This window comes from Streptomyces sp. NPDC057424, from assembly GCF_042803315.1.
GTDB lineage: Bacteria > Actinomycetota > Actinomycetes > Streptomycetales > Streptomycetaceae > Streptomyces.
In genome coordinates, this window is the sequence record NZ_JBHVCP010000026.1 from 1 (window position 1) to 57,671 (window position 57,671).

Annotated in this window: 46 protein-coding genes and 1 pseudogene (1 of these 47 running past the window's edge); 32 read left to right on the top strand and 15 right to left on the bottom strand. The window is 73.0% G+C overall.

Going from position 1 to position 57,671, the window contains the following annotated elements; all coding sequences use genetic code 11:
- Positions 1–115: 115 nt before the first annotated feature.
- Positions 116–769: a DUF4360 domain-containing protein gene (locus tag ACFU3E_RS21140; protein WP_384160233.1), complete on the bottom strand. Its 654-nt coding sequence runs from the start codon at positions 767–769 to the stop codon at positions 116–118.
- A 280-nt stretch (positions 770–1,049) separates the two neighbouring features.
- On the opposite strand from ACFU3E_RS21140, the gene ACFU3E_RS21145 reads away from it, so the two are divergent.
- From ACFU3E_RS21145 to ACFU3E_RS21155, 3 genes are all read left to right on the top strand, one after another.
- A complete protein-coding gene (locus tag ACFU3E_RS21145) occupies positions 1,050–1,358 on the top strand; it encodes a hypothetical protein (RefSeq protein ID WP_384160235.1) in 309 nt (102 codons plus the stop codon).
- A 91-nt stretch (positions 1,359–1,449) separates the two neighbouring features.
- Positions 1,450–4,419: a beta-galactosidase gene (locus ACFU3E_RS21150; protein WP_384160238.1), complete on the top strand. Its 2,970-nt coding sequence runs from the start codon at positions 1,450–1,452 to the stop codon at positions 4,417–4,419.
- A 218-nt stretch (positions 4,420–4,637) separates the two neighbouring features.
- The gene (locus ACFU3E_RS21155) at positions 4,638–5,624 is read left to right on the top strand and encodes a hypothetical protein (protein WP_384160241.1); all 987 of its coding nucleotides are present in this window, start codon (positions 4,638–4,640) and stop codon (positions 5,622–5,624) included.
- Between the two features lie 10 nt (positions 5,625–5,634).
- Here ACFU3E_RS21155 and ACFU3E_RS21160 read toward each other — a convergent pair whose 3' ends face one another.
- The 4 genes from ACFU3E_RS21160 to ACFU3E_RS21175 all read right to left on the bottom strand — a co-directional run bounded on the left by ACFU3E_RS21160 (position 5,635) and on the right by ACFU3E_RS21175 (position 10,389).
- Positions 5,635–7,149 carry an alpha-N-arabinofuranosidase gene (locus ACFU3E_RS21160; RefSeq protein WP_384160244.1) on the bottom strand — a complete coding sequence of 505 codons (1,515 nt, stop codon included), beginning with the start codon at positions 7,147–7,149 and terminating at the stop codon, positions 5,635–5,637.
- Between the two features lie 92 nt (positions 7,150–7,241).
- Complete coding sequence (locus ACFU3E_RS21165; protein WP_384160248.1) at positions 7,242–8,096, bottom strand: carbohydrate ABC transporter permease; 855 nt, start codon at positions 8,094–8,096, stop codon at positions 7,242–7,244.
- Positions 8,093–9,034 carry a carbohydrate ABC transporter permease gene (locus tag ACFU3E_RS21170; RefSeq protein ID WP_384160250.1) on the bottom strand — a complete coding sequence of 314 codons (942 nt, stop codon included), beginning with the start codon at positions 9,032–9,034 and terminating at the stop codon, positions 8,093–8,095. The genes ACFU3E_RS21165 and ACFU3E_RS21170 overlap by 4 nt, the downstream gene beginning before the upstream one ends.
- A complete protein-coding gene (locus ACFU3E_RS21175) occupies positions 9,031–10,389 on the bottom strand; it encodes an extracellular solute-binding protein (RefSeq protein ID WP_384160253.1) in 1,359 nt (452 codons plus the stop codon). The genes ACFU3E_RS21170 and ACFU3E_RS21175 overlap by 4 nt, the downstream gene beginning before the upstream one ends.
- Before the next feature lie 248 nt (positions 10,390–10,637).
- Between ACFU3E_RS21175 and ACFU3E_RS21180 the strand changes: the two genes are divergently transcribed.
- Genes ACFU3E_RS21180 through ACFU3E_RS21190 form a run of 3 tightly spaced genes read left to right on the top strand, consistent with a single transcriptional unit; the run spans position 10,638 to position 13,872 of the window.
- Positions 10,638–11,258, top strand: coding sequence for a toxin-antitoxin system, toxin component family protein (locus ACFU3E_RS21180; RefSeq protein WP_384160256.1), 621 nt, complete (start codon positions 10,638–10,640; stop codon positions 11,256–11,258).
- Positions 11,255–12,472: an MAB_1171c family putative transporter gene (locus tag ACFU3E_RS21185; protein ID WP_384160259.1), complete on the top strand. Its 1,218-nt coding sequence runs from the start codon at positions 11,255–11,257 to the stop codon at positions 12,470–12,472. Before ACFU3E_RS21180 ends, ACFU3E_RS21185 begins: the two co-directional genes overlap by 4 nt.
- Positions 12,469–13,872: an FAD-dependent oxidoreductase gene (locus ACFU3E_RS21190; protein WP_384160262.1), complete on the top strand. Its 1,404-nt coding sequence runs from the start codon at positions 12,469–12,471 to the stop codon at positions 13,870–13,872. Before ACFU3E_RS21185 ends, ACFU3E_RS21190 begins: the two co-directional genes overlap by 4 nt.
- On the opposite strand, the gene ACFU3E_RS21195 is transcribed toward ACFU3E_RS21190, so the two are convergent.
- Both ACFU3E_RS21195 and ACFU3E_RS21200 read right to left on the bottom strand, forming a co-directional pair.
- Positions 13,869–14,717 carry an SMP-30/gluconolactonase/LRE family protein gene (locus tag ACFU3E_RS21195; protein WP_384160265.1) on the bottom strand — a complete coding sequence of 283 codons (849 nt, stop codon included), beginning with the start codon at positions 14,715–14,717 and terminating at the stop codon, positions 13,869–13,871. The genes ACFU3E_RS21190 and ACFU3E_RS21195 overlap by 4 nt on opposite strands.
- The gene (locus ACFU3E_RS21200) at positions 14,714–15,487 is read right to left on the bottom strand and encodes an IclR family transcriptional regulator (RefSeq protein ID WP_384160267.1); all 774 of its coding nucleotides are present in this window, start codon (positions 15,485–15,487) and stop codon (positions 14,714–14,716) included. Before ACFU3E_RS21200 ends, ACFU3E_RS21195 begins: the two co-directional genes overlap by 4 nt.
- A 224-nt stretch (positions 15,488–15,711) precedes the next feature.
- Between ACFU3E_RS21200 and ACFU3E_RS21205 the strand changes: the two genes are divergently transcribed.
- Entirely contained in the window at positions 15,712–17,718 is a 2,007-nt protein-coding gene (locus ACFU3E_RS21205) for a TerD family protein (protein WP_384160449.1), read from the top strand.
- A gap of 39 nt (positions 17,719–17,757) precedes the next feature.
- On the opposite strand, the gene ACFU3E_RS21210 is transcribed toward ACFU3E_RS21205, so the two are convergent.
- Complete coding sequence (locus ACFU3E_RS21210; protein ID WP_384160270.1) at positions 17,758–19,002, bottom strand: helix-turn-helix domain-containing protein; 1,245 nt, start codon at positions 19,000–19,002, stop codon at positions 17,758–17,760.
- A 2-nt stretch (positions 19,003–19,004) separates the two neighbouring features.
- Positions 19,005–19,157, bottom strand: a complete 153-nt coding sequence (locus tag ACFU3E_RS21215) for a hypothetical protein (protein WP_298572590.1) — start codon at positions 19,155–19,157, stop codon at positions 19,005–19,007.
- 216 nt (positions 19,158–19,373) lie between these two features.
- Between ACFU3E_RS21215 and ACFU3E_RS21220 the strand changes: the two genes are divergently transcribed.
- The 10 genes from ACFU3E_RS21220 to ACFU3E_RS21265 all read left to right on the top strand — a co-directional run bounded on the left by ACFU3E_RS21220 (position 19,374) and on the right by ACFU3E_RS21265 (position 31,235).
- Entirely contained in the window at positions 19,374–20,369 is a 996-nt protein-coding gene (locus ACFU3E_RS21220) for a DUF3068 domain-containing protein (RefSeq protein ID WP_384160273.1), read from the top strand.
- A gap of 218 nt (positions 20,370–20,587) precedes the next feature.
- Complete coding sequence (locus ACFU3E_RS21225; protein ID WP_384160276.1) at positions 20,588–21,739, top strand: glycosyltransferase family 4 protein; 1,152 nt, start codon at positions 20,588–20,590, stop codon at positions 21,737–21,739.
- Positions 21,736–22,545: a class I SAM-dependent methyltransferase gene (locus ACFU3E_RS21230; protein WP_384160279.1), complete on the top strand. Its 810-nt coding sequence runs from the start codon at positions 21,736–21,738 to the stop codon at positions 22,543–22,545. Before ACFU3E_RS21225 ends, ACFU3E_RS21230 begins: the two co-directional genes overlap by 4 nt.
- Complete coding sequence (locus tag ACFU3E_RS21235; RefSeq protein WP_384160282.1) at positions 22,542–26,714, top strand: alpha-(1->3)-arabinofuranosyltransferase family protein; 4,173 nt, start codon at positions 22,542–22,544, stop codon at positions 26,712–26,714. The genes ACFU3E_RS21230 and ACFU3E_RS21235 overlap by 4 nt, the downstream gene beginning before the upstream one ends.
- The gene (locus ACFU3E_RS21240; protein ID WP_384160285.1) at positions 26,711–27,958 is read left to right on the top strand and encodes a condensation protein; all 1,248 of its coding nucleotides are present in this window, start codon (positions 26,711–26,713) and stop codon (positions 27,956–27,958) included. Before ACFU3E_RS21235 ends, ACFU3E_RS21240 begins: the two co-directional genes overlap by 4 nt.
- The gene (locus tag ACFU3E_RS21245; RefSeq protein ID WP_384160288.1) at positions 27,955–28,698 is read left to right on the top strand and encodes a class I SAM-dependent methyltransferase; all 744 of its coding nucleotides are present in this window, start codon (positions 27,955–27,957) and stop codon (positions 28,696–28,698) included. The genes ACFU3E_RS21240 and ACFU3E_RS21245 overlap by 4 nt, the downstream gene beginning before the upstream one ends.
- A gap of 15 nt (positions 28,699–28,713) precedes the next feature.
- Positions 28,714–29,619, top strand: coding sequence for a hypothetical protein (locus ACFU3E_RS21250; RefSeq protein ID WP_384160452.1), 906 nt, complete (start codon positions 28,714–28,716; stop codon positions 29,617–29,619).
- Positions 29,616–29,837, top strand: a complete 222-nt coding sequence (locus ACFU3E_RS21255) for a Trm112 family protein (RefSeq protein WP_384160291.1) — start codon at positions 29,616–29,618, stop codon at positions 29,835–29,837. The genes ACFU3E_RS21250 and ACFU3E_RS21255 overlap by 4 nt, the downstream gene beginning before the upstream one ends.
- A complete protein-coding gene (locus ACFU3E_RS21260; RefSeq protein WP_384160294.1) occupies positions 29,834–30,661 on the top strand; it encodes an FkbM family methyltransferase in 828 nt (275 codons plus the stop codon). The genes ACFU3E_RS21255 and ACFU3E_RS21260 overlap by 4 nt, the downstream gene beginning before the upstream one ends.
- On the top strand, positions 30,627–31,235 hold the full coding sequence (locus tag ACFU3E_RS21265) for a hypothetical protein (protein ID WP_384160297.1): 609 nt from the start codon (positions 30,627–30,629) through the stop codon (positions 31,233–31,235). The genes ACFU3E_RS21260 and ACFU3E_RS21265 overlap by 35 nt, the downstream gene beginning before the upstream one ends.
- Here the strand turns inward: ACFU3E_RS21265 and ACFU3E_RS21270 are convergent.
- The 3 genes and pseudogenes from ACFU3E_RS21270 to ACFU3E_RS21280 form a co-directional block, all read right to left on the bottom strand.
- On the bottom strand, positions 31,226–32,656 hold the full coding sequence (locus ACFU3E_RS21270) for an MFS transporter (RefSeq protein WP_384160300.1): 1,431 nt from the start codon (positions 32,654–32,656) through the stop codon (positions 31,226–31,228). The two genes, ACFU3E_RS21265 and ACFU3E_RS21270, sit on opposite strands and share 10 nt — an antisense overlap.
- Positions 32,657–32,712: 56 nt before the next feature.
- Positions 32,713–33,591 (bottom strand): RimK family alpha-L-glutamate ligase, encoded by an 879-nt coding sequence (locus ACFU3E_RS21275; protein ID WP_384160303.1) that lies wholly within the window; start codon positions 33,589–33,591, stop codon positions 32,713–32,715.
- A 168-nt stretch (positions 33,592–33,759) separates the two neighbouring features.
- Positions 33,760–33,849, bottom strand: a pseudogene (locus tag ACFU3E_RS21280) (VOC family protein); the annotation flags it as partial.
- Between the two features lie 355 nt (positions 33,850–34,204).
- Between ACFU3E_RS21280 and ACFU3E_RS21285 the strand changes: the two are divergent.
- The 7 genes from ACFU3E_RS21285 (at position 34,205) to ACFU3E_RS21315 (ending at position 45,679) form a co-directional block, all read left to right on the top strand.
- Positions 34,205–35,650 (top strand): acyl-CoA synthetase, encoded by a 1,446-nt coding sequence (locus ACFU3E_RS21285; protein ID WP_384160306.1) that lies wholly within the window; start codon positions 34,205–34,207, stop codon positions 35,648–35,650.
- Complete coding sequence (locus tag ACFU3E_RS21290) at positions 35,643–36,983, top strand: carboxyl transferase domain-containing protein (protein ID WP_384160309.1); 1,341 nt, start codon at positions 35,643–35,645, stop codon at positions 36,981–36,983. Before ACFU3E_RS21285 ends, ACFU3E_RS21290 begins: the two co-directional genes overlap by 8 nt.
- 79 nt (positions 36,984–37,062) lie before the next feature.
- The gene (locus ACFU3E_RS21295) at positions 37,063–37,419 is read left to right on the top strand and encodes a CU044_2847 family protein (protein WP_384160455.1); all 357 of its coding nucleotides are present in this window, start codon (positions 37,063–37,065) and stop codon (positions 37,417–37,419) included.
- A gap of 32 nt (positions 37,420–37,451) precedes the next feature.
- Positions 37,452–39,143 (top strand): trypsin-like peptidase domain-containing protein, encoded by a 1,692-nt coding sequence (locus ACFU3E_RS21300; protein ID WP_384160458.1) that lies wholly within the window; start codon positions 37,452–37,454, stop codon positions 39,141–39,143.
- Between the two features lie 63 nt (positions 39,144–39,206).
- The gene (locus tag ACFU3E_RS21305; protein WP_384160312.1) at positions 39,207–40,214 is read left to right on the top strand and encodes an AAA family ATPase; all 1,008 of its coding nucleotides are present in this window, start codon (positions 39,207–39,209) and stop codon (positions 40,212–40,214) included.
- Positions 40,204–44,472, top strand: a complete 4,269-nt coding sequence (locus ACFU3E_RS21310) for an SAV_2336 N-terminal domain-related protein (RefSeq protein ID WP_384160315.1) — start codon at positions 40,204–40,206, stop codon at positions 44,470–44,472. The genes ACFU3E_RS21305 and ACFU3E_RS21310 overlap by 11 nt, the downstream gene beginning before the upstream one ends.
- Before the next feature lie 169 nt (positions 44,473–44,641).
- Positions 44,642–45,679: a rod shape-determining protein gene (locus tag ACFU3E_RS21315; RefSeq protein WP_384160318.1), complete on the top strand. Its 1,038-nt coding sequence runs from the start codon at positions 44,642–44,644 to the stop codon at positions 45,677–45,679.
- A 14-nt stretch (positions 45,680–45,693) separates the two neighbouring features.
- Here the strand turns inward: ACFU3E_RS21315 and ACFU3E_RS21320 are convergent, their stop codons facing one another.
- Both ACFU3E_RS21320 and ACFU3E_RS21325 read right to left on the bottom strand, forming a co-directional pair.
- Positions 45,694–46,647, bottom strand: a complete 954-nt coding sequence (locus ACFU3E_RS21320) for an anti-sigma factor RsbA family regulatory protein (RefSeq protein ID WP_384160321.1) — start codon at positions 46,645–46,647, stop codon at positions 45,694–45,696.
- A complete protein-coding gene (locus tag ACFU3E_RS21325) occupies positions 46,644–46,982 on the bottom strand; it encodes an STAS domain-containing protein (protein ID WP_384160461.1) in 339 nt (112 codons plus the stop codon). The genes ACFU3E_RS21320 and ACFU3E_RS21325 overlap by 4 nt, the downstream gene beginning before the upstream one ends.
- A 203-nt stretch (positions 46,983–47,185) precedes the next feature.
- Between ACFU3E_RS21325 and ACFU3E_RS21330 the strand changes: the two genes are divergently transcribed.
- The 4 genes from ACFU3E_RS21330 (at position 47,186) to uppS (ending at position 51,240) form a co-directional block, all read left to right on the top strand.
- Positions 47,186–47,884 (top strand): ANTAR domain-containing protein, encoded by a 699-nt coding sequence (locus ACFU3E_RS21330; RefSeq protein WP_384160324.1) that lies wholly within the window; start codon positions 47,186–47,188, stop codon positions 47,882–47,884.
- A gap of 151 nt (positions 47,885–48,035) precedes the next feature.
- A complete protein-coding gene (locus ACFU3E_RS21335) occupies positions 48,036–48,278 on the top strand; it encodes a DUF6411 family protein (protein WP_366715522.1) in 243 nt (80 codons plus the stop codon).
- Between the two features lie 69 nt (positions 48,279–48,347).
- The gene (locus ACFU3E_RS21340) at positions 48,348–49,313 is read left to right on the top strand and encodes a YihY/virulence factor BrkB family protein (protein ID WP_384160328.1); all 966 of its coding nucleotides are present in this window, start codon (positions 48,348–48,350) and stop codon (positions 49,311–49,313) included.
- A 103-nt stretch (positions 49,314–49,416) separates the two neighbouring features.
- Positions 49,417–51,240: a polyprenyl diphosphate synthase gene (uppS, locus tag ACFU3E_RS21345; protein WP_384160331.1), complete on the top strand. Its 1,824-nt coding sequence runs from the start codon at positions 49,417–49,419 to the stop codon at positions 51,238–51,240.
- 165 nt (positions 51,241–51,405) lie between these two features.
- On the opposite strand, the gene ACFU3E_RS21350 is transcribed toward uppS, so the two are convergent.
- The gene (locus tag ACFU3E_RS21350) at positions 51,406–52,992 is read right to left on the bottom strand and encodes a glycoside hydrolase family 32 protein (RefSeq protein ID WP_384160333.1); all 1,587 of its coding nucleotides are present in this window, start codon (positions 52,990–52,992) and stop codon (positions 51,406–51,408) included.
- A gap of 196 nt (positions 52,993–53,188) precedes the next feature.
- On the opposite strand from ACFU3E_RS21350, the gene ACFU3E_RS21355 reads away from it, so the two are divergent.
- The 4 genes from ACFU3E_RS21355 to ACFU3E_RS21370 form a co-directional block, all read left to right on the top strand.
- Positions 53,189–54,598 carry an extracellular solute-binding protein gene (locus ACFU3E_RS21355; protein WP_384160336.1) on the top strand — a complete coding sequence of 470 codons (1,410 nt, stop codon included), beginning with the start codon at positions 53,189–53,191 and terminating at the stop codon, positions 54,596–54,598.
- Positions 54,595–55,590 (top strand): carbohydrate ABC transporter permease, encoded by a 996-nt coding sequence (locus tag ACFU3E_RS21360; protein ID WP_384160339.1) that lies wholly within the window; start codon positions 54,595–54,597, stop codon positions 55,588–55,590. The genes ACFU3E_RS21355 and ACFU3E_RS21360 overlap by 4 nt, the downstream gene beginning before the upstream one ends.
- 65 nt (positions 55,591–55,655) lie before the next feature.
- Positions 55,656–56,516 (top strand): carbohydrate ABC transporter permease, encoded by an 861-nt coding sequence (locus ACFU3E_RS21365; RefSeq protein WP_384160343.1) that lies wholly within the window; start codon positions 55,656–55,658, stop codon positions 56,514–56,516.
- Positions 56,513–57,671, top strand: the 5' portion of a protein-coding gene (locus ACFU3E_RS21370) for a glycoside hydrolase family 32 protein (RefSeq protein ID WP_384160346.1). It continues 251 nt past the right edge of the window; the window shows 1,159 of its 1,410 coding nt (coding positions 1–1,159); it begins with the start codon at positions 56,513–56,515; its stop codon lies off the right edge, out of view. The genes ACFU3E_RS21365 and ACFU3E_RS21370 overlap by 4 nt, the downstream gene beginning before the upstream one ends.

Genomic DNA, 57,671 nt, shown 5'->3' on the forward strand with positions numbered 1-57,671 from the left:
CAGAGGCGCGTGCCAGACCCCGCGTCCGCGGTCTGATCCAAACGACAGGCCCTAGGGGTGTCCGGAACACCTTGTGAGGGGCGACCCGCCGGTCGGCGGGCCGCCCCTCACCCCGTCACGACTTCTTCGGGCACTCCTTCCACGCCAGGTGGTACACCGTGCTGATGTCCCCGTCCGTGGAGTCCATCGTCATGAAGCTGACCTTGTCGGCCGACTGGGTGCCGGCGTTGACCCGGAGCTCGGTGTTGATGTTGAAGTTGCGCTGGACTCCGCAGGGTGCGTAGACCAGTTGGGCCCAGTCCGTCTCGTCGGTGGCCGACCAGTTGTCGTTGAGGGGGCCGCTGAAGGGGTGGTTCTTGTAGACCGTGCTGGGCGAGCCCTGGAAGTAGTACGAGGCCCGCTGGGAGGCGCTCGCGCCGCGCTGGAGGGCGGCGAAGCCCCGGTAGTCCGCGCTCGCGATGGCGTAGGTGAAGCCGCCGGGGACGTGAACGACCAGACTGAGCTGGCAGTTCCTGCGGAACGCGGTCGGGTCGGAGTTCCCGCCGGCCTGGGCGAGGTAGTCGCTGTAGGTCACCGTGAACGCCGTGTTGTCCTCGGAGACGGCGACCGCCGCCGTGCCCTGCGGGCAACCGGAGCCGTTCACCGTGGCGACCTTGATGATGATCTTGTCCGGGGGCGGGTCGTCGAACCCGGAGGACGGGGATTGCGCGGGAAGTGCGCTGGTGAGGAGCGCGGCGATCGCGCCGCTCAGAAGCAGGCCACCGGCCATGGTTCTCCCATCCGTTCGTGGGGGGTGGATCAGTCCGCGAACATCGGCATGAGCATGGGCATGTCAAAGCGACAGCACATGCACCCCCGCCTGTGAGCATCCCATGAAGGAGATGTGAAGAGCGGGAGCGGTCGCATCGTACGCAGGCCTGAAGAGGTCGGCCAGGTCGCTGTCCGGCCATTCACACTGGCGGGAATTCACCCGGGTACCGGCAGGCACATAAGGTGCGTTGCACCAGTGCGTCAGACCGAGGACACCCCGAGGACATCCCGAGGACGGAATGAGGACCACGCACAGCGCCGCGCACGGCCGCCGCCCCTCGGAGGTTCTCCCGGGCCGCCGGTTCCACCGCCGGCCGCCCGACCGGCTCCGGCAGCGCCCCCGCCGCGAGGCCGGCGACGACACCGCCGCGCCGCTGATCGCCGGGGATCCCCGCCAGGAACCCGTGGGGGATGTCCTGCGCGGTGGCGACGGCCTCCGCCGTGACCGGCCCTTCCCCCTGCCGGACGGCCGGCTCCACGACCCCTCGCAGCGCGTGGTCCGCACGTGCCGAGATCCTCATAGGACCATGGTCGCCGTCACCCTGTAGACATTGAGGCACACGCACCACACAACACAGCGAACACACGCACCCCGAACGACAAGCACACGCACCGCACGGCACAACAGGAGGCGCTCCCTTGGAGCTCAGCAGGCGTACCTTCCACGCTCTGGCCGGCACCGCGGCGCTCGGCTTCGCGCTGACCGGCAGCGGGTCGCCGACCTCCGCCAACCCGGCACGCCCCGCGCCCACCGGCCCGCCGCCACCGGTGCCGAGCACGGACGGCAGACCGCACGAGATCGGCTTCGACCACTACTCGCTGGTGGTCGACGGCCGTCGCCTGGTGCTCTGGTCGGGCGAGATGCACCCCTTCCGGCTGCCGAGCCCGTCGCTGTGGCGGGACGTGCTGGAGAAGATGCGTGCCCACGGCTACAACGCCGTCAGCGTGTACGTCGCCTGGAACCACCACTCCCCCGCGCCCGGCCGGTACGACTTCAACGGCGTGCGCGACCTGGACCTGTTCCTGCGGACGGCCGCCGAGACGGGGATGTACGTGATCCTGCGGCCCGGGCCGTACATCGACGCGGAGGTCGACGCCGGCGGCTTCCCCGGCTGGCTGACCGCCACCGAGGGCCGCGCCCGGACCTCCGACCCGACGTACCTGCGCTATGTCGACGAGTGGCTGACCGCCGTCAACGCCATCGTCGCGGGGCACCTGTTCACGCGGGGCACGGGCACGGTCCTGCTCTACCAGATCGAGAACGAGTACGACGCGCACGCCGACGAGCCGTCCGGGCGCGCCTACATGTCGTACCTGTACGAGAAGGTCCGGGCCGACGGCATCGACGTACCGCTGTTCCACAACGACAAGGGGCGCAACGGCCACTGGGTCCCGGGGTCGTTCGGCACCGGCGGGGAGAAGGGGCGCTGGCTGTACGGGTTCGACGGGTATCCGGAGCCGGACCGGGTGCCGCCGGACTGGGGAGCCTTCGGCACCGGCGGCGCGAAGGGCGGGGCGACGGCCAGCCCGCGGACGCCCGGGTTCATGCCCGAGGCCGGCGGGGGCTGGTTCGACCCGTGGGGCGGGGCCCCGTTCGGCGGCAAGGGGTACGCCGAGGCCCGCCGGACCCGGGACGCGGCGTACGAGCGGCGCTTCTACCTGACCAACCTCGCCAACGGCATCACACTGCACAACGTCTACATGACGTACGGCGGCACCTCCTGGGGCTGGCTGCCCGCACCGACCGTCTACACCTCGCACGACTACGGCGCCGCGTTCGACGAGGCCCGCAACCCCACCCCGAAGCTCGCCCCGATGCACCAGATCGGGCAGTTGCTGCGGTCCGTGCCCGACCTCGCCAAGCTGGACCGGGCGAAGTCCGTGCGGGCGGCCGACGAGCGGATCAAGGTCTACCACCTGACCAACCCCGACACCGGGGCCCACTTCTACGTCCTGCGCAACGACACCGGCGAGGCGGTCTCCGCGACGCTGCCGGACGCCGGTATCGACGTGCCGGTCACCGTCCCGGCCCGGGACGCCAAGCTGATCGCCGCCGGTCTGAGGCTCGGGAAGCGGACTCTGGTGCACTCCACCGTGCAGCCCATGGTGAGCCTGACCGCCGGACGGCAGGACATCGCCGTGTTCGCGGGCCGCCGGGGCGAGATGGCCCAGGTCGTCCTGGAGTGCGCGGACGAGCCGACACCCATGCGGCTGGACGCGGAGCCCGCCTGGGCGTACAACCTCGGCAAACTGAACATCACCGCCCCGCTCGGCGCCGGCGGACTGAGCCGGGTGAGAGTCGAGGGCGACGGCGTGGACACGCCGATGCTGGTGCTGTTCGCCGACGACGCCACCGCCGTGCGGCTGTGGCCCTGGGAGACCCCGTCCGGCCAGCTCCTCGTCTACGGCCCCGCCCTGCTGCGCTCGGCCGAGCTGCGCGGCTCCACGGTCCATCTCACCGGCGACACCACCGGGGCGACCGGCCTGGAGGTGTGGGGGCCGCGCGGGATCACCCACGTCACCTGGAACGGGCGCCCGGTCCCCACGCGGATCAGTGCCTCCGGCAGCCTGCTGGCGCTGCGGCCGCTGCCCGGTGTGACCCGGCCGGCCCTGCCCGCGCTGGACGGCTGGCGGCGGCGGTCCGGGAACCCGGAGGCCGAGCCGGACTTCGACGACTCGGACTGGACGACGGCCGACAAGGAGACGACCTTCAGCACCACGCCCGTGCCCGACGGGCAGCCCGTCCTGTTCGCCGACGACTACGGCTTCCACTACGGCGACGTCTGGTACCGGGGCGAGTGGACGGACACCGGCGGCGTCGAGTCCGTGTCCCTCGCCTACAGCACGGGCACGCAGGGTCTGCTGATGGCCTGGCTGGACGGCGAGCCGCTGGGCACGCACCGGATGCCGGTCCCGGACGAGGACCGGGCCCGGCAGGGGACGTGGAGCGCGAAGGCCACCTTCGACCTGCCGGAGGAGCTGCGGGACGGGTCCCGTGAGCGGCGCCGGGAGCGGCATGTGCTGTCCGTGCTGGTCCGGCGGATGCAGCACGACATGGACGGCGATGCGCGCGACACGCACAAGGCCGCGCGCGGGCTGACGGCCGTCACCTTCGAGGGCGGCGCCCCCGAGGTGAAGTGGCGTGTCCAGGGCGCCTCCGCGCCGGACCCCGTGCGCGGGCCGATGAACAACGGCGGGCTGCACGGGGAGCGCGAGGGCTGGCATCTGCCCGAGCACGACGACGAGGACTGGAAGGACGCCGAACTGCCCCGGTCCGACCGGCGGCAGGGCGTCACCTGGTACCGGACGGACTTCCGGCTGGACGTCGCCCCCGGCGTCGACGCCTCGATCGGACTCTTCCTCGACGACGACCCGGGCCGGGCCTACCGCGTCCAGATCTTCCTCAACGGCTGGAACATGGGCCAGTACATCAACGACGTGGGCCCGCAGCACACCTTCGTGCTGCCCAACGGGATCCTGCGCACACGGGGTGCCAACACACTGGCGCTGGCGGTGCTGTCGGACGGGACCACACCGTCCGGGCCGGGAGAGGTGCGGCTGACGCTGCTGGGCGCCGCCGCCGGAGGAGTGCCCGTCCAGCAGGTGTGACCGGATCGAGCCGTCCTCGTGCATTGCCTTCTCCGGCACGGTGGGTCACCGTGTTGACCCTTCAGGCCGGCGACAGGGAGGGGACTCTTGTGCACAGACGGCGGTTCATCAGCGGATTAGCCGGTGCCGGGGCGGGTCTGGGACTCGCCCCGGCGCTCGGGAGGCCGGCCGCGGCTGCGCCCGGCCGGGCGGCCGGCGCGGCCCGTGCGTGGCAGGCCGTGACCGCACCGGACGGCACACCGGCCGCCCAGTTGCGGGACGTCGCCGCCGCCGGGGACGGCCTGGCGTGGGCCGTGGGTGAGGAGGGCCGCAGCGGAAGCGCCCTCGGCTCCCCACTGGCCCTGGTGTGGGACGGCACGGCATGGACGCGGACCGGCCTCGGCCAGCTGGGCTTCCGCGGCTACCTGCACTCCGTCGCCGGGACGTGCGCCCGCTCGGCGTGGGCGATCGGCACCGACGCGGCCGGCGTCACCCACCTGCTCGCGTGGGACGGAGGAACCTGGCGGGAGACCGACTTCCCCGGCCGGGGCCGGTCCGGCACCTCTCTCACCGGCGTCGCGGTCGACCCGGGCAGCGGAGCATGGTTCTCCGGGCGCACCTCCGAGGGCCAACTGCTGCTGCACCACGACGGCGGCACCTTCACCTGGCTCCCCGCACCACCGAGCGCCCCCACGGCCACGCCCTCGGGTGTCCAGCTCACCCCGCGCGGCGACGTCTGGCTGTACGGCGTCGGCATCGTGGCCCGCTGGAACGGCTCGGCCTGGGCCGAACTGCCCGCCTACCAGGGCATCCGCGCGAGCCTCACCGGGCTGCTGCCGGTCGCCGACGACGACCTGTGGCTGGTCGGCTACGACTACGGTGTGGGCGGCCCGGTCGGCAAGCCCCCCGGCGTCCTGCTTCTGCACGGCGACGGCAGCACCTGGCAGGGCGTCGCCGAACCGTTCGGTGTCGGCATGCTCAACGGGATCGTCGCCGACGCCCGGGGGCGGCCCGACCGGATCGCCGGCTGGGACTTCTGGGACCAGACCCGGGCCCACTACCTGCGCTGGGACGGCACGGCCTGGGTGAGCGAGCGGGGGCCGGTCGCCACCACCCCCGTCGTCATGAACGCCCTGGCGAAGGTGCCGGGTTCGGACGGCTACTGGGCGGTCGGGACGACCTCGACCGCGGCGTCCTCGGCCGCCCGGCTGCACATCGAACGCTGACCGGCGGCTGTCACGCCAGCCGGATCACGTTCCAGGACATCGGCTCCAGGGCGGCGCTCAGCGTGCCGTCCTGGAGAGCCGTGCCGTCGACGGGGTGGGGGGCGACCCGCTCGGGGTCGTCGAGGGTGTTGCGGGCGTCGGGGTCGGCGTCCGCGAGGGCGCTGTGCTCGACGACCCGCGTCAGGCCGAGGCCGCTCAGGGCGACTTCGAGGGGCAGGGCGCCGGTGCGGCTGCGGTTGACCGCGAAGACGGTGACGGTGCCGTCCTCGGCGCGCACGGCGGTGGCGTGCAGCAGGTCGGTCTCGCCGTACTTCCTGGTCTCGTACGTCGGGGAGTCCACGCGGACGTCCAGGACCCGGCCGCGGCCGTACCGTGCCGCCTGTGCGAACGGGAAGAACGTGGTCTGCCGCCAGGCCGGGCCGCCGGGCTCGGTCATGATCGGCGCGATGACGTTGACGAGCTGGGCCAGGCAGGCGACCGTGACGCGGTCGGCGTGCCGGAGCAGGGCGATGAGGAGCGAGCCGAAGACGACCGCGTCCAGCACGCTGTAGTTGTCCTCCAGCAGGCGCGGGGCCTCGGGCCAGTCGTCCTGCTCGAAGGTCTTGGCGCGGGCCTCCCACTCGGGCAGGTACCAGACGTTCCACTCGTCGAAGGAGAGGTTGATCCGCTTCTTCGACTTCAGCCGGGCGCCGACGTGGTCGGCGGTCGCGACGACGTTGTCGATGAAGGACTCCATGTCGACGGCGGAGGCGAGGAAGGAGTCGAGGTCGCCGTCCTCGGGCCAGTAGTAGGCGTGCAGCGAGATGTAGTCGACGAGGTCGTACGTCTCCTCGAGGACCGTCGCCTCCCACTCGGCGAAGGTCGGCATGGACTGGCTGGAGGAGCCGCAGGCGACGAGTTCGACACCGGGGTCCATCTGGCGCATGGCCCGGGCCGTCTCGGCGGCGAGGCGTCCGTATTCCCCGGCTGTCTTGTGGCCGGTCTGCCAGGGGCCGTCCATCTCGTTGCCGAGGCACCACAGCCGGATGCCGAAGGGGTCCTTGTCGCCGTGGGAGGCGCGCAGGTCGGACAGTGCGGTGCCGGCGGTGTGGTTGGCGTACTCCTGGAGTTCGAGGGCCTCGGCGACCCCGCGCGTGCCGAGGTTGACGGCCATCATCGGCTCGGCCTGGGGGCCGATCTTGCGCAGGAAGCCGATGTACTCGGAGAGGCCGAAGCGGTTGGACTCCGTCGAGTGCCAGGCGAGGTCGAGGCGGCGGGGGCGGGCCTCGGCGGGGCCGACGGAGTCCTCCCACTTGTAGCCGGAGACGAAGTTGCCGCCGGGGTAGCGGACGGCTGTGACGCCGAGCTCCCTGACGAGTTCCAGGACGTCCTGGCGCAGGCCCTGGTCGTCGGCGGAGGGGTGGTCCGGTTCGAAGACGCCGGTGTAGACGCAGCGGCCGAGGTGTTCCACGAAGCTGCCGAAGAGGCGAGGGTTGACCTCGCCGACCGTGAAAGCGGGGTCGAGGGTGAAGCGGGCGGTGTGCATGTTCGCCTTTCGGGGTGGGTGGTTCTGTCGTATGGCGGCTGCGGGTCGTGGGGGTTGTTCGCGCAGTTCCCCGCGCCCCTTCGGGAGCTCTTCTACTGCCCTGCCAAGCCCGTGTGGGCGACGCCCGCCACGATCTGGCGCTGGAAGAAGACGAACACGATGATCAGCGGCAGGCCCGCCATGAGACCGCCGGCCATGAGCTGGGCCCACTGGATGCCGTAGGAGTTCATGACGGTCGCGATGCCGTTCGGCATGGTCATCAGGTCGGGGTTGTTGGTCACCATGTACGGCCAGAGGAAGTTGTTCCACGAGGCGATGAAGGTGAAGATGCCGACGGCGGCGAGGGAGGGGCGGGAGAGCGGCAGGACGATGGTGAAGAAGACCCGCCAGCGGCCCGCCCCGTCGATGAAGGCGGCCTCCTCCAGCTCCCGCGGGATGCCCTGGAAGAACTTGTAGAGGATGTAGACCATCGCCGCGGGCGCGCACTGCGGCAGGATCATGCCCCAGTAGGTGTCGACCATGCCCATCTGCTGCACGGTGGTGAAGAGCGGCACGCCGAGGACGGCGGGCGAGATCATCAGCCCGGCCATGACCAGGCCCATCAGGGGCTTCTTGCCGCGGAACTCGGTGCGGGCGAAGCCGTATCCGGCGAGGGCGCTCACGAGCAGCACCACGGACGTCACGCAGACGGAGACGACCACGGAGTTGACGAACCAGTTGGTGATGTTGCCGGTCTCGAAGAGGGCCGTCCAGGCCTGGCCCGTCCAGTCCTCGGGGAGCCAGTGCGGCGGGACCTGGACGGCTTCGGTCTCGGACTTGAGGGAGGTGAACAGGCCCCAGGCGAAGGGGGCCAGGAAGACGACCGAGACGGCGGTGCCGAGCAGGGTCAGGATGATCTGGCTGGGGGTCCACGCCCTGCGGGCCCTCACCGGGACGGCGGTGGTCATCGGGCGGCCTCCTCACGGTTGCGCAGCAGCCACATCCGGGCGAGGGCGACGGCCGCGATGATCACGAAGAAGATGACGGAGATCGCGGAGGCGTAGCCCACGCGGTAGCTGGTGAAGCCCTCTTCGAGGGTGTACTGCACGAACGTGCGGGTCGATCCCTCGGGTCCAGGGAGGAAGTCCATCATCACGACGGCCTGGTCGAAGACCTGGAGCGAGGCGAGGATCTGGAGGGCGACGACGAGGCCGGTGATGTTGCGCAGCATCGGCAGGGTGATGTGGACCATGCGGTGCCAGGCGTTCGCGCCGTCCAGCCTGGCGGCCTCGTAGAGGTGGCCGGGGATGCCCTGGAGCGCGGCGAGGTAGAGCAGGAAGCTGAAGCCGACCGTCCACCACAGGGTCTGGATGACGATGGCGAGCATCGCGTACGACTTGTCGGCCAGCCACGGCGTCTCGAGGCCGAAGACGTGGTTGATCATTCCTGTGCCGGGGTTGAAGAGCCACTGCCACAGGTTGGCCGCGACGGTGGACGGCAGCAGGAACGGGGCGAAGAAGCACAGCCGCCACAGCCACTTGCCGCGCTCGATGTGGTGGGCGAGCATCGCGAGGAGGAAGGCGAGGACCGTGATGCTCGGGACGACCAGGAGCGTGAAGTACGCGCTGTGCCCGAGTGAGTCCCACATCAACGGGTCGTTGAGGGCCTCGCGGTAGTTGTCGAGGCCGACGAAGCTCGCGCCCTCGCCCGAGATGTTGGCGTCCGTGAAGCTGAGGTGGACGCCGCGCAGCAGCGGCCAGATCACGAAGAGCGTGAACAGGACGAGGAACGGGGCCACGAACCAGCCGCCGTGCTGGAAGCCCTGCCCCCGGCGGGGGGTGGCGCTGTCGGCGGCGGTCTTGGCGCGGGCGGGTGCGGCGATGGTCCGGGCGCTGGTCGCCGTCACGCGGCCGCACCTCCTTCTGCGGCTGTTCTGCCGTCCATGGGGTTCTTCATGGCGAGCAGTCGGGTGAGTGCGCCCTTCATCCGGCGGGCGGCGGTCTCCGGCTTGGCGGAGCCCATCGTGGAGGCGGCGACGATGGGGCCGACGCGCTGGGCCAGGATGCCGGTGGAGCCCGCGAACCACACCTTCGGCTCGGTGGCCTGGTGGTCCATGGCGGAGACGTACTCGCTCTGCGGGTTCAGCTCCTTGTACGCGGCCGTGGACAGGGTGGGCGTGTACGCGGGGATGTGGCCGCCGGCGGCCCACTGCTGAGCATGCCGGACGACGTAGGCGGCGAGTCGGTGGGCCGCCTCGTTGGTGGCGCCGCCGCGGTCGGGCTGGTGCGGCAGGACGAAGGCATGCGACTCGGCGTGGGTGGCCGGACTGCCGAAGACCGGCGGCAGTGGGGTGGCGCCGTAGTCGATCTCGGCCCCGGAGTAGACCGGCACCGACCAGTTGCCCTCCCAGACGAAGGGGGAGCCGTTGAGGAACTGTTCGGCGCCGGCGAGGCCCGCGAAGCCCGGGTTGGAGTACCCGTCGGTGATGTGCCGGCGCAGGAACTCCAGGACCTGGGTGGCCTTGCCGGTGTCGAAGGTGACCTCGGTGTTGGCGGCGTTGAACCAGGTGCCGCCGAGCTGGGTGTAGAAGGCGACGAAGAACCACCACTGGAAGTTCTGGTCGTTGGACCACATGCCGATGGTCTGGAGCCCCTTCTCCGTGGCCTGCTTCGCCTGCTTCAGCACGTCGAACCACTCGTCGGCGGAGGTGACGGGCACGATGCGGCCGTCGTCGCCGAGCAGCCCCGCCTTCTTCAGCACGTCCTTGCGGTAGAAGCAGAGCTGGACGTGGATGTCGAGCGGGAGGGCGTAGAGCTTGCCGTCGATGACGGCGCGCTTCCACAGCACGGGGTTGAAGTCCGCTTCCCGTACGCCGTACTTGGCGAGCAGGTCCACGTCCCAGGGGTCCAGGAAGCGGCCCGGTGAGAAGCCGGTGACCCGGCCCAGGTGCATGACGCCGAGGTCGGGTGCGCGGTTGCCCGCTGCCGCCATGGCGAGCTTGGTGTAGAAGGGGCTGCCCCACTGGAGGGTGGAGTCCTTCACGGCGATGTCCGGGTTGGCCGCACGGAAGGCGTCCAGCATCGCGATCATGTTGGAGCCGTCGCCGCCGCTGAAGAGGTTCCAGTAGCGCACGCGGGTGTTGGCATCGGAGGCGAGTGCGTCGGCTCCGGTGCCGAGTGCGGCGAAGCCGAAGCTGCTCGCGACGAAGAGTCCGCCGAGCCCGCCGAGTAGCTGCCTGCGATTCAGGCCAGGTCGTCTCATGCCCTGCCCTTACGATCGATGAGTCATGTGTTCGGCATTTCGGATGGTGCTCGTTACTTCGAACGGGACCGTAAATTCGAAGCGCTTGCGCGTCAATGGCCCGGCCCAACTTCGGTCAGGACTTTCCGTGCAGGAACGGTCGTTACCCGTTGAACATCGGACGTCGGATCGCATGACGCGCACACTTTCGGGCGCGTAGTCTCGGACGCGCTGCCAAGCCCGTCGGCCGGTGGTGAGAAGGGGGAGCGATGGACATCGCGGGCGCGCGGACCAGGGCCGCCCGAGTCACCGCCGCGCTCAGGCGCTCACGCAGTGGCTCAGCCATGCGCGGCCTGGCCGCCGAGCTCGCCACCGCGGTCCGGGAAAGACCCCTGCAGCCCACCGACGTACGGTCGTTGTGCCGGGCGCTGTGCGAGGAGATGAGCAGCCGGCGCGGCGGACGGCCGGTCGAGCTGCGCTTCGAGCGCTTCCCGGACGAGATCGAAGTGACCGGGCTGTGGGTGGAGTTCCAGGACTTCGACCTCGTCATCGTCGAGGAACGGGCCGAGGCCGTGCAGCAACTGGTCATCCTCGGGCACGAGCTGTGGCATCTGCACGCGGGCCACGGCCATCACCACGTCGCCGGTACGGCGGCGGCCCGGGCCCTGGACCAGGAGCCCGGCTGGGCTTCGGTGCCGCTGACCGTGGCGGCCCGGGACGGCTCGCGCCAGCGGGACGAGGCCGAGGCCGACGCGTTCGGGCACCGGCTGGCCGCCGCGTTCCGCTCGTTCGCGGACGGCTCCCTCGCGCGCGGGCGCGAGACCGAGCAGGCCCTCGACCCGGTGCGGCGGTCGATGGGCTACCGGGGCCGGGGAGGCGGCGCGCGGTGATCCAGGCACGGGACGTCCTCGACACCTTCTCCGTCTCCTTCTGGCTGCCCATCGGGGCGCTGACCGTCGCGCTGGTCATCAAGCTGCCCAGCCTGGTGAAGATGTGGCGGGACCCGATGCTGCGGGCCGTCGGCGGGCTGCTGCTGTTCGCCTGCGCCGTGTTCGTCTTCGCGTCCCCGGCGGTCATCGGCTGGACCAACCGCGTCACCGGCGTGCCCAACATCGCGGCGCCGCTGGTGTACTCCCTGCTCACCGCGTTGTGCGCGTCCTGGCTGCTGCTGATCGTCGCCTGGCGCAACGGCCTGTCCGACCGTTCGGCCTCCACACGCCGCGCCGCCCGCTGGGTCGTCCTCGCCTACGCGGGTGTGGTCGTCGCCCTGTGGGTGCTCTTCTGGCTCGCGGACGTCCCCGTGGAACGCCGCCAGGACCTCGACACGTACTACGCGAACACGCCCTTCATGCGCGAGGAGATCCTGCTCTACCTGCTCGCGCACACCGTGGCCTGCTCGATCACGGCCCGGCTGATCTGGAACTGGGTCCGCACCGCCGGCCTCGACGCCTGGCTGCGCTGGGGGCTGAGGTTCCTCGGCGTCGGCTACGCCACGAACCTGCTCTTCGACGCGGCCAAACTCACCGCCGTCACCGCCCGGTTGACCGGCCACGACCTGGACTGGCTGAGCACCTACCTGGCCCCGTCGGCCGCCTGCGTGTCGGCCACCATGGTCGCGATCGGCTTCATCATTCCGCACGGCGGCCAGTACCTGCACGAGCGCTGGCGCATCCGGCTCGCCCACTGGCACCTGCGTCCCCTCTACCTCCTGCTGCGCGACGTCGGCGGCGGCGCTCCCTTCACCCCGCGCGCCACCGGCGAACTGCGCCTGATCCGCCGCGAGACGTACATCCGCGACGTGCTCCTCCAGCTGGCCCGGCACCTCGACGAGGACCTGCGGGAGCGGTCCCACGCGGCCGCCCTGGATCTCGGGTTCGAGCCCGGCCGGGCGAAGGCCCTGGCCGCGGCCGTGACGATCCAGGACGGCGTCGCCGCCCGGGAGCGGGCCCCGCACAGTGACAGCACCGCCTCCCCGTCCGGCCCCGACACCACCTATCTGCTGCAGGAGATCCAGGCCGTGTCCCGAGCCCTGCGCCACCGCGACCACATCGAGGCGGTACGCTCGCGCGCGGCCGCCCCCGGGAGAGAGAACGCCCGCGCATGACTGACAGCACCACCCCCGCCAGAACCGCCGTCGTCCTGGGGGGATCCCACTCCGGCATGCTCGCGGCCCGCGCCCTGGCAGGCGTCGCCGACCGGGTCGTCGTCGTGGAGCGCGACACGCTGCCCGCCGCCCCCGGGCCCCGCAAGGGGCTGCCGCAGGCCCGGCACGCCCACATGCTGTGGTCGGGCGGGGTACGCGCCATGGAGGAACTGCTGCCGGGGCTCACCGGGGAACTCCGGGAGGCCGGGGCGAACCGGCGGCCCGTCACGACGGACGTCGTCGCCCTGGGGACCCGGGGCTGGTTCCGCCGCTGGGCCGAGTCCCACCACGTGATCCTGGCAGGCCGGGACCTGCTCGACGCGACGGTCCGCGCGCGGGTCCTGGCCGACGAGCGCGTCGAACTCGTCGAGCGTGCCGAGGCGGTGGGCCTCACCGGCACGGGCACCGCGGTCACGGGCGTCCGCATCCGGCCCCACGTGGGCCCGGAGCGGACCCTCGCCGCGGACCTGGTCGTCGACGCCTCGGGCCGTGGCTCCCAGGCCGCGCACTGGCTGACCGGTCTCGGCCTGCCCCTCGCCGAGCGGCGCGAGGTGGACGCGGGCCTCGCCTACGCCAGCCGCCTCTACCGCGCCCCCGCCGCGGCCCGCGACGACTTCCCCGTCGTCAACATCCAGCCCGACCGGCGCGAGGGCGGGCCCGGCCGGGCCGGCTTCCTGCTGCCCATCGAGGAAGGCCGGTGGATCGTCACCCTGTGCGGCACGCGCGGCGGCCGGCCGTCCCCGGACGACGACGACTTCGTCCGCTTCGCCCGCGAGGACCTGCGGCACCCGCTCATCGGCGACCTGCTCGAACAGGCCGAACCGCTCTCCGAGGTGTCGTTCACCCGCACGACCGTCAACCGCCGCCACTTCTACGAGCGCATGCCGGCGTGGCCCTCCGGCTTCACCGTCCTCGGCGACGCCCTCGCCGCGTTCAACCCGGTCTACGGGCACGGCCTCGCCGTCGCCGCGCAGAGCGCCCTGCTGCTGCGCGACACGGTGGAGCGTCACGGCTGGGGCACCCCGGGGCTGTCCCGGCGGATTCAGAGGGCGGTCTCCCGCCCGGTCGGAGCGGCCTGGGACCTGGCCATCGGCCAGGACGTGTTCTACCCCGGCGCGACGGAGCAGGGCCCGACGCTGCGGGACCGGCTCGTGACCTCGTACGTGGACCGGCTGATGCACACGGCGACGGGCAACGGCCGCATCGCCCGCCGGGTGACGGATGTGACGTCGCTGGAGCGGGGGGCGGGGGTGCTGCTGATGCCGTCGGTGCTGCTGGCGGCGGCGGTGGGCCCGCTGAAGCCGGGGCTGGGCGGGCCGCCGCTGACGGCCGGGGAACGGAAAGCGGCCGGACTCGGCTAGCCGGCGAACGGGGGCTGCGCCAGTCCCTTTCCCGCGCCGGGCACCACGAACAGGGATCCCGCCAGTGCGGACGGCTCCGTCAGCCCCACACGAGCGGTCGTCACGTAGAGGTCGGTCAGCCCGTCCCCACCGAACGCACAGGCCGTCACCAGCGGTACCGGCAACTCGATCACCCGGTCCAGCCCGCCGTCGGGTGTGTACCGCCGCACCGCCGAGCCCTGCCACAGGGCGACCCACACGCATCCTTCGGCGTCCACGGTCAGCCCGTCCGGGAAGCCCGCGCTCTCCTCGATCTCGGCGAGGGTCCGCCGCCCGGAGATCCGCCCGTCCGCGTAGTCGAAGACGTCGACCCGCCGGGTCGGGGAGTCGATGTAGTACATGAGCCGCCCGTCGGGGCTCCACCCCGTGCCGTTGCTGACGGCCACGTCGTCGAGCACGACATCGACCGTGCCGTCCCCGGTGACGCGGGACAGCGCCCCGCCCCCCGGCGCCTCGTCGTAGCGCATCGTGCCCGCCCACAGCGCGCCGTCGGGTGCGACGGCGGCATCGTTGGCACGGTGGCCGGGGACGGGCTCGTGGTGGAGCCAGCGGAAGCCGCCGTCGGGGTCGAGGAGACCGATCCCGTCGCGCAGGTTCAGCACGAGCCCGCCGCCGGCGCGCGGCTTGACGGCACCGATGTGCTGTTCCGTGCGGCGCACGCCGCGACGCCCGGTGGCCGGGTCGTACGTGTGCAGGCGGCAGCCGAGGATGTCGATCCACAGCAGCCGGCCGGCCGCCGCGTCCCAGGTGGGCCCCTCGCCGAGCTCGGCCTCGGCCCGCACCGCGACCTCGTACGGCGCCGTCACGCCATGCCCCGGTGGCCGAGGTGCTCGGACAGCTCGGCGGCGCCCTTGGCGGCGAGCTGCTCCAGCTCGGCGCGGCGCTCCTCGCTCCAGCGGATCATGGGCACGGAGATCGACAGGGCGGCGACGACCTGCCCGGTGCGGTCGCGGACCGGCGCGGCCACGCAGGACACGTCCGGGTTGGACTCGCGGTTCTCCACGGCGAGGCCCCGCTCACGGATCTCGGCCAGGGCCTCGCGCAGGGCGCCCGGGTCGGTGATGCTGTTGGGGGTCATAGCGACCAGCTGGGCGCTGTCGGGGATGCGCGCGGCGAGCTCCGGCTCGGGAAGGGAGGCCAGCAGCATCTTGCCGACGGAGGTGCAGTGGGCGGGCAGCCTGCGGCCGGCCGCCGACACCATCCGCACGGCGTGCGTGGAGTCGACCTTGGCGATGTAGATGACGTCCGTGTCCTCGAGGATCGCCACGTGTACGGTCTCGTCGCAGGTCTCGGCGACGGACCGGGCGACCTGCTGCCCCTCGGCCGCGAGGTCGAGCTGCTCGGAGTAGCGGGCACCGAGCTGGTACGGGCGTACGCCGAGCCGGTAGCGTCCGGGCTGACCGGGCATCGGAACGATGTACTTCCGGGCGGCGAGCGTGGTCACCAGCTCGTGCACGGTGGTGCGCGGAAGCTGGAGCTTGCGCACGATGTCGGGGGCGGAGAGCGTCCCGTCCCCGTCGAGAAAGAGCTCGAGAATGTCGAGAGCCCGGGTCACGGCTGGTACGAGGCGTCCCACGACCGGCACCCTCCCTATATATCTCAGGCGCCTGTGTTCGAGATTTCAACAGGCGATCGGCATGACGAACACAGGCTAGCCATAGAGGTATGTCCGGGCAATGGGCAGAGTCCCGGCGGGTGGAATCCCACGAGCACCCCACAAGCACGTGGTGTGCACATTAAAGTGCCGCGTGTGCGACACGTCACAGGTGTCGCAGAGGTGGGGGGATTTCTGTGCGTGACATGACCATGGGCTCGAACGTGTCGTTGACGGCCCTGAGCGAGAACGTCGGCTCCGCGATCGTGAGTCTGGGCTGGTCCAGTACGACCGGTGAGGGCGACGCCGATGTGTCCGTCCTGCTGCTGGACTCGAACGGCAAGGTACGCAGCGACGCCGACTTCTACTTCTACAACAACCCGGTGGCCGCCGACGGCAGCGTGCAGCTGCTCGGCAAGGAGCCGACGGGGGACGGCAGCGAGGACAGGATCAGCTTCGACCTGACCGCGGTCCCGCCCGAGGTGGAACGCATCGTCGTGGCCGCGAGCCGCTACGAGGGGGCGCGCTTCGGGGAACTGGACGACCTGATGGTGACGCTGGCCGACGCGGTGGGCGAGAGCCTCCTCCGGTTCGTCATCGAGGACGCCGGCCCGGTGAGCGCGATCATCTTCGGTGAGCTGTACCGGCGGGGCGAGGAGTGGAAGTTCCGGGCCGTCGGGCAGGGCTACGAGAGCGGGCTGGCGGGGCTGGCGACGGACTTCGGCGTCGACGTCGAGGACGACGAGGCGGAGTCCGGGCCCCAGGCGGCGCAGGAACCCGCCGTCAGCACACCCGGCGCTCCGCCGCAGACGACGTTGGATGCGGTTCCGGCACCACGCCCGCCGGCCGGGCAGGAGGTCGCGGCCAAGAAGCGGACGGCCCGGCCCCGGACCGCGAAGAAGAAGGTCACACCGCCCCGGGCCCCGGCGAAGAGCCTGGCGGAGAACGAGTCCTGGAGGCAGGCCCGGCTCTTTCCGGTGTCCGCGCTCAAGAACGACCGGGACCGGGAGACGCGGGCCACGTCGGTGCTGCTGTCGGTGATGGCCCAGGTGCCCCGGTTCGGCAGGCGCATCACCGCCCCGTTCGGTGCGCCGTCCGGCCGCATGGAGACGTTCACCGAGGTCTCCCTGCCGCACGGGGACACGCCCCGGCGCCCCGACGGGGTGATCCGCGTCGAGCGCGCCGGCAAGCTCTGGACGGCGCTCGTCGAGACCAAGACCAACGGCAACCCCCTGAAATCCGACCAGGTGCAGGCCTACATGGACATCGCCGCCCGGCGCGGCTACGAGGCCGTGATCACCCTGTCGAACGACGTGGCGCTGGAGGGCAGCCCACTGGTCGACGTGAAGATCGACCGGCGGCGCAAGCATCAAGTGGCGCTCTGGCACCTGTCGTGGGCCGAAGTGGCCCACCAGGCCCAGATGCTGATCCGGCACGAGGGCGTCGGCAACGCGGCGCGCACCTGGTTGCTCCAGGATCTGCTGCACTACCTCCAGCACGACAACTCCGGTTGCCACGGCTTCCAGAACATGGGCGCGGCGTGGGTGCCCGTCCGCAACGGAATCAACGACGAGACCCTCTGCCAGGGCGACCCGCGCGCCATGGAGGTCGTGGAGAGCTGGGAGCGGCTCATCCGGCAGGTGTGCCTGCGGCTCGGCGGCGAACTCGGGCAGAAGGTCCTACCTGCCCAGCGCACCCGGCGCGGCACCGATCCCGGGGCCCGCCGTGCCCGCCTGGCGGACCGGCTGTGCCTGGAGGGCCGGCTCCAGGCCGAGCTGCGTGTCGAGGACGCACCCGGGCTGCTCTCCCTCAGCGCGGACCTGCGCACCGCGAAGCTGCGCACGTCCGTGGAGATCCCGGCACCCGAGCAGGGCTATCCCCTGACCTGGGCCAAGCGCCTGGTCCGTCGTCTCGCCGAGGCTCCGGCGGACCTGCACGTCGAGACCCTCGTGGCGGGCGAGACGGGCGGCCCGAGGGGCACGCTGGAACGGCTGCGTCCCGAGCCGGCGGATCTGCTGCCGAAGGACGGCTCCAGCATCACCGGTTTCCGGCTGTCCCTCTTCAAGGGCATGGGAAGCGGCCGCGGCAGCGCGGAGTCCGGATTCATCCGCAGTGTCGACGACGCCGTGGACCGCTTCTACACCTCGGTGGTGGTCCACCTGGACGCTCCCGCCTCCGCGCGGACGGCGACGAAGGAGCGGGCCGCGGTGTGACACCGGGGCGGTGGTGACCATCGCCGGCCACCGGCCGGGTCACCGCCGCCCCCGCGACACCCCCAGCTCCCCCCGCAGCCGCTGTGCCCGCAGCACCAGTTCCAGTTCGAAGCGGCGGTCGGGGTCGTCGATCTCGTCGCCCCACAGTTCGCGGATCTGGCGCAGGCGGTAGCGGACCGTCTGGGGGTGGACGCCGAGGCGGGCGGCGACCTCCGGGGCGCCGCCGCGGGTTTCCAGCCAGGCCAGGAGGGTTTCGGCGAGGCGGCGGCCGTGGGTGGGGCCGCAGTGGGTCAGGGGGGCCAGGCATCTCAGGGCCAGGTCGTCGATGAGTTCCTCGGGCTGGAGGAGGACCAGGGCCTCGGTGTGCTCGGTGCAGTAGAGGACCTCGCCGGAGGGGAGGAGGTTGCGTTCCATCAGGCGGACCGCCGCCTCCGCCCAGCGCAGCGACTTCGCCGCGTCGGTGAGCGGGACCGGCGGACCGATCGCGCCGGACCAGCCGGCCAGGGCCCGGTGCATGAGCTCGGAGCGGCCCGCCGCGTCCGGCTCGGGCACGACCATGCGGGGCTGCTCGTACTCCATGTCGAGCAGGACGCCCTGGCCGACCGCCGGGGCCATCGCCTCGCGGGCCGGACGGAGCAGGACACCCACCGCGACCTTCGCCGGTAAGGGCCAGCCGATCCGGGCGGCGCGTTCGGTCAGGGCCTCGGCGGGGTCGCCTCGGTGGTGCTCGGCGAGGAGGAGTTCCATGAGGCGGCGTTGCAGGCGCAGGCGTTCGCCGGCCTGGCGGGCCGCGGCCTCGGCGTAGCCGCGTACGGACTGGTCGACCAGGCCGTCCAGGTACTCGTAGCCCGCGTCGACGAGTTCGTACATCGCCGGGGGCGGGATCTCCACGCGCTGGCCGATGTCGGCGAAGCGGCGCCAGGCCAGGCGTACGCCCATGCGGTAGATGGCCTGGAGGGAGTCGAGGGAGCGGCCGTTCAGGCCCTCGCCGCGGCCGAAGTCCTGGAAGACGCCGGGCGGGACGGTCGGGCGTCCCTCCGAGTGCTCCAGGTGCTGCACGAAGACCTCGATGGCGCGGCGGATGCCGACCAGGGCCATCGGCTCGCCGGAGTCGTCGAGGACGACGGGCAGATGCGGGTACTCGCGCTGGATCTCGCAGAGGATCTCCTCGGCGAGCGCGGGCGCCTCGGCCATGGCGATCGCGGCGAACCGGCGCACCTGGAAGCGCGGTACGTCGTGCCAGGCCGAGCGTGCCGTGAGGGCTGCGGTGCGGGCGGCCGTCACGGTCAGCTCCCCTGCCCGGCTCGCTCGTAGGTGATCAGTGGCGTGTTCGGCTGGTCGGGTGTGGCTTCGAGCAGCGCGACCACGCCCAGCGCGGCGCCCACGGCGAGGGCGGCGGCGAGCGCGACGGTCAGCGCGGCAGCGAGCAGTCTGGACATCGCAGGGTCAGCCTCTCTGTCCGGATGCGTCCGGAGGTCGTCCGGAGGTTTTCCCCACCCCGGCGTCCCGTCCCTGCCTGTCGCGCCCCAGTCTCGACAAGCATTGACACCCCGTCAAGAGCGGCCTACGGTTCCCGGCCCAACCGCACGCGCGCTGTCTCCCGCCGTGCCGGTCCTCTCGTACGTCGAGCCGTCCCAAGCCACTGGAGTGCCCGGATGCGCCGTACAACCTCTCCCTTTTCCCTGGTCCTGCTGGGTCTCGGCACGTTCCTGCTGGTGCTGGCACCGCTGCTCGCCTGGTACGTCGAGCCGCGTGCCGCGGTGAACCCGATCGACATCGACACCACCGCCGTCTACACCGGCCGGGGCAGCGTCTTCGACACTGACCGGATCGAGACGGTGCCCGACCGGAAGATCACCGTGACCCAGCGGGTGCGGGGCAACGTCGCGGACAGCGAACGCAGCGGCAACGCCGTCTGGGACGTGACCACCACGGTCGACACCGACGCGTCACTGCCGGCCGCCGATCCGCACGACGCGCTGGACTTCGTGCCGCACCGCTGGGTGATGGACCGGAAGACCACGCGGCCGGTGCACTGCTGCGGGGAGAAGCCCTACATCGAGGGCGAGGCGTATCTGAAGTTCCCCTTCGACGTGCAGAAACGCTCCTACCGGTGGTGGGACAACACCCTCGGCGACACGGTCGTGCTGCGCTACCGGGGCACCGCGAAGATCCAGGGCTACACGGGCTACAAGTTCACCGGCTCCGTGCCGCCGACGAGGACCGGTACGCGCATGGTGCCCGGCAGCATCGTCGACCAGCCGAACCGGCCGCAGGTGCTGGCCGAGGAGTGGTACTCCAACCACGGGTTCGAGCTGGTCGTGGACCAGGCGACGGGCCGGGTGATCTACGCGCAGACCGGACCGAAGCGGACCCTGCGGGCGCCGGGCGGGAAGAAGGACGCGGCGGTGCTGCTGGACAGCCGGAAGGTCTCGTTCACGACCGGGACGCAGAAGGAAGCGGTGCGGCAGGCCAAGCGGGACAGCGGGCAACTGCGCATGGTGGGCACGACGCTGCCGATCGGTGCGGCGGCGGGGGGCTTCGTGCTCGCGGTGGCGGGCGGCGTTCTCGTGGCGCGTGGGCGGAAGGAGCCGGAGAGCACCGTTCCGGCCGATACGTCCGGTACGCCCCAGCCCACCCTCACGATGTGATGCGACGTCAGCTCTAACAAAGCCGGAAATTGTCACGCCGGTGAGTAGCCGTGGCGAACGTCCGGGCGAAAACTGTCCAACCCCACCCCGAGCACATCCCGTCCACACTCCCCTCCCAGGAAGAGCTCAGGCCCCCCACAGGCCGCCCCCTCCGCGACGAACACACCCCACGTTTTCCCCACGCTGAGTTCCGCACCCCGAGACGAGTTGGAGCACCCATGCCCCAGCACGTGCCGTCCGCGCTGCGCGCCGCGTCCCCCCGCGTGCCGCAGCACCTTCCGGCGCTCCCCCCACCTCCGCGCCGGATCGTCTTCCTCGCCCATCGTGATCTGGACAACCCGTCCGCCGGCGGCTCCGAGCTGCTGGTCGACAAGCTCGCCGACGGCCTGACCCGCATGGGCCACCAGGTGACCCTGCTGTGCGGGGGGCCCGCGGCGTTCCGCGACTACCGTGTGGTGTCGGCCGGCGGCCCGTACGGGCACTACCTGCGCGCACGGTCGGCCTTCACCCGCCGGGTCGGCGACTGCGACCTGCTGGTCGAGGTGTGCAACGGCATGCCGTATCTGGCGCCGTTGTGGCATCAGGGTCCCACGCTGTGCCTGGTCAACCACGTCCACACCGATCTGTGGGCGATGCGCTTCGGCGGGCCCCTGGCGCCGGCGGCACGGATCGGCCGAAGACTCGAACACTGGGCGCTGACCGGGGCGCAGCAGCGGAACCTGCTCGTCGCCGTGTCCTCCTCGACCGCCCACGCCCTGCGGGCGATCGGGGTCGAGCGGGACCGGATCAGAGTCGTGCACAACGGCGTCGAGGAGCCGGGCCCCAGAATCGACCGCTCCTCCGAGCCGCTGTTCGTCGCCGTCGGGCGGCTGGTCGAGTACAAGCGGATCGATCTGCTGCTGCGGCTCTGGGAGCGGGTGCGGCCGGTGACCGGCGGCCGGCTGGTGATCGTCGGTGACGGACCCGAGCGGGCACGTCTTGAGCGGCTCGCCGGCCCCGGTGTGGAGTTCACCGGGTATGTGACGGAAGCCGAGAAGCACCGGCTGCTGTGCGCCGCCTGGCTGCTGCTGCACCCCTCCGCCGTGGAGGGGTGGGGTCTGGTCGTGACCGAGGCCGCGGCCCGGGAGACCCCGAGTGTGGCCTTCGACGTACCGGGGCTCAAGGACTCCGTGGTGGACGGTGAGACCGGGGTTCTGGCACGCGGTGAGTCCTCGTTCGCCGCGGCGTGGTGCGCGCTGGCCCTGTCCGGGCGGCAGCGGGAGCTGATGGGGAAGGCGGCCCGGGAGCGGGCGGCGCAGTTCCGGTGGGACCGGACGGTCCGGCAGTTCAGGGCTGTCGCCGCGGAGGCGGTGAAGGGCTGGGCCCCGTGACGCCACCCCTGCGCCCACGCGGCGGAGCCGCACAGGTCACAGCCCCGCGCCGCCGTGAGGGAACCTCCCGGCGCCAAGGCTGGAAGGATCCGTCGCTTCGGCGCTCGGTCGCCCTGTTCCGCGCCTTCCGCCACGAGCAGGACGACCCCGAGGCCTGCTACTCGCTGCTCGCCCGCGACGCCGTCGACCAGGTCGAGGCCTACGACGGGCCCGTCGCCGGGCGTACCGTCCTCGACGTCGGCGGGGGCAGCGGGTACTTCACCCGGGAGTTCCGGCGCCGCGGGGCGAACGCGTTCCTCTTCGAACCGGACATGGCCGAACTCGGCGGGAAACCGCCCGACTCGGCCGTCGTCGCCGACGGGTACCTGCTGCCCCTGCGCGACGGTGCCGCGGACGTCACCTTCTCCTCCAACGTGCTGGAGCACGTGGCCGATCCGGAGACGTTCCTCAGTGAGCTGACCCGGGTGACGCGGCCCGGCGGGCTGATCTACGTGTCGTTCACCAACTGGCTGTCGCCGTGGGGCGGGCACGAGTGGGCCCCGTGGCACTACTTCGGTGCCGAGCGGGCCCGGGCCCGCTACCTGCGGCGGACCGGCAGGCCCGCCAAGCACACCCTCGGCGAGAACCTGTTCGCGGTGCACATCGGCTCCACCCTCAGGCAGGTGCGCGCCCGGGACGACGTCACGGTCGTCTCGGCGCGCTCCCGCTACTGGCCGTTCCTCGCGGAGACCGTCGTCAAGGCGCCCGGCATCCGCGAGTTCGCCACCTGGAACCTCCTCCTCATCCTGCGGCGGTGCCCCACATGACAACCACGGTCCAGGCTCCTCCACCGGCAGCCGTGCCCACCACCGCGACCGCGGCGGGCCCTCCTGAGGGCCCGCGGTCGCGGCGCTGGCTGCTGGGTTTCTGGGCCGTGGTGTTCGTGCTGTTCCTCGCGGTGCAGCCGGGGCGGCAGACCTTCGACACCAAGCTCGGGGTCACGGTCGACCCGGGGCAGTTCCTCGCCGATCTCGGGCAGTTGTGGCACGACCGGGCCGGTTTCGGCGGGATCCAGGACCAGTACGTCGGCTATCTGTGGCCGATGCTGCCGTTCTACTGGCTGTGCGACCTCGTACGGCTGCCGGTGTGGCTGGCGGAGCGGCTGTGGCTGTCGCTGATCGTGTCCGTCGCCTTCTGGGGGGCGTTGCGGCTGGCGGAGCGGCTGCGGGTGGGCAGCGGGGCCTCCCGGCTGCTGGGCGCGGTGGCGTACGCGTTGTGGCCGGTGTTCACGACCGTCATCGGGTCGACGTCGGCCGCCGCGCTGCCCGGCGCGTTCCTGCCGTGGGTGCTGCTGCCGCTGACGAACGAGCGGTACGCCGCCCGGGTCGCTGCCCTGCGGTCGGCGCTGCTCGTGCCGTTCATGGGCGGGGTGAACGCGTCGGCGACCCTCGCCTCTCTGCTGCCGGTCGGGCTGTATCTGCTGTCCCGGCCGCCCGGGCCCCGGCAGCGCAAGCTGATCGCCTGGTGGGCGCCGGCCGTGATCGTGGTGACCGCCTGGTGGTGGGTGCCGCTGCTGCTGCTCGGGGTCTACGGCGAGAACTTCCTCCCCTATATAGAGACGTCGCGGACGACCACGGACACCATGGCGGCGACCGAGGCGCTGCGCGGCGCCGGGAACTGGGTCGCCTATCTGCACCTCGGCGAGGCGTGGCTGCCGGCCGGCTGGGCCGTGGCCTCCTCCGTCGTCGTGATCCTGTGCTCGGCGCTCGCGGCCGGGCTCGGGCTCGCCGGCCTCGCCCGGCGGGACATGCCCGAGCGGCGGTGGCTGGTGCTGACGGTGCTCGTGGCGGTGCTGGTGCTGCTCGCCGGGTACGGCGGGGCGTTCGGGGCGCCGTTCCACGGGGTGGTGCAGGGCTGGCTGGACGGGTGGCTGTCGCCGTTCCGGAACATCTACAAGTTCCAGACCGGTGTGGCGCTGGCGCTCGTGCTGGGTCTGGCGCATCTGGTGGGTGTGGCGGCCGAGCAGCGCGGGGCGCGGCGGGTGCGCGGCCGGCGCTTCGCCCCGCTGGTCGCGGCCGTGCTGATCCTGCCGGGGCTCATGTGGCCGTACCTCAACGGCTCGATCCTCAACCCGGGTTCGTTCCAGAAGCTCCCCACCTACTGGCAGGCCACGGCCGACTGGCTGGAGAAGTACTCGCCCGACTCGCGTGCCCTGGTCGTCCCGGCGACCGCGCACGGCGTCTACTCCTGGGGCTCCCCCATCGACCAGCCGCTCGACGTGCTCGCCGAGTCGCGGTGGGCGCAGCGCGACTACGTGCCGTTCGGCACGCCCGGCAACCGGCGGGCGATGGACGCCGTCGAGCAGGCGCTGCTGTCGGGCGCCGAAGTGCCGGGCCTGGCCGACTACCTGAGCCGGGCCGGGCTGTACTACGTCGTCGTACGCAACGACCTCGATCCCGACCAGATCGGCTACGTGCCCACCACGACCGTCAAGCGCACGCTGGAGCAGTCGGGGTACGAGCAGGTGACGGGGCTCGGGCCGGTGATGACCGGCGGCCGGATCGCGCGGGACGCGCCGCTCCAGGTCGAGGGGCTGTACCCGCGGCAGCGGGCCGTGGAGATCTACCGGCCGACGGGTGCGGACGTGATCCGGCCCGGGCAGGCGGGGCTCGCCCCGGTCGCCGACACGGCCGTGGTGTCCGGCGGGCCGGAGGCGCTGCTGCCGCTGGCGGAGCGGCTGCGCGGGCGGGCGACCGTCCTGACCGGCGACAACCATCCCGGGCTCGGCACCCCTGCCGTGCAGGTGGTGGGTGACGGGCTGCGGCGGGCGGACACCCGGTTCGGGCTGGTCAACGCCGGTACGTCGTACACGTACACGCGCGACGAGCGCAACGCGCCGGACGCCCTGCAGGACCCGGGCGAGAAGCCGCGCCAGATCCTGCCCGCCGAGGGCACCGAGCACCAGACGGTGGCCGAACTGCGCGGTGCCCGCTCGGTGTCGGCGTCCTCGTACGGCAACTGGCTGTTCCACCTGCCGCAGTACGACCCGGTGAACGCCTTCGACGGCAACCCGGACACCGCGTGGGCGGAGGGCGCGCCGGACACGCCGGACGGGCAGTGGCTGCGCATCGGCTTCACCGGCTCCTACGACATGCCGTCGTCCTTCAAGGTCACGCCGCTGCCGCAGGAGAGCGTGCGCGCGGCGGCGACGAAGGTGCGGGTGGAGACCGAGAAGGGTGCGAAGACCAGTTTCCTCCGGCCGAACGGCACGACCCAGCGGATCAAGGCGCCCGAGGGCGCGACGGGTTGGATGAAGCTGACGATCGTGGACTCGGTGGAGCGCCGGGCCGGTCTGACGGGCGCGGGCTTCTCCGAGATCGGCCTGCCGGACGTGCAGGTGACACGGCTGCTGCGGCTCCCGGCGGACGCCGAGGACGCCACGTCGGCCGCCACCGTCGTCTCCCTGCACCGCGCCTCCGACCCGACGGGGCTCTCCGCGACCGGCACCGAGGCGGGCCTGCACCGCCGCTTCGCGACCCCGGCCGCCGGGACGTACGAGGTGAGGGCGAGCGCGGTGCCCGTGCCGGGCGAGGAGCTGGACGAGCTGCTCTACGAGGTCGCGCCCGAGCAGCAGGCCCGGATCGTCGCCACCGCCGACTCCACGGCGCGCCTCGGCGCGGGCCTCGGGGCCCGCAACCTCACCGACGGTGACCTGACGACGGCGTGGATCGCGGGCGACCGGCCCACGCTCCACCTGCGCTGGGAGGGCAAGCAGCCGGTCGGCGAACTGGTCCTGGCCCCCGCGGGCGGCCTGTCCGCCCGGGCCTCCGAGGTGCACATCAGCTCCCCGGACGGCGCGGCCATCGCCGGAGTCGACGAGAACGGCTGGGTCCGATTCCCTCCGATCACCACGGACCGGCTCGACATCACGATCACCGAGACCGCCCCGCTGACCCTGCACAACCCGGTCGCCGACGAGGACCTGCGCCTCCCGGTGGGTCTGACGGAGGCCTACCTCCCGGCCCTCGACCAGTTCCGCACCCCGCAGCCGGACCCCACCCGGACGTTCTCCCTGCCCTGCGGCAAGGGTCCGGTGGTGGCGCTGGACGGCGAGCTGTACGAGACCAGCGCGAAGGGTACCGTGCGGGACCTGGTGGAACGCCGGGGCGTCGAGGTGACGCTCTGCCAGGACGGCCGGGGCGACGCCGAGGTGCGGCTCGCGTCAGGCGACCACCGGCTGGAGGGCGGAGACGCCGGCCCGCTCGCGCTGACGGACGTGACCCTGACGCGCGGCACGCTCCCCGAGGCCGCGGCGGCCGGACGTGACCTGCGGGTGCGGGACTGGCTGGGCGACCGGCGCGAGGTGACGGTCGGCTCGGGCGCGGCCTCGTACCTCACGACGTACGAGAACTTCAACGACGGCTGGCGGGCCACACTGAACGGCAAGGAGCTGGCCCCGGTGCGGCTGGACGGCTGGCAGCAGGGCTGGCGGGTCCCGGCCGGGGCGGGCGGCAGCGTCAAGCTGTCCTACGAGCCGGCCACCACGTACGACGCGGCCCTGATCGGCAGCGGCGTCGGCATCGCGGTCCTGCTGGGCCTGGCGCTGTGGCGCCGCCGCGCCCCCAACCCCGACGCACCCCAGCCGGCCCCGCCGCTGCCCGGCCTGTGGCTCGGTACGGTGGCGCTGACGCTGGTCGGGGTGGTGATCGCGGGCTGGTTCGCGCTGCTGGTCCCGGCGCTGGCGCTGCTCGCCGCGCGGCGGCACGCCCTGCTGGTGCCGATCGCCTTCGCCGCACTGGCCGGAGCGGGGATCGCCGCGGCGTTCGGGGCCGGGGAGCCGGTGGGCGCGGGCGGGGGCGCGTTCGGGCACCTGGCGCAACTGCTGGCGCTGATCGGCCTGTTCGCGGGGCTGGTGAGCCTGCGCGAGGGGCCGTCTGCGCAGGCGCCGACGCAGCAGCTGCCCAGGACGGACGGCGGGGAGGGCAAGCCCGCATGACGGCATCGGTACGCGTCCCGTTCCCGGTGGTGGACGAGGTCTCCCGGCACTGCCTCCAGGAGGAGGAACCGGAGACCGTCCACATCGAGGTCCACCTCCCCGGCCCCCTCGACCAGGCGCGTCTGCGCAAGGCGTTCCTGGAGGCACTGCACCGGCACCCGCGGATCCTGATGCGGGAGGCACGGGGGCCGTGGTATCGGCGGCGGTACGAGTGGGAGCTGACGCCGGAGCCCGATGTGGAGGTGGTGACCTTCGCCCCGCCGGGCCCACGGGCCCTGCAGGACGCCAGGACCCGGGCCCTCACGGACGCCCCGCCGTTGTCGATGTCCCCGCCGGTACGACTGGACGTGGTGGACTCGGTCCTCCTGCTCACCATCAACCACACCGCCCTCGACGGCCCGGCCTGCCTCCGCGTCCTGGCCACGGCCGCCGAGCTGTACGGAGGCCGGGACAACTCCCCGGCAGCACCCCCTAACCGCCCCGCCGAAGCCCGGCGGGAAGCCCCGGACACCCCGGCCGGCTGGTCACCTCCCGCGCGGGTGGCGCACGGCACACCCGAGCCCTCCCCCGGCAACGGCCTGCTCGTCACCGAGCTTCCCCTCCCGCACCGCCCCAAGGGCTCCCCGTACACCGTCAACGACCAGCTCATGGTCACCACGGCCCTGACCATCGCCCACTGGAACAGGGAACACGGTGCCCGCCCCCGCCCCCTGCGCATCACGATGCCCGTCGACGACCGTCCCCGCGACACCACGATGCCCATCGGCAACGGCACCCGGCTGGTGGAAGTCCCATACGCGCCGCGGGAACTGGACGTCTCCGACATGCCGGCCCTGCTGCGCCGCACCGCGGAGCGGACCCGCGCCCTGAAGTCCCTCCCCCGCCCCCAACTCGGCCACGGCGCCGCCCTCCTGACCTCCCCCTGGGCGCCCGTCACCGCCCGCGCCGCCCTCACCCGCACCCTGCGCCGGGCCGCCGCGCCCTGGACGTCGACGACCCTGCTCAGCAACATCGGCCGTATCCCCTACCCGCTGGACTTCGGCGAGGAGGCGGGCCGCGCGCACGCGGTCTGGTTCTCCGCCCCGGCCCGGATGCCGCGCGGCCTGACCGTGACCACCGCCTCCACGGCCGGCCGTCTCCATCTGGCCCTGCGCTGGTCGAAGTCCCTGCTCAGCCACGGCGACGGCGCCCATCTCCGCGACCTCTTCGAGCACTATCTGCACACCACGGAGGTGACGGCGTGAGGACACCGACCACCACCGAACCCCCACCCCGGGACCTGCGCGACTTCTACGAGAACCCCGCCGTGCCGGTCGCCTCCGGCACCCCGCGCAGCCTCCGCCAGGCCCGCATGCTGGCCCGGGTCCTCGGCCCGGCGGCCCGCACCCCCCGGACCGTTCTCGACATCGGCTGCGGGGACGGCACGGCCGCCGCCACCGCCGCCCCGCTCCTGCCCGGCCACCGCGTCATCGGCGTCGACTGGTCCCAGGACGCCCTGCGCCGCGCCCGCACCCGCATCCCGTACGCGGTGCGCGGCGAACTCACCGGCGGCGGACTGCCGTTCGCGTCCGGCTCGGCCGACGCCGTGCTGTTCAGCGAGGTCGTCGAGCACCTCGTCGACCCGGACGCGGCGCTGGACGAGATCCGCCGGATCCTGCGCCCCGGCGGGCATCTGATGCTGTCCACCCCGAACCTCGCCGCCTGGTACAACCGTGGCCTGCTGCTGGCCGGTGTGCAGCCCGTCTTCTCGGAGGTCAGCCTGCGCGGCATCCACGGCCGCCCGGGCAAGGAGGTCGTGGGGCATCTGCGGCTCTACACCGCCCGCGCGCTCAGGGAGTTCGTCGCCGCGTCCGGGTTCACCGTCGAACGGCTCGAAGGGGCTCCCTTCCACGGCGTACCGCGCCCGCTGCGCCCGCTGGACCGGCTGGCCTGCGCCCGGCCGCAGCTCGCGTCGATCCTGCTGCTGCACGCCCGGAGGACGTAGCCCATGTGGTGGGGAGTGGCCGCGGCCCTGCTCGCGAACACCCTGTACAGCCTGGGCTTCGTGCTGGAGAAGCGGGCGCTCACCGCCCTGCCCGAGGTGACGATCCGGCAGCCGGCCCGGCTGCTGCGCCTCGTCCTCGGCAGCCCGCTGTGGATCGGTGGGTCCCTCGCCCTGGCCGCCGGTTTCGCCGCGCAGCTCGTCGTCTACCGCACCCTGCCGATCGCCGCCGCCCAGGGCATCTTCGTCTCCGGCCTGGTGCTGCTGGTGCTGCTGTCGGCGCGGCTGCTCGGGGAGGAGACGTCCGGCCGGGAACGGTACGCGCTGGGCGCGATCCTGCTGGCGCTGCTGATGGTGGTGCTGTCGCTGCGGGAGGGCTCGGACACCGTCAGCCAGGACGCGCCCTACCAGCTGATCCTGCTGGTGTGCGTGCCGTCGCTGGCCGCCGGGGTGTGGCTGTACGGCTCGGCCGAGCGGCGCGCCCGCAACCGGCACCGGCGTCCCACGACCGGAGTCGAGTACGGCGTGGCCGTGGGCCTGCTGTACGGCGTCAGCTCGCTGGCCATCAAGGGCGTCTCCAGCCATCTGACGACCCACGGCATCGGCGGGGCGGTACTGGACCTGCTGAGCTCCCCCTATCCGTATCTGCTGCTGTTCACCGGTGTGTTCGGCCTGGTGATGTCGCAGGCGGCGCTGCAGCGCTGCCGGGCCTCCTTGATCGTGCCGGTGTGCACGACCGTGACGAGCCTGTTCACGGCGGTGCTCGGCACACTGTCGTTCGGCGAGGCGCTGCCGGAGGAGCCGCTGCGGCTCGCGCTGCGGGTGGCGGGCACGGCCCTGGCGGTGGCCGTGCTGCTGACCATGCCGAAGCACGACACCACTCCCCAACCCTCCCCACCCGCCGAGGAGCTGGCATCCCCATGAAGTCCGACGACCCGCTGTTGAAGATCCTGGCGTGCCCGCTCGACAAGGGCCCGCTGCATCTGCTGGCCGAGGAGGCCGGGCAGGAGGAGGCGCTGTACAACCCGCGCCTGCACCGCCGGTACCCGATCACCGACGGCATTCCGCAGCTGCTGCCGTCCTCGGGCGAGCAGGTGCCGGACGACGAGCACGAGGCACTCCTCAAGAGGATTGCACCGTGACCAGCCTGGCAGCCCGTGTCGCCCCTCTGCTGCCCACCCGCCTGGTCGCCGCGACGGCCCGGGCGCTCTACCCCCGGTTCGAACCGGAGCTGGCCCGGCTCGCCGAGCTGTGCCCGCCGGGCTGCGGTACGGCGGTGGACGTCGGCGGCTGGTACGGGCCCTGGACACACCGCCTGTCCGGCCTCGCCGAGCAGGTGGTGACGGTCGAGCCGGTGCCCCACCTGGCCCGGCTGCTGGCCGCCGCCACCCCGCCGAACGTCCGGGTGATCCGGGCGGCCGCCTCGGACCGGCCGGGCATCGCCCGCCTGTGGCTGCCGTCGGACGACTCGGGCGACCGGGGCGTGTCCTCACTGGTCCAGCGTGACATCCACGGCCGCGCGCTGGATGTCCCCTGCGTCACGCTGGACGAGCTGGGCCTGCGCGACGTCGGCTTCATCAAGATCGACGTGGACGGCAACGAGCCGGCGGTGCTGCGCGGCGCCACGGGCCTGCTGGCCCGGGACCGGCCGGCCCTGTTCGTGGAGCTGGAGTCCCGCATCCAGCCGATCGCGCCGGTGGTGACGTATCTGTCCCTGCTGGGCTACGACGGCTGGGTGCTGCCCGGCGACACCTGGGTGCCGCTCGCCGGGTTCCCCCTGGAGGACCACCAGGCGGACGCCTCCTATGTCGTCTCCCACGGCCTGCTCCGCCGCGTCCTGCCCGCCCCGCTCCGCAGGGGCCCGCGCTACGTCAACTCCGTCCTGTTCCTGCCCGACGGCCGCCGCCCCGGCAGGAACCCGGTGGGCGACGATGGGTCCCATGCCCTCCGGAAAGCACCCCGCTAACCCCTTCACCCCGCTCGACTTCCAGCTGGTGCTGCTGCGCCGCATGGCCGACCACAACCCCGAACTGGTGGAGGACGCCCGCCATGAGCTGGGCGTGTCGATCGCGGACATGAGGGAGGCCAACAAGCGCTGGCAGGCGATGGTCCGCTCCCCGCGTTCCCGCGCGCCCCTGTCGCGGTATCGCCAGGTGCTGGGCGACCCCGAGTCCCGCACTGGGCGCCGGATCGGCGATCTCGACTGCGAGGCCTGGCTGTGGCCCGTGCCGCTCTGGCCCTCCTTGCGCTTCGAGGTGCTGATCGCCCCGAACCGCGCGGTGTGGAACGAGTGGCTGGTCCGCGCCCCGGGCTCGAAGGGCCCCGCCCTGCGCACGCTGGACGACCTCACCCCCTGGTCCTGCACCGTCGACGAGGCGGCCCGCGCCTTCGCCCCGGCGCGCCCGCTGGAGGGCACGGCACCGACCAGGTGGGGGCTGGCGTTCACCGCGCCGGACGCGCAGGGGGTGCGGCGGCAGGCCGTCGCGGAGTTCACCTGGGGCCTGCTGCAGCGGGTGTCCGTCACCGGCCGTCAGGGCTGAGAACTCCCGTCCGGATCCGTGCCTCCTTGAGGGCTTCTGATGGGGTGTCCGGCCTTCGCGGGCACGCACCACCACGCGAGGACCGCCGCGGTCAGATAGGCGAGCGCGCCGATGCCCATGCTCGTCCGGATCCCGGTGCCGTAGGTCGCGGCCGAGGCCAGCAGGCTGCCGCCGAGCGCGACGCCGGTGGCGCTGCCGACCTGCCGGGTGGTGTTGAACAGGGCGGAGGCGGCCCCCGAGTACGCCGGGGGCGCGGCGCCCATCACCGTGGCGGTCGAGCCGGTGAGGGCGAAGGACGTGCCGAAGCCCGCGGCCATCATCGGGACCACCAGCAGCGCGTAGGCGGGCTCGGCGCCCGCCGCGGCCCAGCCGGCCAGCCCCAGAGCGGCCAGGAGCATGCCCGAGACGACCAGCGGGCGGTCGCCGGTGCGGCGGGTCAGCCGCCCGGACAGGACCGAGGCGAACATGGTCATCGCCACCGCCGGGAAGAGCGCGAGACCGGTGCCGAGGGCGCTGTAGCCGCGCTGGTGCTGGAACTCCAGGCTGGCGGTGAACACCATGCCGTAGAAGCCGAAGTTGAACAGCAGGCCGATGACGGCTCCGCCGCCCATCGCGCGTGAGCGCAGCAGGCCGAGCGGGAGGACCGGGGACCGGGCCAGTCGCTCGCGCAGTGCGAAGGCCGCGGCAGCCAGCACGGCCAGGCCCAGACCGGTGAGCACGGCCGGGTCGGACCAGCCGCGCCGCCCGGCCTCGTTGAGTGCCGCGGTCAGCAGGGCCACCGCCGCGACGACCGCGACCTGTGCCGGCCGGTCCAGGGCCCGGTCGGGGCGCCGGGGCGAGCGGGCCACGTGCCGCAGCGTCAGCACCAGGCAGGCCACGCCGACGGGCAGGTTGATGAGGAACACCCAGCGCCAGCCCACCGTGGAGACGAGCAGCCCGCCCAGCAGGGGCCCGGCGGAGGCCGCGATGCCCGCCATCGAGCCCCACAGCCCGAAGGCCCGCGACCGTACGTCCGGCTCCGGGTAGGCCTGCTGGAGCAGGGCCAGCGAACCGGGCACGATCAGCGCCGCGCCCAGCCCCTCCACCAGCCGGGCCACCACCAGGAAGGGTGTGCTGGGCGCGAGCGCGCAGGCCGCCGAGGACACGGTGAACACCGCCACGCCCCAGCAGAAGACCCGCCGGTTGCCCAGCCTGTCCCCCAGCGCCCCGCCGGTCAGCAGGAACCCGGCGAAGACCAGCGTGTACCCGTCGGTGATCCACTGGATCCCGGTGAGCGAGGCCGACAGCTCCCGCCCGATCACCGGCACGGCGACGTTGATGACCGTCACGTCCAGGATCACCATGAAGTACCCGGCGCACACCGCCAGCAGCGGTGCCCAGGACCGTCGCGCGGGCTCCGGGGCCGGCTCGGGAGGGGGCATGGCCCTACCAGTACACCAAAAGCCTCACCGGGGGACGTATGCCCCACGCGTGGTGATCAGCCGGCGGCGGCCAGCACCGCCCGCACGACCTGCGGCACGGAGTCCGGGTGCAGAGCGAGGAACAGGTTCGGCTCGATCAGCTCCAGCTCCATCACGCACGGCTCGCCGTCCGGTCCGGTGACCAGGTCCACCCGCGCGTACAGCAGCTCCCCGTCCCCGGGCACGGCGGCCAGGGCCCGCTCTGCGACGGCCAGTTCGGCGGCGGTCGGCTCCCAGGGGCGCAGAGCGGGGTGGGCGACCTTGTCGGCGTCGTACGGTGTGCCCGGCGCGAGGACGGCGCCTTTGACACTGGCGTGCAGCAGACGTCCGCCGAAGAACTGCAGCGCCCGTTCCCCGAACGTGTCGATGCTGCTCAGGTAGGGCTGCACCATGACGGTGAACCCCTCGGCGTGCATGCGCCCGGCCTGCCGTACGGCGGCGTCCCGCTCCCCGGCCGGGTAGCGGGCGGCGTACCGGGCACCGGCCCCGGAGGCGGGCTTCACGACGTACTCGCGGTCGGCGGGCAGGTCGACGGGATCGCCGGGCGGGAAGTACCGGGTGGGCACGGCGGGCACTCCGGCCTCCGCGAGCTGCCCGAGGTAGCGCTTGTCGGCGTTCCACCGCACGACATCGACCGGGTTGGCCAGCCGCGTCGCCTTCCCGCACCGCTCGGCCCACGCCGTGAACTCCTCGGCGCGCCAGCTGTAGTCCCAGGTGGAGCGGATGAGCGCGAGATCGAAAGCGGCCCAGTCCGCCGAGGGGTCGTCCCAGTGGACGGCGACGGCATCGGCCCCGGCCTCCCGCAGCGCCGCCACGAGCACCGGCAGGTCCCGGTCCTTGTGCTCCTCGCCGCGGGGGTCGTAGGTGACGACGGCGATGCGCGGGGTGCCGGCCACGGCGACTCCCTCCTCGTACGGACGATCGACTCGATGTCCGTCGCAGGCTAACAATCCCGTCCGGAACCGCGACACCGGGTTTGACCTTCATCTTTGGTGAAGCGGCCCGAGCGCGTGGACCCGGACACCGGACACCGGTACTGCGCGGCCGGGCGGCCGGAGCCGCCGTCAGTGCCGGACGAGACAGAACGGGTGCCCTGCCGGGTCCGCGAAGACGCGCCAACTCCGCCTTTCGTCGCCCTCATCGAGCAGTGTCGCCAGCTCGACGACATCGGCACAGTCCAACACCACACACCGCAGCTTGGCGATCATGCAGGGAAGCGTGGAGCAGCACCGCGCACCGGCCCTGGACGAGCCAGGGACACGTCGAGGACGGCGGTGGGGCGCGGTGTTCACGCCTGGAGCGGGGTGAGATCGGCGCGATCGGAATGATGGCCGTCGCCCGGACGTGGACCGCGAGCGTTTCTTCCGGCAGCTGACGGTGTACGGAGGAATTGTGGTGGCGGTCGTACCGGCGGCGGCATGGCTGGTGAGGGCCGTCCCCGGCTGGGGACGACCCGGCCGGGCCGCCGCCCACGGACAACCGCAGGCAACAGTCAAGGAGATGTGACGCGTGCCCCCTCTCTTCCCGGCGCTGACCGAAGCCCCGGCCGACCATCCGGCCCTCCGGTTCGGCGAGCGCTCCCTGACCTACGCGCAGCTCGCCGCCGCGGCCGGAGCGCTGACGGGCCGCATCGGCGAGGCCACGCGGGTCGCCGTCTGGGCGACGCCCACGATGGAGACGGCCGTGGCGGTCGTCGCCGCGCTGCTGGCCGGCGTACCCGCCGTACCGCTCAACCCGAAGTCCGGTGAGAAGGAGCTCGGGCACATCCTGTCCGACAGCGCCCCCGAGCTCGTGCTCGCCGCCTCCGACGACCAACTCCCCGCGCCCCTGAGGGACCTCACCCGCGTGGATGTCGACGTGCACGCCACCGGCCCGGCCCCCGAGGACCGCGCCGCGGAAGAGGATCCGGCCCTGATCGTCTACACCTCCGGCACCACCGGCCCGCCCAAGGGCGCCGTGATCCCCCGCCGGGCCGTCGCGAGCACCCTGGACGCGCTGGCCGACGCCTGGCAGTGGACCGGCGGCGACGTCCTCGTCCACGGACTGCCGCTGTTCCATGTGCACGGCCTGGTCCTGGGCACCCTCGGCCCGCTGCGGCGCGGCGGGTCGGTGCGGCACCTGGGCCGCTTCAGCACCCAGGGCGTCGCCCGCGAGCTGAGCGGCGGCGCGACCATGCTGTTCGGCGTGCCGACGATGTACCACCGGATCGCGGAGGCGGTGACGAGCGACCCGGAGCTGGTGAAGGCGCTGACCGGGGCGCGGCTGCTGGTCTCCGGTTCGGCCGCGCTGCCCGTGCACGACCACGGGCGGATCGCGACCGCGACCGGGCGGCGGGTGATCGAGCGGTACGGCATGACGGAGACGCTGATGAACACCAGCGTCCGTGCCGACGGCGAGGCCCGCCCGGGGACGGTCGGCGTGCCGCTGCCGGGCGTGGAGCTGCGGCTGGTCGAGGAGGACGGCTCGGAGATCACCGCGTACGACGGGGAGACGGTGGGCGAGATCCAGGTGCGCGGACCGAACCTGTTCACCGAGTACCTCAACCGCCCCGACGCCACCGCCGCCGCCTTCACCGCCGACGGCTGGTTCCGCACCGGCGACATGGCGGTGCGCGACCCCGACGGCTACGTCCGGATCGTCGGCCGCAAGGCCACCGACCTGATCAAGAGCGGCGGTTACAAGATCGGGGCCGGTGAGATCGAGAACGCGCTCCTCGAACACCCCGGGGTGCGGGAGGCGGCGGTCACCGGGGAGCCGGACGCCGACCTCGGTGAGCGGATCGTGGCGTGGATCGTGCCGGCGGATCCCCAGTCGCCGCCCGGGCTGGAGGAGTTGGCCGACCACGTGGCGCGGCGGCTCGCCCCGCACAAGCGGCCCCGGGTCCTCCACCACCTCGACGCACTGCCCCGCAACGACATGGGGAAGATCATGAAGCGGGCGCTGGCCCATGGCTGAGCGGCTCTCCGCCCGCGCGGTCGTCACCGCGCTCGCCGACGACGGCACCTTCGCCGAACTGCCCGCCCCCACACGGCAGTCGCGGCCCGACGGCCCGCTCGCCTGGCCGGGCTACGACGCCTCCCGCGCCCGGGCCGCCGAACGCACCGGTGAGCAGGAGTCCGTGGTCTGCGGCACCGCCCGCGTCGGCGGCATCCGGGCCGTGCTGATCGCGTTCGAGTTCGGCTTCCTCGGCGGCTCCTTGGGCGAGCGCACCGGCGACCGGCTGGAGGCGGCGTACGCGTACGCCCGCGAACGCCGCTTCCCGGTCGTGCCGCTGGTGGCGACGGGCGGCAGCCGGATGCAGGAGGGCATGCTCGCGCTGACCCAACTCCAGCGGGTGGCACGCCAGTCGGCGCTCACCCGGGAGGACGGTCTCGCGCAGGTCGCGGTCCTGCGCGACCCGACGACCGGGGGCGGCTGGGCCACCCTGGGCGCGGGCGCCGACGTGGTGCTCGCGCTGCCCGGCGCCCAGGTCGGCTTCGCCGGCTCCCGGGTGCGGCCGGCGGACGCGGACCCGGCGGCGTACACGGCGGAGGCGCAGGTCGCGGTGGGGGCGGCGGACGCGGTCGTGCGGCCGGAGGAGCTGGGCGAGACGCTCGGGCGGTGGCTGCGGCTGCTGACGTGCCCGTCCACCACACCCGCCCCGCCGCCCGAAGCGCTGGGCGGGTCCGCGGTCCTGCCCGCCACGGGCTGGGACGCCGTCCGTCGCGCCCGTTCCCCGCAACGGCCGCGCGCGGACGCCTACTTGGACGCCTACTTCACCGACCGGGTCGCGATCAGCGGCGACCGCTGCGGCGGCACCGACCCGGACGGCATGTTGTGCGGCTTCGGCACGCACGAGGGCCGTACGGTCGCGTACGCCGCGCAGACCGGGACCGCGACCCGCCCCGCCGGATACCGCACCGCCGCCCGGCTGGTCCGCCTCGCGGGCCGGCTCGGCATTCCGGTGCTGACCCTCGTGGACACCCCGGGCGCGGCCAACGACGCGGAGGCCGAACGGCAGGGCGCGGGCGCGGCGATCGCCGACCTGTTCGGCGCGGTCGCAGGGGCCCGCACTCCGGTGACCACGCTGGTGATCGGCGAGGGCGGCTCCGGCGGCGCGCTGGCCCTGGCCGCACCCGGCAACACCTGGGCCACCCCCGACAGCTACTTCTCCGTGATCGCGCCGGAACTCGCGGCGGCCATCCTCAAACGGCCCCCGCGCGAGGTGGAAGCGACGGCGGACCAGCTCCGCATCCGGCCGCAGGACCTGGTGGAGCTGGGGGTGATCCGGGGGACCGTCGGACCGTGACCGGGGTGAATGCCCGATGCGCCATCAAGTACCTTCCGTCACAATGGGAATGCTTAACGCAACGAACGACGGGGGTGCCGTGGACGGGTTGGTCGAGTTCAGAACCGGGGACGGTGCCGTGGTCGCGGTCGAGGCCGTGGAGGAGCGGTCCGGCTCCCGCCTGGTCTCCCGCGGCGACGGCACGGTCCAGGCGGCCCGCACCTTCGAGGGCGCCCTGGACGGCGTGCGGGCGGCGGCCGAGTCCGCGCTGCGCGTCTTCCGGGACGGCTCGCTGAGGCCCGACGGAGTGGAGATCGAGTTCGGGGTGAAACTGGCCGCCGAGACGGGCGCGTTCATCGCCAAGGGCACCGCCGAGGGCCATCTGGTGGTCAAGCTGACCTGGTCCCCGTCCGCGCCGGAGGCCCCGTCCGCCCCGGAGGCCGGCGGCGCCTCATGAACAGCGCCGTGGACAGCACACCGGCGGGCGCTCTGCACAGCGCCGAGTGGCACGCCCGGATCGAGTTACGGGGCCGGGTGGCCGGAGCGGGTTTCCTTCTCACCCCGAGCACGGTGCTGACGTGCGCTCATGTCGTCGGCGACGGCGAGGACCTGGCCGTGACCTTCACGGAGCGGCCCGGCACCCCGGCCGTGCCGGCCCGGGTCGTCGCGCACGGCGGCTGGAGCGGCGGCGTCACCGACCCCGGCGACCTGGCCGTGCTGGAGCTGGACCGGGAGATGCCGATCGCCCCGGCCGCGCTGGCCCCGGTCGACGCGGCGCACGGCCCGACGGCCCGCAAGCTCGTCGTCTACGGCTTCCCGGACGGCTTCGACGAGGGCACTCTCGCCGAATGCCGCGTCACGGCACCGCAGTTGATCAGACGGGAGTGGCTCCAGCTGGAGTCCTGGCACCAGGGCGGCCAGCCCCTGGCCCCGGGCTTCAGCGGGGCCGCCGTCACCCTGGCCGACACCGGCGAGGTCGTCGGCATGGTCACGGCCGACGCCGGCAGCGGGGAGGTGCGCACCGGCCGGATGATGCCCACCCAGATCATGGCCCGCTACTGGCCGGACCTGCAGAGCCTGGTCCCCACCTCCGACCACACCAGCGCCGACCGGGCCCGGCTGCGCGCCCTGGTCGAGAAGGCGGCCCGCGCGGGCGTCGACTGCGACCCGGTGCGGCTGTACACGGCGGCGGCCGACCGGTTCGATCCCCCGGCGCCCGAGGAGGGGTTCGACTCGCTGTGGTCGGCGGCCCTGTTCGTGCTGTGCGAACTCGACGGCCCGGGCGCCGCGCGGACCGTCGCCCGGTTCGCCGACCGGCTTCAGGACCTGCTGCACTCCCCGGCCGTGGAGCCGTCGGCGCCCGACTGGTCGCCGATTCTCGTCGAGCTCGGGCACAGCGGAGCGGGCGACGGCCTGGTCCGCGTCGAGGTGTCCGCGTACAGCGAGGGGCGCCGGCACCCGGTGGACTCCGGCACCGTCGAGCGGCACCGGCTGCACGCGTACGTGCAGGAGGGGATCGAGGCGGCGTTCCGGTATCTGACGCCCGGCGCGGACGAGCTGGTCGCGTTCGCGCTGCCCCGGGACTGGCTGGACTGGCCGGTCGACCGCTGGGACAGCGCCCCGGACGACGACACGCCGCTCGGCTGCGTCTACCCGCTGGTCGTCACCGACCACGCCCGCCGCAAGGCCAGCACCCGGCACGTGCTGACCCGGGCGTGGAAGCGCCTCGACTCCTGGCCGGGCGCGCGGATGCACCGGGTGGAGTGCGGCGGGCCGGAGGAGCCCGGGCGGCTGCGGTTGCGGCTGCGGCAGCACGACGCCTGCCTCGCCGGGTTCGGCACCGCCCCGGCCACCGCCCGCACCCGGCGGCACTTCGACACCTCGCTCGCCGCGCCGGCCCCGCTGATCGTGTGGTCGCGGGGCGGCTGCGGCTCCGGGCAGGAGGAGTGCGCCGGAGCGGACGGCTGCACCGGCAAGGCCTTCCTCGACGCGCTCGACACCCACGTCATGGCCGTACCGCCCGCCGAACTCCCGCGCCACGTCCTCGCCCTGCGCGAGGAGGCGCTCGCGGAGGAGGACCACTGGGCCCGCGGCATCCAGCTGCTCTGGGACGACCCGCGGGTCTTCACCGACCCGCACGCCGTCGCCGCCGCCGCGCACGCGAGGTCGCCGGTGGCCTGACCGCCCGCACCCGACGCGCCTGAGAAACACCCGCACGAAAACGGAGAGCGGAGACCACTCCCCATGCCGCACTGGTCCGTCTACACCGGCCGCAACGAGCCGCACGACGGCATCGACGACCTGCCCGCCCCGCCGCCCTGGCGTGCCTTCGACGGCGGGCCCGCCCTGCCTCCGCCGCACGACGGCGACGACGTGACGGCCGTCTCCCCCGACCGTGTGCACCGGGCGAAGTCGTACGTCGCCACCGAGGAGAGCGTCCGGCTCGTCAACGCCGCGCTCTGCCTGCGCCGCCCCCTGCTCGTCACCGGACCGCCCGGCACCGGGAAGTCGTCCCTCGCCTACGCGGTGGCGCGCGAGCTGCGGCTCGGCCCGGTGCTGCGCTGGAACATCACCAGCCGCAGTTCGCTGGCCGACGGCCTCTACCAGTACGACCCGCTGTCCCGGCTGTACGCGGCCCGGGAGGGACGGGACGAACGGGGCGGGGTCGAGGACCACCTGCGTCTCGGCCCGCTCGGCACAGCCCTGCTGCCCTACGGCCGGCCCCGCGCGCTGCTCGTCGACGAGATCGACAAGAGCGACCTCGACCTGCCGAACGACCTGCTGAACGTCCTGGAGGAGGGGCAGTACGAGATCCCGGAACTGGTCCGTGCCGCCCGGCACTCCGGCGACGGCGCGACCGAGGTCCTCGCCGACGGGACGGACACCCCGGTCACCGTGCGGCGCGGCCGGGTCCGCTGCCGCGCCTTTCCGTTCGTCGTGCTGACCAGCAACGGGGAGCGTGAGTTCCCGCCGGCCTTCCTGCGCCGCTGCGTCCGGCTGAAGCTGCGCCGCCCCGGCCGGGACCAGCTCACCCACATCGTCCGGGCCCACCTCGACACACCGAGCGGCGACGCGGACCGCCTGATCAACCGCTTCCTGGAGCGGGCCTCCGGCGGCGAACTGGCCACCGACCAGCTGCTGAACGCCCTCTACCTCACGGGAGTGGCGGGCCTGGACGCCGAGTCCCGCGACGACCTCGCCGAGCAGCTGATGCCGTACCTCAGTGCGACGGCCGACGGCGATGGCTTCTGAGGGACCCGGGCCGTCCCCGGTCGGCCGGCTGGCGGCGGCACTGTCGGCGGCCGGCGCTGCGCCGACACCGCGGGAGATCGCCGAACTGCTGTGGATGGCAGGTCAGTTGGAGCCGCCGACCGGGGAGCCCAAGAGCGGCCGGCCGATCGTTCCCGAAGCTCCCGCCACCGGCGCGGAGGCTCCCGGCCCCGAGGAGCCGGCCCCCGCCGCCCCCGTACCGCCGCCCACCGCCGAGCCTCCTGACCGGGCCGCCCCCGACCGAGTCCCCCTCCGTCTCCCCACCCCACGGTCCCCGGACCGTCCGCACCACCAACCCGGCGGCGGATCACCCCTCCTCGCGCCCGCGCCGCCGATGCTGCCCCATCCCCTCGCGCTGCAGCGCGCCCTGCGTCCGCTGCAGCGCAAGGTGCCCTCCCCGCATCTGCGCCTGTTGGACGAGCGGGCGACGGCCGACCGGATCGCCCGGCTCGGCGCCCACCCGGACGTGTGGTTCCCCGTGCTGCGCCCGGCACCCGACCGCTGGCTGCGCCTGAACCTCGTGCACGACACCGGCCCCACCATGCCGGTCTGGAACCCCCTGGTGAGCGAACTGCACACGGCGCTCGCCCAGTCGGGCATCTTCCGCACGGTCACCCTGCACCCGGCCACACCCGACGGCCGGGCCCGCCACGTCCCCGTCCTCGACGACGGCCGCACGGTCACCCTCGTCGTCAGCGACTGCATGGGACCGCAGTGGCGCCCTGGCGAGGCGGGCGAGCGCTGGTACCGCACCCTGCGGCACTGGGCCCACCACATGCCGCTCGCCGTGGTCCAGCCCCTCCCCGAACACCTCTGGTCCACCACGGCGTTGCCCGCCGAGCCCGGCCTGCTGACGTCGCCGGCCACCGCGTCCCCCACGGCGGCCCTCGCGTTCACCCCGTACGACGCGTCACCGCCCCCGGAGGGGGCCGTCCCGCTGCCGGTCCTGGAACCGGGCGCCCCCTGGTTCGCGCACTGGGCGGCCCTGCTCGCCGACCCGGGCGGCGCCCGGACACCCGGCGCGGTGGCCTGGCTGCCGCCCGCTCCCGCGCCTCCCGCCGAGCCCACCCCTGACATCACCACCTCCGCCCCCGAGGACCTGGTCCTGCGCTTTCGCGCCACCGCCTCCCCGGAGGCCTTCCGCCTCGCCGGGCACCTCGCGCTGGCCGTCCCCTCGGTCCCGGTGATGCGCCTCGTCCAGCGCACCCTGGAACGCGACCCACGCCCCCAGCACCTGGCCGAGGTGATCCTCAGCGGCATGCTCACCTCCGCCCCCGGCCCGCCCGGCTCCTACGCGTTCCGGCCCGGCGTACGGGAGTTGCTGCTGCGCTCCCTCCCCCGCACGGCCCGCGGCCGGACACGCGAGTTCCTCGAACGGGTCGGGGGCCTGATCGACGAGCGCGCGGGGCTCGCGGCCGGGGAGTTCCGGGCCGAGACGGACAGCGGCCGGGGCGAGGCGGGCCCGGCGTTCGCGACGGTCAGCGAGGAGACCGTGCGGCGGCTGGGCGGGGAGGTGCTGTTCGCGGGGCGGTACCGGCTGACCGGGCGGCGCGACTGGGAAGGGCGCGTGTTCCGGGCCGTGGACGTCCGCACCGACCGGCAGGTGATCGTGCGCCGGTACCGTGAGCAGCCCGCCCCGCAGGAACGGTTCCTGATCCAGGCGCGGGCGCTGGCCGGGATCGACGATCCGCATGTGGTGAAGGTGCTCGACTTCGGGGTGGAGGGCGACGCGCCCTACCTGGTGACGGAGTTCGTGGACGGCCTGACGGTCTCCGAAGTGCTCTCGGGCATCACCTTCCCGGCCTTCGCCCGCCTGGTGTGCCAGGGCCTGGCAGGGCTGGAGGCCCTGCACACGCGCGGCCTGGTGCGCGGGGAGCGCGGGCCGGCCGGTCTGCTGCTGCGCCCCGACGGCACGGTGCTGCTCAGCCGCATCGCCCTGGGCGAGGAGTCCCGGGACAAGGCCCCCGAGGCGGACGTCGCGGAGTTCCGGTGGCTGCTCAAGCAGTTGGCCGCCGGCGCCCAGGTGCCCGCCGAGCACCGGGAACTGCTCGATCTGATCGACCGGCACGAACTGCCCGAAGCCGCCGCCTACGCCGCCCGCCTGCCCGCCGAGTGGCCACCGCCGCGCTCCTTCACCCTGCTCGGTCCCCTGCGCATCAGCGCGGGCACGGAGCCCGTGGAACCGCCCTCCCCAAAGGCCCAGGCGCTGCTGTGCATGCTGCTCCTCCGGCACGGCGTGCGCGTGCCCCACTCCGAACTGGCCCGCGGGCTGTGGGAGGAACCCCTGCCGGAGAGCGAGGCCGCCCAGCGCCTCGACGCCCTGGCGGCGGAGGTCCGGCAGGTACTGCCGGACGGCGGCCTCGTCGCCCTCTCCCACTCGTACGCCCTGCACCTACCCGACGTGTACGTCGACGTGCTGCACTGCGAGCGGCTCCTCGCGGACGACGGCAGCGACCCCTGGCGCGCCCTCGGTCTCTGGTACGGCGACCCTCTCGACGGTGTTCCGGGCCCCGCCGCCGCGGCCACCCGGGACCGGCTGCGCACCCTCAGGGCGGAACTGCGGTCCGGGCCGGGGGCCACCGCCCCCACGATCCTCTTCGAGGCCGACGACCTCACCGGTCACCCCGAGGCCCGCATCACCCTCGAGTACGCGGTGCACGAGATGCTCTCCCGCGGCGCGCTCGCCCCCCACCAGTTCGACGTACGAGTCCGCGGCGGAGGCTACGACGTCCACACCGAAACCGGCACCTATCTCCTCCCCGTGCTGGTGGCCGTCCTGCGCGGCCTGCCCGACGTCCTCACCGGGCTCGTGGACCCGCCGCCGCTGACCGTCACCTTCTGGGACCGGCCCGCCCCGCCGCCCGAGCCACCGCCCGTGCCCGCCGGCATCCAGGTGATCGTCTCCCCGGACGTCTACGAGCAGTTCGCCGCCAGTTCGGCCGCCCAGGGCCCCCAGCGCTTCCAGCCCCTCTACCAGGACGGCGCCTCGGACACCCCGCCCGTCGCCTGGTACTGCCCGCTGTCCCCGGCCCCCACCCGGGAACCCGAGGCCCGTGACCTGGTGCAGGGCCCGTTCATCACGCGCGACCTGCGCCGGCTCGGCATACCGGTCCCGGGCCGCACAGCCGTCGTCCACACCCGGCCCGACGGCCCGCTGACCCTCCTCAACCCCGCCCGGCCGCACGGCGACCGGCCGCCGCGGCTCGTGACGTACTACGAGGTCGACCTCACCACACACCAGGTCCGCCACCGGGTCTCCCTGCCGAGTTCGGGCAAGGGAGCCTTCGCCGCCGCGGTCGAGCTGTCCTGGCACGTGGAGGACCCCGTCGCCTTCGTGCGTGCCGACGTCGGCCGGGTGTCCGAGCCGCTGCTCGGTCACCTGCGGGAGGAGGCGGCGCGTATCACCCGCCGGCATCCGCTGCGCCGGGCGGGCGCCGCCCAGCGCGCGGTCAACGCCGGGCTGCGCCGCTGGCCGGTGCCCGGGCTGTCGGTGACGGCGTCGGTGCAGCTCGGCCCGGAGGGCGCGGACCTGCCCGGACCGCAGCGGGCCGCGCCCGCGCAGCGCCCGCTGCCGCAGCTCCTCGCCGAGGCCGAGACGGTCCTGCTCGGCTTCGACGGCCCGGTGGCCCGCCTGTTCTCGGCGACCACCGCGCGCGAGGCCGTCCTCGACCTGCTCGCCCTCGTCGACGAGCACCGCGACCCGCGGCACACCCTGCCCGGCGCGGTGCGGGAGACCTTCGCCCATCCGCTGGACGTGCTCCGGGCGTTCGCGCAGGACCCGCTCGGGCCGCTGCTGCGGAAGCGGCTCGACGAGCTCGAACTCCTGGCGGTGCCGCACGCGCCGGCGACGCACAACTGCGCGCCCCTGATCCGTACCCTGCACGCCTCCGGCCGCCGCCTCTGTGTGATCACGGACGTCTGCGCCGAGGCCGTACCCCGCTATCTGCGGCCCTACGGCGCGCTGCCCCTGGCCTGTGTCCACGGCCGCACCGAGGACCTCGCTCTCCTCACCCCGCACCCGGACTGCATGCTGCGTGCCCTCGACGCCTGCGACGGGTCCGCCGCGACGGGCCTGGTGATCGGTTCCACCGTCGCCGAGCTCGCCGCCGCCCAGCGGGCCGGGCTGCGTTTCGTCGGCCTCGCCCGGAACACCACCACCGACCGGCAGCTGCGCGAGGCCGGCTGCGAGACCACGGTGACGTCCCTCGGGCCTCTGCTGGAGGCAGCGCAGTCCCTGTGACAAAACGTCGAACCCCCCGTTCGGCGGCGCCCCGCCCGGCCCCCCACGAAAGGCGGCCCGGCCTTCTCCCGCGCACGATGCGATGGAGGCCCGCCACCCGGCGGCCCCACGTCTGCGAGGCCCGCCACCTGGCGGCCTCCCACGGTCTGTGCTCTCGGGAGGACCTGCCATGACCGCCAGTCTGGAGCAGTTGCGCCGCTGCCACTTCGCCGTCGACCTGGGGGCGGCCCGCACACGCGTCTACGTCAAGGGCGCCGGGCTCGTCGTCGACCAGCCGTCCGCCGCCGCCGTGAACACCCGCACCGGCGCGCTGATCGCGGTCGGTGAGCTCGCCGAGAAGATGACGGGCCGCACCCCGCACTACATCCGGGTGGTCCGGCCGGTCTCCGGCGGCACCGTCGTCGACATCGAGATGGCCCAGCGCATGCTGCGGCACCTGCTCGGCGACAAGATGCGCCGCAGTCTGCGCCGCAAGCCGATCCTGCGCGCCGCGGCCTGCACCCCGCACGACGCCGACCCGCTGGCGCAGCGCGCCGCGATCGAGACGCTCGTGGGCCTGGGGGCGCGCCGCGTGGAACTCGTCGATACGCTCATCGCCGCGGCCGTCGGCTGCGGGCTGCCCGTGGAGCAGCCCGAGGCCACGATGATCATGGTGTGCGGGGCGGCGGCCACGCAGGTGGCGGTGCTGTCCCTCGGCTCGATCGTCACCGCCGAGCGGATCCCGGTGGGCGGCGAGGCCGTCGACCACGCGATCGTGCAGCACCTGCGTCACGAGCACGAGCTGATGCTGCCGAGCCAGTCGGTACGGCCGTTGCAGCTGGCCCTGTCCGGCAACGGCCTCACCGCGCAGGGCCCGGCCTCCACGGAGATCCACGGCCGGGACGTCGCCACCGGGCTGGCCCGCTCCGTCCAGGTCGACACCGCCGCCGTACGGGACGCGATCCAGACGCCCCTCACCGCGATCCTCGACGGCATCGGCAAGGTGCTGCGGGCCTGCCCGCCCGACCTGGTCGCCGACCTCGCCGACCGGGGGATCATGATGGTCGGCGGCAGTGCCCTGCTGCCGGGCCTGGACCAGATGCTGCGGCAGGCGACCGGCATGCCGGTGCACATCGCAGAGCGCCCGGACGTGTGTGCCGTGCAGGGGATCGGCGCGATGCTGGAGGGCAGGATCGCGCCGCTGGCGCTGGACCCGCTGGGCACCTGAGCGTCAGGCTCCGCTCAGCGGACGAACCAGCAGCGCACGGTCGTCCCGCTGTCGCCGCGATGCACCCGCACCAGGTCGGCGATGAGGTTGACCAGCAGGATCCCGCGCCCGCCGCGCTGGTCGCGGGGCACCGGCCGGCGTCCGGCCAGGAGGTCCGTGAGGTGCCCCTCGTCGCGGACCTCGCACACCACGTACCCGTGCTCGGCCCACACCCTCAGCACGCCCGAACCGCCGCCGTGCACCACGCTGTTGGTGGTGAGCTCGGCCGTGGCGAGGGCCAGGTCGTCCAGCTTCACGCCGACGAGGCCGAGCCGCGCGCCCTCCCCGACGGCCACGTGCCGGGCGTGCGGGAGCGAGTCGGAGTCGAAGGTGAACGTCAGAGCCTCCGGCACGGGCGGCAGCGGCTCGTTGTAGCGGACGACCACGTCCCCGGGGGCGTAGGCGTCGCTGTGCCGCTCCGCCCGGGAGCCGGGGTGGATGACGGTGGGGTGGGTGGCGTACGCGTCGGCGACGACGTGCTCGGGCAGCTGCGCCACGTCGTACGGGCACATGATCGTCGCCGTACGGCCCTGGAAGGCGGCGTTGATGAGGGCCTCGTGCTGGGCGCAGGCGGGGTACTCGGTGTCCGAGCGGCCGGCCCAGACGGGCTCGCCGATGATCCGCACCCGGCGGCCCGCGGGCTGGGCGTCGGCGAAGGCGCGCAGCACGCCGGGGATGATCCGACCGGGGTTGCGTCCGGCCTCGCGCATGTCCAGCAGCCGCACGGCCTCGGCGGCGTCCCCCAGCGCGTCCCTGATCAGGGCGAGGTTCTTGCCGGGCACGGCGACGGCGACCGGCTCGCCGGCGTCCAGAGCGTCGTGCACGAAGGGCAGGGTGCCGGCGAGGTACTCCTGCTCGTCCCGGTAGAAGAGCGCGGGGTGGGCGAAGGGGTCGAGGGGCCCGAAGGACTCGGTCACGGCAGTGGTCATGACGCCGACACCTCGATACCCGCCTGACCGGGCCACAGCAGGTCCAGCGTGCGCCGCAGGGCGGGCGGCGGCCGGCGCACCACGAACCGCCGGCCGTCCCGGAGCTGCCCGGCGGCGGCGGCGAGCGCACCGGCGCCCGCGACGTCGACGAACGTCACGTCGGACAGCTCGAGGTAGTACACGTCATCGTCCTCGCGAACCGCCTGCTCCAGTACGCCTTCCCAGATCGCACGTGTCGTCAGGCCGACCTCACCCGCCGCCCGGACGCCCTGCCGCCCGGCCAGCGGGAACACCGCCAGGCCCGGCACAGGTTCGCGGGGGCCGGTCGCCGACATCCGCTGCCGAGTGTTCAAACCCCTCTCCCCACGCTTCTGGACCACAGCGCTCGTACCCGCGCAGGAGAAGCTCATTCCCCCGAAAGGTGTGTAGTACGCCGTACGGCGGGCAGGCGCACCTCACACCGACGTCGACGGGGGCGAGTGACGTCGTGCAGTCCGGCGAGACGAACACGACCGATGAGGACCGACAAGGCGGTGACATGACCTCAGCGGCATCACCACATCTCACAGGAGGGCTGGAGACCCTGGTCATCCGTGGCCGCGTCGATGCGGACCGAGCCGAGCTCAACCCGCGTGGTGAGCTCGTTCACGGCTGCGCGGACGTACTGGCCAAGACTCTGGCCGACCTGCCCGGCACGGTGACGCGGGTCGACCTGGACATGGGGGGCGTGCACTTCATGGACACGGCCGGCCTGCAGTTCCTGGACGTGCTGGCCGACCACCGCCGACAGCGGTCGCTGACAGTGACGGCGACGAACTGGAACGGCCAACCGCGCCGGATCCTGGAGCTGGCGGGCCTGGACACGACCGACCCGCTGACCGGCCTGGACACCGTCGGCCCGCTCTCCCCGGCGCCGCCGGCCTCCCCGGCCTCCTCGGCGGTCGCCCTGGAACGCGCGGAGCGCCTGCACGTCCTCCAGGAGGAGGTCGAGCAGCTCCGCCAGGCCATCGCCTCCCGCCCCGTCATCGACCAGGCCCGGGGCATCCTCATGGCCACGCACGGCTGCACGTCCGACGAGGCGTGGCACATCCTGCGGGAGACGTCCCAGCTGTCGAACACGAAGCTGCGGGATGTCGCGGCGGCGGTGACGGCGAGCGCGGAAGGGGACGGCCCACCGCCGTCGGCCGAGCTGCGCACGGCGCTGCAGCGGGCGGTCGCGAGGCGCCGCCGAGGCTGAGTGGGCGGTCGGGGGTACCGCCCGCGGGGCCGGTACTCCCCGCCCCGCCGGGGCAGCCGGCAGCCTCCAGGGTGCATCACCACGGAGGTGGCCACATGGAGAGGGCACGACGGGGCACCCGTATCTCCCCCACCAGTCAAGGGAGTTGCTTGTGATCGTCGCCGTCGTCATCGCCGGGTGCGTGCTCCTGGCCGTGCTCGCCTTCCTCGTCCCCCGCCTCTCGCGCCACCCCGAGCGCGGCACTCAGCGTTCGCTCGGCGCGGGCGCCCGTGCCGGCAGCAAGGCACCCGGCGTCCTGGGCAGGCTCTTCAGCAAGCCCTTCCACTCGAGTTCCCGCGCGGTGAGCCGCAGCGGCTCGGCCGGCCGCCGCACCCGCGGCCGCATGCCCTTCTGACCCACCACACGGCCGTGCCGCCCGGCATGCTGGTCCGGTAGGCAGCGCAGGCAGAAGGAGACCTTCTCGATGGGCACCGCAGTGCATGTCCCGCAGACACGGGACATGATCGGGGAGGAACTCTCCGGAGACGAGGCGTTCACCGCGCTGCGGCGCTACGGAGGCCGCCGGCTGCTGGTCGACGCGTTCACCCGGTTCCGCTACGCCGACGGCTTCAGCAGCGCCCGCTCCCTCGCCTTCCAGGTGGTCCTGGGCATGGTGCCGTTCACCATCGCCCTGGTCGGCGTGGCCACCACCGTGCACACGGAGAGCGTGGGGCGGATCATCGAACTCACCCTCGGCCGGATCGTGCCCGGCGCCAGCGCGGACCTGGTCGAGGACGCCCTGGACGGCACCGCGCGCAGCGCCGCTTCCGGCGTCTGGGGCGCCGTGGCCATGTGGCTCGGCCTGGCCTTCGCCGTACTGAACCTGACCTCGGCGATGGCCCAGGTCGAGCGCGGCGCCAACCGCATCTACGGCATCGAGCGCGACCGGCCCCTCCTGGCCAAGTACGGCCGCTCCCTGCTCCTCGCCCTCGCCGCGGGCATGCCGATGGTCCTGGGGTTCCTCGTCCTCGTGGCCGGTGACGCCGTCGGCAGCGCGGTGGTCCAGGTCCTCGGCTGGTCACGCACCTGGCTCGACCGGTGGGGCGCACTCGACATGCCACTGGGCGTGGTGCTCGCCTGGGTCGCCTCGTCGGTGATCTTCCGCTGGGCGCCGCGCCGGGACCAACCGGGCTACACCTGGCTGGCGTTCGGCTCCGCGGTCCATCTGGTGCTGTGGATCACGGCCACCTGGCTGCTCGCGCTCTACGTCGCCCAGAGCGGCTCCTTCGGCGCCGTCTACGGGCCGCTGACGGCCTTCGTCGCCCTGCTGCTGTGGGCCAACCTGACCGGCGTGGCCCTGTTCCTCGGCATCGCCTTCGCAGCCCAGCTCGAGGCGGCCCGGGCCGGCATCACCGAGGCCGTGCGCCCCGACCCGGGGCCGGGCCCGTGACGTACCCGCGCCGGCGGGGACCCGCGGGCGGGCCGGAGCGGATCGCTGACGCGCGCCCAGCCCCTGTGATCACCGCGCCGAACCAAGACGTATCGTCCTCGGTGTGACCGATGTGCCCCCCGCGACCACAGCACCGGCGGACCGAGAAGCGACCCCCGGGGCCCCCGGCCCGGCCGGACACCCGGTGACCGGCGACGATCCGGCCCTGCGGGCGGCCTACCGACTGTGCCGGCGCCGGACGAAGGACCAGGACCCGGCGGAGTACGCGCTGATCCAGCTGGTGCCCGCGGCCCTGCGCCCGGCGCTCCACGCCCTGTGGGCCGCCGCCAGTGCCCTCGACGACCTGGGCGACGACCGCACCGCACCCGCCGCCGAGCGGGCCGCCCGGGTCGAGGCCTGGATCACCGCCCTGCACCGCGAACTGCCCACCGGCTCGAGCCCGGACCCGGTCCGCCACGCCCTCGTCGACACCGCGAACCGCTGGCGCCTGGACCTGTCCGAGCTGCGGGACGCCATGGCCCAGGTCCAGGACGACACCCGCGGCAGGCACTTCGCCGACTGGGCGGAGTGGCGCGCCTGGGGCCGGGACAACCTCCTGCCCTGGTTCGGCCAGGTCCGCACGGTCTTCGACCGGGCCGGCGTCCCCGTGGCACTGCGCCTGGACACCCGGGAGGCCTACGAGGAGTTCCTCGACGGCGTCCGGCTCACCGACATCCTCACCGACCTGTCCGCGGACCTCGCCCAGGGCGACCTCCTGCTGCCCGCCGAGGCCCTCGACCTCCATCCCGGGTCCGGGGCCGACCTGGCGCAGCGCCGCTGGAGCCCCGCCGTCGCCGACCTGATCACGCATCTGACCGGCCTGGCCCGCCAGTGGGTGACCCAGGAGGCCCTCACCCGCGGCATGCACCCCGGCCCCGCGACGGTCCTGGGCACGATGGCCGCCCTGCTGCACGCCCAGCTCGACGCCGTCGACGCGGCCGGCCCGGCCCTGCTCCGCTCCCCGCCCCGGCCCGCGCTCCGCACCCGGGCCCGCGTCCTGGCCCCCGCCCGGGCCCGCGCGGCCCTGGCCTGGAGCCTGACCCCGCTGACGGTGCCGCCGCGGCAACACCCCCGTGTCCCCACGCAGCCGGAGCCCGCCCGGCCGGCATCCACCCGCAGCTTCCTGCTGCCGCCGCCCCATCCGAGCGGCGAGCAGCCCCCCGGGATCCCGCCCGGCCGGCTGCCCGCTCACGTCGCCGTGATCATGGACGGCAACGGCCGCTGGGCCCAGCAGCGCGGCCTGCCCCGGCACGAGGGCCACCGCGCCGGTGCCGGCGCGGTCCGCGAGGTGGTCCACGGCGCCCTGGACATCGGCCTGCGCCACCTGACGCTCTACACCTTCTCCACCGAGAACTGGCACCGCGACCCGGAGGAGGTCGACGCGATCCTCGGCCTGCTGCGCGGCGAACTGGCCGACAACCCCTTCCGCGACCTGGACGTCCGGATGCGCTGGCACGGCCGCGCCGGCCGCCTGCCCCCCGACCTGGTGGACCTCCTCCACCTGCGGGAGCGCACCACCCGTGCCCGCACCGGCCTGACGCTGACGATGTGCATCGACTACGGCGGCCGGGACGAGCTCACCCGCACGGCCGCCGCCCTGGCCGGCCGGGCGCGGGCCGGCCATCTGGAGCCCGCCCTGATCGCCGAGGACGACTTCGCACGGCACCTGCCCCTGGCGGACATGCCGGACGTGGACCTGCTCTGGCGGACCGGCGGCGAGCAGCGCGTCTCCAACTTCCTGCCCTGGCACACGGCCTACGCCGAGCTGCACTTCACCCCCGGCCTCTGGCCCGACACCGACCGCCGGGACCTCTGGCAGGCCGTCACCACGTACACCCGCCGCCAACGCCGCCTCGGGGCCACTCCGGCCGCGGCGGGACCTTCGTGAACGCGGGAGGCGGGAGGCGGGGTTGTGGGCGCTCTGGTCTGCCCGATTTCACTACGTTGGGACTCGGCCATGCCCGCCGGGCGCCTCCTCCACTCGATCGGGACAGGAAGCCCTGGCGCGCCGGTCGTGGGCAGCCTCCCGGCCCGCCCCGGCGCCCCCGTCGGATCAGACCGTGAACTCCCGGATCACCACGTTCCGGAACACCGCCTGCCCGTCGATCGTGAACAGCGCCAGTGCGGTGTCGGACGGGTCGGGGAAGGCCTCGGTCGAGTGCACGTACCGGCCGTCGCCGACGAACATCTCGACGGACGTGCGGTCGACGAGGATCCGCAGGCGGACCGTGCCGGCGGACAGGTCGAACGGCGTGCGGCTCTCCTGCCATCGGCCGGAGGTGTCGGGGCTCACGGTGTAACCGCGGTTGACGAAGGCGTAGTCGCCGTAGACCCCCGCGTCGATGTGCCGCCCACCGTCCGACGACCGCCGCAACTGGAGGCCGGCGCCCATCAGCTGGTCCCAGGTGATCTCACAGGTCAGCTCGTACGCGGTACCCGTGTAATCGAGCGGCCGTGTGCCGTCGACCACGATGTCGCCGAGGTCCACCGTGCGCGACACATGGTCGTCCAGGGCCGCCACCGGCTGGGACGCCAGGTAGTACGTACCCGACGCGTGCTTCAGCCGCACCTCGCGGACGATCGAGTCGGTGCCGTTGAAGCCGTCGCACTCCATCGTGGGCGTGGTGTTCGCGTAGTCCCAGTGGTTCATCCAGCCGATCGCGTACCGCGTGTCCGGGTCCAGGACCCCGCTCGCGTCCCGTTTGTCGAAGGTGACCGCCGCGTACCAGTCCCAGCCGTGGTCCAGCCACTGGGGATCGGACACGTCGGCGGTGAAGGCCGTACCGTCGAAGGAACCCGTCCAGTACGCGAACGTGCTCGGCAGCCCCGAGCCCTTGCCGTTGGCGCTGACGCCCAGCACCCACTTCCAGGTCCCGTCGTCCGCCCTGATCCGGAACAGGTCGGGGCACTCCAGGACGCCGATGCCGCCCTTGACGAAGCCGCCGACGTACGTCCACGCCTTGAGGTCGGCGGAGTGGTAGAAGCCGACTTTGTCGTTCTCGGCGAGCAGCATCACCCACCGTCCGTGCTCCTCGTCGCGGATCACCTTGGGGTCGCGGAAGTCCCGTACGCCGGGGTTGGGGAGGGCCGGGGCGGTGCCGTGGTTCGTGAAGGTGCGGCCGTCGTCCGTCGAGTAGTACAGGTACTGGGCCTGGGTGACCTCGTCCGGCGCCATGGTGGCGAGGACGATCACCGCGCCCGCGCCGAAGCCCGCCGTGCCGTCCGTGTCGACCACCGCCGAGCCGGACCAGACATCGCCGTTGGGAGTCGTGTCCTTCGGCACGGCGATGCCCCGGTCGGTGAAGGAGACGAGGTCGGTGCTGGTGGCCAGGCGCCAGGCGGTGCCGGCCGTCGTGCCGCCCGTCGAGTAGTCGGGGTTGTAGAGGTAGTAGTAGTGGTACTCGCCGTCGATCCAGATCGGGCGCTGCGGGTCGTTCATCCACTGGTCGGGGACCGTGAAGTGGTACTCGGCGCGGTAGCTGCCCGTGCACGCGGCCGTCGCCTCGCGGGGCACCGCCACCGCCGGTCTCACGAGGTCCGGCAGCAGAACACCGGCGGTGCCGACAGCCGAGGCCGTCAGCAGCGACCGCCTGGACAGTGTCTCCCCCGGGCCGGGCGAACTCCTCTTCATGTCACGCATCGTGCGGCTCCCTTCCCCGACGTCGTCGTCGGGACGCGACTCATGTGGACCGGAACCGTATACCTAACTCGTTAAAGGTCAAGCCCTCGCGCATCGGTCGTTCGCAACCTCCCCTCCGCGCACATCCCTTGACAGAGTCGCAGCGGGGTTCTCATCATCATGGAATCACGTTGACTAACACGAGTTAGGCTCGCCGATGACCGACTCGCTCCTCTCCCGACGGGCCCTGATGCGCTACGGCGCGTACGGCGCCGGAGCCGCCGCTCTCGCCGGTGTCGCGGCCGGCTGGGACCGCCTCACCGCCGCCGACATCCCCGGCCGCGACGACGGCTCGCTCGTCATCGCCACCCTGGGCTCCGCCTTCAACCCCGAGGCGCAGCACGCCCTGCGCGACGGATTCCGCGAGGTCCACCCCGACATCAGGATCCGCATCAACCCCGTACAGGCCTACGACTGGTCGGACTTCTTCTCCAAGATCCTCACCCAGATCGCCGCGGGCACGGCACCCGACCTCGTGTACGTCGCCACCGAGGGCGTGCAGCTCTTCGCCCAGCGGCTCGGCGTACCGCTGGACAGGTGGGCGAAGCGGGACGCGGCCGAGCTGCGCACGTACTTCGCCGACGTCCATCCCTCGCTGGTCGAGTCGATGATGTACGAGGGGAGCCTCCACCAGCTGCCGGTCGAGTTCAACGCGGCCGACATGTACCTCAACAGCCGGGTCCTCGAACGCGCGGGTGCCGACCTCCCCGGCGACGACTGGACCCACGACGACTTCACCACGCTGCTGCGAGCGATGAAACGCAGCAACGGCGACCGGTTCACCCCGTACTTCTGGACCAACCGGCTGTGGGGCGGAGTGGTCCCCTGGCTCTTCGCCAACGACACCAACCTCCTCACCGAGTCCAAGGCCCCCGGCGGCGACTGGCTCTGGAACTCCTTCTATCCCGAGGCACAGCGGCGCGGCCGGGGCGGCGGCTACCGGTGGACGACACCCCTGGCCGACTCCGACCGCGTCGCGGAGGTCTACGACTACCTCTCCTCCCTCGTCCAGGAGGACCTGTGCACCCGGCCGGAGGGCGGCGACGGCCGCAACCTCGTCGGTGTCTTCTCCACCGGCCGCGTCGGTGTCACGCCCGCGGGCGGCTTCTGGGCGGGCGGCCTGCATCAGGCGGGCATGAAACCGGCCGACTACGACGTGCGGTACTTCCCGCGCTGGCGTACCCGGCGTCACCAGTTCGGCGCCGCCGGGTACGCGATGCTGCGCACGTCGAAGATGCGGGACGAGGCCTGGGAGTTCATCAAGTACACCGCCCGCAAGGACGTGATGACCCAGCTCTTCGCGGCCAACCAGACCACTCCGGCCCGCCGCTCCATGGTCGACGCGGCCCGCTACCGGGAGACCGGCCCGGCCCACTGGCAGGTCTTCTACGACACCCTCGACAAGATCCCCACCACCGGCCCGATTCCGGCCCCGCCGCAGGTCAACGAGGTCGAGCAGCTGCTGATCAAGCACACCGGAACCGCCCTTGCGAGCCCCCGCGCGGTGCGTCCCGCGCTGCGCCGGCTGCAGGGGGACCTGGAGAAGGCCATGGAGCGTGAAGTGTGACGAACACCGAGATCAGGCCGGTGGGGCCGGAGCCCGCCCGCACCCGCAGGAGCCACAGGAACCGCAGGACCGGTCAGACCCGTAAGGCATCCGGGTCCACGGCCGCCACCACCATCCGCACCCGGGGCACCCGCCTCCTCGCCGTACTGTTCCTCGCGCCCACCGTCGTCGGCATCGTCGTCTTCACGGTCGTACCGATCGTCGGCTCGGTCGTCCTCAGCCTCTTCCAGTGGGACGTGATCGACGACCCGCGGTGGGCCGGAGCGGCCAACTACCGGGAGATCCTGACCGATTCGACGGTCCTCGTCTCCTTCCGCAACACGCTCGTCTTCATGGTGCTCGCGGTCGCACTGCAGTTGCTGATCGCACTCGTGCTGGCGATCGCGGTGAACGGCCGGATGCCCCAGTGGCTGCGGTCCGTGTTCCGTTCGGCGTTCTTCTTCCCGCTGGTGCTGTCCGCCGCGTCCATCTCGGTGGTGATGAAGTACCTGTTCAACCAGGACTTCGGCCCCGTGAACTGGCTGCTGGGCACGGTCGGTATCCCCTCGGTCCCCTGGCTGACCTCGGAGAACGGAGCGATGGCGGCCGTGGTCCTGGCGTACGTCTGGCAGCAGTTCGGCTTCTCGTTCCTGCTGTTCGTCGGCGGCCTGAACAACATCCCGAAAGAGGTGCACGAGGCGGCTTCGCTGGACGGCGCGAGCGGGGTGCGCAAACACCTCGCCATCACCCTGCCGCTGCTGTCGCCCACGCTGCTGGTGGCGTCCGTGGTCGGCATCATCAACGCCCTCCAGGTCTTCGAGCAGCCGTACGTCCTCACGGCGGGCGGTCCCGGCGACTCGACGCGCACGGTCGTGATGGTCATCTACGAGACGGCCTTCGAGCAGCTCCGCTTCGGCGAGGCGTCCGCCGTGGGCGTCCTGCTCTTCGCCCTGATCATGGCGGTCACCGCACTCCAGTTCCGGCTCAGCCGACGATACGTCCACTACCAGTGAGCCGGGTGAGTCAGATGAGTACGAGTTCCCTCTCGGGTTCGGCATCGGGTTCGGCATCGGGTTCGATGCCGGGTCCCCGCACGAGCACCACCACGTCACGCGTACGGCACGGCCTGGCACCCTGGGGCCGGATCGCAGGCCTGGCACTGTGCGCCCTGTTGACGCTCGGTCCGGTCATCTGGACGGTGTCGACGTCACTGCGCACGCCGGCGGAGTCCTTCGACCTGCCGCCGGAGATCATCCCCACGGACCCCACCGTCGACGCCTACCGCGGGGTCTTCGAACAGATCGACGTCTGGCTGTACGCACTGAACTCCACCCTGGTGACCGCGCTGATCGCGGCCGGCCAGATGATCACTGCGGGCCTGGCGGGCTATGCCTTCGCCCGCCTCGAATTCCGCTTCAAGAAGCCGCTGTTCGCGCTGGTCCTGGCCACGATGATGGTGCCGTTGCAGGTCACGATGGTCCCGGTCTTCCTGGAACTGAAGACGATGGGTCTGACCGACACCCTGCTCGGCCTCATCGTCCCGGCCTTCCCGACGGCCTTCGGCACCTTCCTGATGCGCCAGTACTTCCTGGGCATGCCGAAGGACCTGGGTGAGGCGGCGATGATCGACGGCGCGGGTCCGTGGCGCGTCTTCCGGTCGGTGTACGCCCCCTTGGCGGCCCCCGGTCTCGCCATCGTCGGCGTGCTGGCCTTCAACTACCACTGGAACGAGTTCTTCCGGCCGCTGATCCTCGAAACCTCCACCGAGAACCTCACGCTGCCCCTGGGCCTGGTCTCCCTCCAGGGCAACCTCGGCACCGGCTCGATCTCCGTCGTCCTCGCCGGAGTCGTCCTCTCCATGATCCCCGCCGTCGTCGTGTTCGTCGTCGGCCAGCGCCCTCTGCGCGAGGGCATCACATCCGCAGGAGTCAATCGTTGAGTTCCGTGAGCCGGTCGACCGACGCCAACAGCCCGCGCTTCAGGGTCCGCCCGCCGGCCAACTGGATGAACGACCCGAACGGCCCGTTCCGCTGGGGCGATCGATACCACCTCTTCTACCAGCACAACCCCGACGCCCCCGTGCACACGAACGTTCACTGGGGCCACGCCTCCAGCCCCGACCTCGCCCACTGGGACGACCACGGGATCGCCCTGCGCCCCACGCCCGGCGGCCCGGACGAGGCGGGCTGCTGGTCCGGCTGCGTGGTGGACGACGGTGGTGTGCCGACCGCGGTGTACTCCGGGATCGACCACGAGCACAAGGGCCTGAGCGCGATCTGTCTCGCCGTGGCCGAGGACGACGGCCTCCGGAAGTGGAAGCAGCTGCCGGTACCGGTGGTCGCCGGCCCACCACCCGGCCTGGACGTGACGATGTTCCGGGACCCCTTCGTCTTCCGCTTCGCCGGACGCCGCTGGGCGCTGATGGGCGCCGGCCACGCCGACGGCACCCCGTCCGTCCTGGTGTACGACTGTGAGGACCTGTACGACTGGCGGTTCGCCGGGGTCCTGCTGGACGGCCGGGACCCGGCGGCGGCCCGCGCCTTCGGCAAGCGGGCGATCGGCTGGGAGTGCCCGCAGTTGTGGGCGACGCCCCGGGGCGACTGGGTGCTGGCAGTGGCCCTGTGGGACGGCGAGCCGCTGAGCACCGCGTACGTCACGGGCCGTCTGGTGGAGCATGCGGACGGTGGACCGAGGTTCGCGGCCGGTACGGGCGGCGGCCCGCTGGACCTCGGCCGTGACTTCTACGCCCCCTCCGTCCTCCATGACACGGAGTCCGGCCGCGCCCTGCTGTGGGGCTGGTCCTGGGAGTCACGCCCGCCCGAGGAGGTGGACCGCGCGGGCTGGTCCGGCGTCCTCACGGCACCCCGGGTGATGGACACCCACGAGGACGGCACGCTACGGGTCGTACCGGCTCCGGAGCTCGAACTACTGCGAGCGGCCGTCCCGTTCACGGCCGCACCAGGACCGCACCGGACACTCCCCCTCGCGTACGACCTGCTGGTGACTGCCCGTTCGGCGGCGACCGTGAGTCTGCTGCGGGCCACGTCCGGGGCCGAACTGACCGTGCGAGTCGACCCGGCGTCCGGCACGGTGA

What these genes read in the sequence shown, in the direction of transcription:
- ACFU3E_RS21235 (WP_384160282.1), top strand. Translation starts at nt 22,542, where the DNA reads ATGACAACCACGGTCCAGGCTCCTCCACCGGCAGCCGTGCCCACCACC.
- ACFU3E_RS21310 (WP_384160315.1), top strand. Translation starts at nt 40,204, where the DNA reads ATGGCTTCTGAGGGACCCGGGCCGTCCCCGGTCGGCCGGCTGGCGGCG.
- ACFU3E_RS21255 (WP_384160291.1), top strand. Translation starts at nt 29,616, where the DNA reads ATGAAGTCCGACGACCCGCTGTTGAAGATCCTGGCGTGCCCGCTCGAC.
- ACFU3E_RS21355 (WP_384160336.1), top strand. Translation starts at nt 53,189, where the DNA reads ATGACCGACTCGCTCCTCTCCCGACGGGCCCTGATGCGCTACGGCGCG.
- ACFU3E_RS21315 (WP_384160318.1), top strand. Translation starts at nt 44,642, where the DNA reads ATGACCGCCAGTCTGGAGCAGTTGCGCCGCTGCCACTTCGCCGTCGAC.
- ACFU3E_RS21270 (WP_384160300.1), bottom strand. Translation starts at nt 32,656, where the DNA reads ATGCCCCCTCCCGAGCCGGCCCCGGAGCCCGCGCGACGGTCCTGGGCA.
- ACFU3E_RS21160 (WP_384160244.1), bottom strand. Translation starts at nt 7,149, where the DNA reads ATGCACACCGCCCGCTTCACCCTCGACCCCGCTTTCACGGTCGGCGAG.
- ACFU3E_RS21325 (WP_384160461.1), bottom strand. Translation starts at nt 46,982, where the DNA reads ATGTCGGCGACCGGCCCCCGCGAACCTGTGCCGGGCCTGGCGGTGTTC.
- ACFU3E_RS21330 (WP_384160324.1), top strand. Translation starts at nt 47,186, where the DNA reads ATGACCTCAGCGGCATCACCACATCTCACAGGAGGGCTGGAGACCCTG.
- ACFU3E_RS21240 (WP_384160285.1), top strand. Translation starts at nt 26,711, where the DNA reads ATGACGGCATCGGTACGCGTCCCGTTCCCGGTGGTGGACGAGGTCTCC.
- ACFU3E_RS21340 (WP_384160328.1), top strand. Translation starts at nt 48,348, where the DNA reads ATGGGCACCGCAGTGCATGTCCCGCAGACACGGGACATGATCGGGGAG.
- ACFU3E_RS21225 (WP_384160276.1), top strand. Translation starts at nt 20,588, where the DNA reads ATGCCCCAGCACGTGCCGTCCGCGCTGCGCGCCGCGTCCCCCCGCGTG.
- ACFU3E_RS21320 (WP_384160321.1), bottom strand. Translation starts at nt 46,647, where the DNA reads ATGACCACTGCCGTGACCGAGTCCTTCGGGCCCCTCGACCCCTTCGCC.
- ACFU3E_RS21350 (WP_384160333.1), bottom strand. Translation starts at nt 52,992, where the DNA reads ATGCGTGACATGAAGAGGAGTTCGCCCGGCCCGGGGGAGACACTGTCC.
- ACFU3E_RS21305 (WP_384160312.1), top strand. Translation starts at nt 39,207, where the DNA reads ATGCCGCACTGGTCCGTCTACACCGGCCGCAACGAGCCGCACGACGGC.
- ACFU3E_RS21265 (WP_384160297.1), top strand. Translation starts at nt 30,627, where the DNA reads ATGGGTCCCATGCCCTCCGGAAAGCACCCCGCTAACCCCTTCACCCCG.
- ACFU3E_RS21290 (WP_384160309.1), top strand. Translation starts at nt 35,643, where the DNA reads ATGGCTGAGCGGCTCTCCGCCCGCGCGGTCGTCACCGCGCTCGCCGAC.
- ACFU3E_RS21165 (WP_384160248.1), bottom strand. Translation starts at nt 8,096, where the DNA reads ATGACCACCGCCGTCCCGGTGAGGGCCCGCAGGGCGTGGACCCCCAGC.
- ACFU3E_RS21365 (WP_384160343.1), top strand. Translation starts at nt 55,656, where the DNA reads ATGCCGGGTCCCCGCACGAGCACCACCACGTCACGCGTACGGCACGGC.
- ACFU3E_RS21220 (WP_384160273.1), top strand. Translation starts at nt 19,374, where the DNA reads ATGCGCCGTACAACCTCTCCCTTTTCCCTGGTCCTGCTGGGTCTCGGC.
- ACFU3E_RS21180 (WP_384160256.1), top strand. Translation starts at nt 10,638, where the DNA reads ATGGACATCGCGGGCGCGCGGACCAGGGCCGCCCGAGTCACCGCCGCG.
- ACFU3E_RS21145 (WP_384160235.1), top strand. Translation starts at nt 1,050, where the DNA reads ATGAGGACCACGCACAGCGCCGCGCACGGCCGCCGCCCCTCGGAGGTT.
- ACFU3E_RS21215 (WP_298572590.1), bottom strand. Translation starts at nt 19,157, where the DNA reads ATGTCCAGACTGCTCGCTGCCGCGCTGACCGTCGCGCTCGCCGCCGCC.
- ACFU3E_RS21140 (WP_384160233.1), bottom strand. Translation starts at nt 769, where the DNA reads ATGGCCGGTGGCCTGCTTCTGAGCGGCGCGATCGCCGCGCTCCTCACC.
- ACFU3E_RS21190 (WP_384160262.1), top strand. Translation starts at nt 12,469, where the DNA reads ATGACTGACAGCACCACCCCCGCCAGAACCGCCGTCGTCCTGGGGGGA.
- ACFU3E_RS21175 (WP_384160253.1), bottom strand. Translation starts at nt 10,389, where the DNA reads ATGAGACGACCTGGCCTGAATCGCAGGCAGCTACTCGGCGGGCTCGGC.
- ACFU3E_RS21205 (WP_384160449.1), top strand. Translation starts at nt 15,712, where the DNA reads ATGACCATGGGCTCGAACGTGTCGTTGACGGCCCTGAGCGAGAACGTC.